Below are 57,671 nucleotides of genomic sequence, written 5' to 3' on the forward strand. Positions count from 1 at the left end.
ACAGGGTCGGAGTCGTAGGGAATTTAATGAAATGCCCACCTAAAAGTCGAGTAATGCGGCTAACGTTCGAGCGTTCCCGGAGACAACTGAATTCAGGCTGGCACTTTGGCAACCGGGCTCTTTCGGATACGGTTGTGGAACTCGGGCTAGACCGCTACATTCGTTCCGATATTTGTAACGCTGACATGTGGTTCGATGGAGTGAGACAGTTTGTAGAAAATGACTCACCTATTCCCAGTGAGCTGTACGTAATTCACTGGATAAATGAATTCTGGCGAACCTTAACTGTGAGTGGGGGCTACTATCGTGGGAAAAAAGTAGTTACCGACGTTCCAGATAAAGACAATCCGAAGCCAGGTAGCACATTGAGCAAGCTGTATGAACAATATAGCCTCTAACATTCCGGTTCATCTTTTATTAGCTAGCTTGGCCCGAGGCGGGGCCGAGCGGATTGTATGCGAGACGTTAACGTCACTTGACGGCGATGGCTTTTCCGCAAATTTATTTTTGTTGTATGCGGCACATCCGTGTTATCAGTTACCCCCTACCCGAGAATTGAAGCTAATTGCTCCACCCAGCGACGGCGACCGGGAGCATGCCCTGAAAAGGGTCGTTGAGCGAGTACTTGATTCGGGACAGAACCTTCTCATTACACATTTAATTCGGTCGCATGAACTAGAAATTCTATGGCATCAGGGATTGCGCACCGTCCCAGTCATTCATAATACCTTCCAAGGTTGGCAAGACGATCCCGTAGTGTTCGCTCACCCCCTTGTTCCTTTTGTGGCTGCCACTTCATTGGCCGTGGCGCATGAGCTTCGCGAGGCGCAGTGTCCCAAACCAATCGTCGTCGTACGACATGAGCTCCAGCAATGGTTTAACTCGGGCGACATGCAGCAAGATAGGCGACGTATTAGAACAGAATATGGTATAGGTGAGCGGGAGTTCGTGGTGGGAATGGTTGGGAATTTCAAGGCCCAGAAAGCGTACCCACGCGCCGTTAGAGTCCTCGAGCGTCTTCGGCGACTTGGACCGGCCCGCCTCTTGATTGTGGGATCGTGGGACCATTCGTATGGGTATGGAGGGAGAACATACGAGGCGACCTGCAGGCTTGCGCAGGATCTTGGAGTATCGCAGGATCTGATCGTTGTGGGATCTGTCGACGATGTTAAACCTTTCTATGCTGCGTTTGATGCGTTTCTCAATACGAGTATTTTTGAAGGGTTGAGTATAGCCATGCTCGAGGCTCAGCAGTCTGGCTGCCCGATTGTCACAGCGGATGTTGGGGGAAATAAGGAGAGTCTCGGCTCTAATTCTGCAGTCGTTGACGATGTCGGCGATATTCAGGACTATGTGGAAGCACTTAGATCTGTCCGGCATCGCCGCACGCCACCACTTCGTAAACCTGCGTACTCATCGCTGATTCCAAGATTGTGGCGACAACTCGCGCTCTACAGCACTCCCGCCGATGGCGAGCGCGTATTGTTTGTAACAGACAGCCTCAATAACGGAGGGGCAACACACTCACTTGTGAGATTGTTAACTCGGCTTCCGGATAAGAGTCGAGTGGTCTTGTGTGTCTTGGGGCGAACGCTCAACGACTTCCTGTTTGAAGAGCTGAAGAAAGCTTCGATTCAGATGATTCAGTTTAAGGCTCCCGTAGGCGTAGTGGATTGTGTAGAACGAGTACTAGAGAGTATGCATGGATGTGATGCTGGGACGCTTTGTTTTTGGAATGTGGACAGTTGCGTCAAGCTTCTTGTGACTAAGGTTCTGAGCGCCGCTAAAACTAAAATAGTTGACGTCAGCCCGGGTCCTTGCATCTTCGAGCAAATGAAAGCTGCTGAAACCTTCCAGCATCGTATCGCTTTTAGTACGAGAGAGTATTTTATGCGGCTCGATCGCTTCGTCGCGAAGTATGACGGTGGCGTGCCTACGCCAGAATACGACGTGCCCACCAACAAAATCTTGGTAATACGTAACGGTGTACCGTGCGCTCCAGAGAACGAGCAAACTCCGCTGTTCGCCGGCTTCGCCGAAGCGTTCCGACTTATCACCTGCGGTAGGCTGGTTCCGGAAAAAAGGGTAGAACTTATTATCGACTCCGCGGCAGAGGTTGCGAAGCAACTACCTGAAATCTCTTTGACAGTTGTAGGCGCCGCGGAAAGAGCCCATGACAACTATGCGGAGTCGTTGGCGCGTCACGCAGGGAGACAGTCTTTTCACAATACCTGGTTTGCAGGACTGCAGCCGCGGGTGTCGCCCTATCTGAATGCTGCCAGGATATTTGTTACTGCTTCGACCGTGGAGGGTTGCTCAAATGCGGTTCTAGAGGCAATGTCCGCACGCCTTCCGGTGGTGGCAACGTCTAATACTGCCATCGTTGAACAGGTAGCGGATGGAGTAACAGGTTTTATTGTCAATGCCAATGGCTCGACGGGTCTCGCGGAAAAGATTTCGCTTCTTCTTAGGAACCCGGACATGGCTCATTCTTTCGGGGTGGCCGGGCGCCGACGCGTGATTGAGAACTTCGGGATTGATCGCATGGTCAAAGAGTATGCGAACGCTCTGGGGATGTGATTAAAAAATACGAGAGGAGCTACACTCCGTGCCTAAGCTCAGAATTCAACTGCCGAAGGATCGAAACTATACTGGGGTGCTCCGGGTAGAGGATGACCTTGGGAGGTCGCTAGCCGGACCTTTTGTCGTTTGCGGTCGAGCTAATGATTTAGCCTCAAGCGAACATGGAAATCCGCGTCGGTTGCAGGCGCTCCCGTATGGAGACTCGCCGCTTGGGGGGTATCGCGTAGCGCGGATCGTTAGCACGGGGCGGGGTTCGCAGTTTGATGCTAGCCAGTTTGGGAAGGCCGGAATTATTGTGCTGGAACCGATGTCTGGCGAGGCTGCGATTGCCGAAGCTAATGGACGTTGGTACATAGGAATTCACGGAGGTACACCCGGCACGCGCGATCGGCTTAGGAGCACCAACGGATGTATACGCATGCGGGACGAGGATGTCGCAGCAGTGATTGCTGCGATTGCTGGATTCACTGATGTCAGCTGCGAGTGCTCCGAAATTAGTAGTAACGCGACGTCTCTATTGGTCACAATCGATCCCGATTATGACGAAGGCGACCCGATCTCACTGCCAGTGCAAGAGCAAATGCGAATTGGCTTCCGCGCCGAAGCAGCACCGAGGCGTCCTGCGTTACAACCGATGCGGGAAAGGCTGATCGGGGCCCTCGATCAGGGTTACACATCGCCCAGTCCGTCAAGTGGACCGAGTCCGAGTTCATCGCCTGCACCCTCGACTAGTCCATCCCCGTCGAGAAGCCCATCTCCATCCGCTAGTCCCTCCCCCTCGCCGAGTCCATCCCCCGCGCCGAGTCCATCTCCTTCGCCGAGTCCATCTCCTTCGCCGAGCCCATCTCCCTCGCCGAGTCCATCTCCCTCGCCGAGTCCATCTCCTTCGCCGAGCCCATCTCCCTCGCCGAGTCCATCTCCCTCGCCGAGCCCATCTCCCTCGCCGAGCCCATCTCCCTCGCCGAGCCCATCTCCCTCGCCGAGCCCATCTCCCTCGCCGAGCCCATCTCCCTCGCCGAGCCCATCTCCCTCGCCGAGTCCATCTCCCTCGCCGAGTCCATCTCCCTCGCCGAGTCCATCTCCCTCGCCGAGTCCATCTCCCTCGCCGAGTCCATCTCCCTCGAGTTCCAGCTCGTCCAAATCAAGCTCGTCTAAATCAAGCTCGTCTAAATCAAGCTCATCTAAATCAAGCTCATCTAAATCAAGCTCTTCTAAGTCCAGCTCGTCCAAGTCAAGCTCTTCTAGCTCCAGCTCGACGCCTTGTAGCATAACTTCGCAGACTATTGCGACTTCACTGCCGAATCGAGCGAGAACACGAATTGGCGTGGGTGAAGCAGTTGTACTAACCTGCTCTACGAGCGCTACTTGGACCAAGACAGGTAATGGCACGCTGTCGGGAACGAGCGGTGTTTCCGTCACGTTCACAGCGGCCGATCGAGCCGGGACTGTGGTGATCCACGCGAAGACAGCGGCCGGGTCTACATGTAGTCTGACATTTACAGTGGTGGAACCTTCGGGGATCATCATGCGGCGCAAAGGCGGCCTGCGTCATGCCAAGGACCGCCCTGATTCAGGGATGCAGACCGAAATTTACCTCGTGCCAGCGGACGTTTCGTTCCAAAACGTTCAATATCGCGAAGTTGATGTTCCTTCGGTCGCAAACGGTGTTTACGCACCGTTCAATGGTGTCGGTCATGACCCGCATCCAGCGACGCTCACCGTTGATGGTGTAGTGGCAGGGCTCGGCTCGAAAGCGAACGCGATCGATAATATCTACTCCGGAGATCCGGGTACGTCTTCTCCTTTTGCGCCGGGTTCCATAACATTCAATATCCCGTACGAGTTCAAGGTAGGCAGCGGAGCTTTTAAACGGTTTGCGACGGTCCCTCAGCTCAGTTCTCTTGCCGCAGATCAAATCACGCTGGCGTCCTCGAAGGCGGGTGCGTCCGTTACTTGTCATGTGGCAGATCCAACATCGACGCCGTGACTAAATGAGAGAAAGAAAAGCTGTGCGGGTCCAGTGCGCTTCGATGTTCGTGGTAACGTATTTTGTTTTTGTCCTCGCCGCGTTGGCGATGGATTCAGAGGAGAGATCAATGGCTGAACATATTCGGGTAGCGCAACAGAGATTGGAGGAATTTGAGCGCACGCATTCGCTCGAAACCCTTAGCCACGCCGTCCAAGCACTCGAAGGAATCGAACAGACAGAACCATTACAGACGCCTCCGCCTGAGGTGCGTTCGCGAGGTACGCTCGCCTGGGTGACGCTTTTTCGCCATATCGATCAATATCTGGATCCGAATTTTGATCCCAGTGATGTACCTAGTGTTAATGTCATTCCTCCGGCAACTTCTAAAGGTGTTAAATATCCGTCGGGCGTTGATCCGAACGCGATCCCAGACTCGAAGGCTCGGACGAAATACATCGAGATGCTAAATCAGAACCGCGCTAAATTAGAACACTATAATTTTCAGCATCGTTTGGGATTAGTGAATCAACGTGCACTGGAGGGATTTCATCAATACACTAAGCATTCCTTCGCCCCAGGTGGGGCGGGCTCGGCAGAGCTTCGTCGGATTCTGGACGGGTCGCCATTAGGAACTGCACGAAAACGAGAATTGGCTAAGCGGCTGTCCCCGTAGCCACTGATCGAGTCTTAACCCTAAGGTGAGTTCAAACGAAAGGGGAGACCTTTCGCCAACCGGCATGACCAAACTCAACATACAACTGCCGAAGGATCGAAACTATAGTGGCGTGCTCCGGGTAGATGATGACCTCGGCAGGTCACTGGCAGGACCTTTTCTGGTTTGCGGGCGAGCTAATGATTTAGCGTCAAGCGAACATGGAAATCCGTGCCGGCTGCAGGCGCTCCCGTATGGGGACACCCCGCTCGGGGGGTATCGGGTAGCGCGCATCGTTACCACGGGGCGAGGCTCGCAATTTGATGCTGGCCAATACGGAAACGCGGGGATTATCGTACTGGAGCCGATATCTGGTGAGGCTGCGATCGCTGAAGCTAACGGTCGTCGGTATATAGGAATTCACGGCGGTATGCCCGGCACACGCGGCCGGCTAAGGAGCACTAACGGATCTGTGCGCATAGCCGACGATGATTTGGCAGCGGTAATTTTGGCAATTGCCGGATCCGCAAGTGTCACCTGCGACTGTTCCGAAACTAGTAGTGATGCGACATCTGTATTAGTCACAATCGATCCCGATTACGACGAAGGCGATCCGATCTCGTTAGGTCCGATTCAGAACCACGGACACGATAATATGGCCGGACCGTTCGGTTCGCCCTGGAACGGCATCAGGATGCCGGGCTTCATAACGTCTGCAGCGAGAGCAACACGCAGCGGTCTTTTGCAACCGTCAGATCTATATCAGCGTTCGAGACCAATTACGAGTGGCCTAAGGCACAAGCTCGCACAGGCGCACGACGGCCATCAATTGGCAGCTGAGAACTTTGGGCTGGAGCCGAAAAATATTTTGAGCGAGTTCGCAGGTGAATCGCCATGACCGCAAAGCGAAAACTACTTCTCAAGAACTACCAAAGCCCCGGCGATATCGTAATGCTTACTGCAGCAGTGCGCGATCTTCACGCGTGTTACCCCGGGCAGTTTCTCACTGGAGTGTCAACAACGGCACCGTGCCTTTGGGACTACAATCCATTCGTTTCACCACTAAACGAAGCAGAGTCAAACGTCACTGTCATAGATTGTCACTATCCCCTGATCCATCAAAGCGACGATACACCGTACCATTTCGTCTGGGGCTTCATTCACTACCTCAATGACATTCTGAATCTCAAAATTAAGCCCACGCGTCATGGCGGCGACATACATATCTCAAAAGAGGAGACATTGAGCCCATCACAGATACACGAGCTCACCGGCGATGACACGCCGTTTTGGATTATTGCCGCCGGTGGTAAATATGATTTCACTATCAAGTGGTGGGACATCAAACGCTATCAAGAGGTGATTGACTATTTCCGAGGGAGAATTCAGTTTGTACAAGTTGGCGAAATAGGTCACTATCATCCTCAACTTCGGGGCGTCATCGATCTGCGCGGAAAGACCGACACACGCCACCTAGTTCGACTTTTGTATCACTCATGTGGGGTTGTCTGCGGAGTGACATTCCTGATGCATCTTGCAGCGGCAGTTCCGGTAAGGCGCGACCGCCCGCCCAATCGTGCAGCAGTCGTAGTTGCCGGAGGTCGTGAACCGACACGGTGGGAGGCATATCCGCATCACCAATTCCTTCATACAGTAGGCAGTTTACCGTGCTGCGAGACAAGCGCTTGTTGGAAGTCGAGAACTGTTCCAATTGGTGACTACAGCGAACATGACGATCCGAGAAATCTTTGCGTGGATGTCGTCAATGATCTGCCACGGTGTATGGCTATGATTTCGGCACAGGACGTTATTCGACGAATCGAAATGTACTTTGAGGGAGGAAATTGTTCTTACCTTTCTTCACAGCAATATCAAGCCGCCAGTCGAGCATGCGAATCATGAGGTGCAACAAGTGTGAAGCCGCACAAACTAATTTTGAGGTGTATGTTCCCGGCCGGTGCCATCCTCATGCTTACGGCGGCGGTGCGTGACCTGCACATGGCTTTCCCCCTACGATATCTGACAGATGTGCGCACGAGTACGCCTGGGATTTGGCTAAACAATCCATGGATTACGCCACTCCGAGACGATGACCCTGAGGTGCAATTTATCGATTGCGACTACCCACTAATTTACAGGTCGAATTTTGTGCCATACCACTTCATGCATGCATTGATCGATCGCCTGGGTGACCGACTAGGGGCGGCGTTTGGACCTACACACTACGGCGGTGACGTGCACATCTCACCGCAGGAAGCGGAGTATATGTCTCAGGTTGAGGAGAAAATAGGTGAGGACATCCCCTTTTGGATAATTGCGCCGGGATGGAATTCGACATTTACTGTAAAACACTGGAGCGCTGCGCGCTATCAGGACGTTATCAACGCCTTCAAAGATCGCGTGTTGTTCGTCCAGGTTGGCCGCGACGGGACCCGTCATCCACGTCTATCGAGCGTACTCGACCTCACGGGGCAGACTAACCTGCGTCAACTCATTCGGCTGGTATATCGTTCACAGGGTGTACTCTGCCCAGTGAACCTCGTCATGCATCTTTCAGCGGCTGTGAAAACAACCTCGGGCCACTATGGTCGCCCGAGTGTTGTCGTTGCCGGCGGTCGGGAGCCACCGCAATGGGAAATGTATCCAAATCATCAGTACCTGCATACTGTCGGCGCTCTAAGCTGCTGTGCGGAGGGTGGTTGTTGGAGGGCTCGGACATTTGCAACTGGAGACGGCACCGCGTACGATCGGCCAAATCGGCTATGTGTAAACAGAGTTGAACAATTGCCGCGTTGTCTTCATATTATTCGTTCAACGGATGTCATCAGGGCAATCGAGCGATACTTCGACGGAGGCGTTGTAAAGTATCTCAAACCTGGTGAGATTGCCGTCTGCGATTCGGCTGTCCGCTCTCATCTGTCTATGTGAGAAGTATGATTTTTGGAGAGGACTGGTATGGAGCCAGAAATTCTAAACGCTTACAACGCCACTCGTGATTTTGAGCTGAAGGCGTTTCAATCTATGTGCTACGCGCCACATACATCGCTTTACTTCAGTATGGACGGTAGCGTCAGAGTGTGTTGCCACAACTGGTCGCACCCTGTAGGAAATATATCGGTAGAAACCCTTGGAGCGATATGGAAGGGGCAAGCGGTAAAAGATATCAGAAGGGCACTAGAGCAGAGCAGCTTCGCCGTTGGTTGCCAGTACTGCGAGTGGCAGATGGCGACTGGCGAGTTCATCAACTTGTCGATGCAGAAATGGGATGCGTTGCCTGTGCATGCTAAGGATCCCGCTTGGCCTCTTCAGATGGAATTCTCCATAGGCAACACTTGCAATCTCGAGTGCGTTATGTGCGACGGAAAAGCATCGTCAGCAATCCGGGCGCACCGCGAAAAGCTGCCTCCAATTGTTAGTCCCTATTCTGACTCATTCTTCGAAGAACTGCGTTCGTACCTGCCACACTTGAAAAAAGCACGTTTTCTCGGAGGCGAGCCCTTTCTCCAAAAAGAATGTTTTCGGATATGGAACATGCTGATCGAAGATGATGTCACGTTGCCGTGTCACATTACCACTAATGGCACACAGTTCAATAAACGGGTTGAAGGTACTCTTGAGCAGATACCGTGTAGCATTTCTATTTCGCTTGACGGGTATAGGAAGAAAACGATCGAGGCCATTCGGGTGAACGCAAAATACGACGTTCTGATGAAAAACGTGAGCGCATTCCGAGAATACACACGCCAGAAGAGAACAGGTTTCGGTCTAACGTACTGTCTCATGCGGCCCAACTGGGAGGAATTCGGCGACTTTTGCTTATTCGCAGATAGCCTGGGATGCCACGTGTTCGTTAACGCGGTGCGACGACCTTCGCACCTTAGCCTCTACACGCTCAAGCAGGATGAACTCGCACGAATAGCTGACTCGCTTGATCGGCAAGCTCTACAACTGCTACCACAGTTGAATCAGAATCGGGCAACCTGGGCGGGAGAGGTCGAACGTATCCGTCGACGGGCTACCGGCCGCTCGCCAATGATTGACTGGGTTGAGATCAAGCTGGGTAAAACATGAGAGGCACAGCGAAGGTTTTCGCATATGTGATTGCCGGTGAATCCCAGGTGCCGCGTCTAAATCAATCGCTGCAGTTTCTGAAACACTTTGTCCGGTGCGATATTGTCGTCATTGCAAGTCGTTGCACGTCGGATATCGACCATGACCAAGTGCTACGGCCCTACGTCGAGCCGCATTTCGACGACCATCAAGCTAGTATCCTCCTGAAAACGGGCATTCATCGCGTACTTGGTAAAGTATCGGGGCAGTACTGCTACATCGATAGCGACGTAATTGCAGTAAGCTCCGAGTGTGAAGAAATATTCAGTAGGAAAGCCGGGCCTGTCACTTTTGCTGCGGATCACGCTCGACTCGATCGTTTCAGTAGATACGCAGTCCGCTGTGCCTGCCAGCGGGGCGAATGTGAACATTTAACGCAAGCCATAGCTGAGAAGTTCAACATCCAGGTTCTCGATTCAAAATGGCAACATTGGAACGGAGGAGTATTTCTTTTCGACTCTGAATCAACAGATTTTCTTGATACATGGACCGACCTTACTCGATCGGTGTTTCAAGATTCCTTCTGGCGGACTCGTGACCAAGGGACACTTGTTGCATCTGTTTGGCGTCACGGATTGCAGCATCAGGCGTTGCTCGATCGCAGATTCAACTACATTGTCGACCCGTGGCAGAATGTGAGCGATCAGGCCAGAATGGGAAAGTCTCCTGCTTCTTACACGGTTGATCGCACCTATTCTCTCAAGGGCGGGTCGGGCCTTGCACATCCCGTTTTATTGCACATGATTAACGGAGCGCCTGGAACCGTCGGTTGGAAAAACTGGGATGACGCCGTCGAACTCCTATCAGAGGCGAAGGGCGCTTGCACGAATTCGTAACGACAAGATCGTCCACTGATCGGACCCGAACTATTTTGACATGCTAATCTCGCCTAAAATCTGCCGTTGGAAAAGCGGGAAAGGATCAACGACATTGCCAGTCAAACCGCGGTAAATATCCCGTGGATTGGAATCGAAGGGTAAACCAGCCAGAATGATTTGGTGCCAGCCAAAACCCATTTGGCGCAGGAAAGAAAAAAACAACATGACGCACCCGTTCGCGGCGAGGTTTTGAGCGTCTGGAGGAACCTCATTGATGTAGTCATATAACGGCGAAGCATAGTACCATGCCTGCTCCAAAGGCTCGAATAGGTCTATGGCGGCGGGATAAAAATCGCGAGCAATTGAAAGACAAAGACTCTGCCCCAAACAGGACTTATTCGTCCAGCTTAGAAGCGAGGAACCGAACAATTGTACTGCCAGTGCAGCTACAGACGCGCAGAACGTCTGCAGAGATAGAGGTAGGTCCGAATCATTTCGCGGCGCAACGCATTGAAAAATGGTTTCGGAGCAGTCTTGATACGTGGCGACTCCCACAGTCTCAGGCCCCGCTCGCATAGGACAATCGAGGCTTACGTGGAGCGTTATTTTGCGTGCTTGGTTTGCCACAAACGGCGGAAAGACTCCTTCGATCGTGTTGAAGTCACGCTCGCATGACGACCGGACTGCTTGTTCAATAATGGTGCGGATCGAACCCACGCTGTCATCGAATTGGAGGTCAAAGTGGAGCATGACCCAATTCTAAATCGATGCTCCGAATGTACGGGTACCCAGACGTTCATAAGAGTGGAATGACCTTTGATTGATCCAGCGCACAAACATCGTAGGATCTTTTCGCGCTTTTTCTGTCGGGTATTGGCGTAAGAGTAGCTGCAACAAGAACCAATCACCGTAGTCTAGAGACCAGGAATCCGTTATGTACTTGCCGAGAAGCTCAGGTTTAGGAAGATGCCCAGACACAACAACTGGAATAACAAGATCAGGATGGCCGCTATACCAGCTCCGCCCATAAGCCCACGTGGGTTTTCGGAACATTAATCTCGCCTCTAAGAGAACAGTGGAATTGCAGCCAATAACGCCATGAGAGTTTTCGATGAGAGGGCGGAGCGGCGTTGACCGGTCGAGGATTATTGTGTTCGGGAGGCAATCGTATAAATGTGTGCGCGAGATACCGTCAGGTACGGGATGATCTTTGATGACTAATTGATATGCTTTCGGCAGCAATTGGCGAGTCCAGAGTAAGACTTCAAACCAATCTGGCAAATTCAGATCGTGTTTGTTAACCCGGTCGCTAATAAGTTGAAGAGGCCAAAAGACGAACGGTTTGAAAACGCCCTTGGGAAGGGTGCCACTGGGGGCTGACAAGTACTCATTGCGAAAAGCCGACATACTAAACCGTTGCTTGTCGGTAATACCGCGGAACTTGGTCTGGCACAGAGACGATTCCCACGCGTAACCTACGGGATCTGCATGAACAGTTGTGTAGTGGGGAAACCAACCGAATTCTCCGTAAACGCGATCGACGCCATGCTCGGAACAGAATTCAGCCAACTCTGTCGAACTTTCGAGGAGGTTGCCAATAATGAGAAGATCCGGAAGACCTTTTTTTTGCGCTAAACTTGCAAAGTCACGAGCGTTGCGAACGGCGCGTCCGTAAAGATTACAACCACCCGCAAGCTCATATAGCTCCTGAATATGTTTTGGATGCGTGTATGCAAACTTTTTTGGCGTGTTGAGTGAAGCGGTTTCTTTGTCCGCATTCAAAGACGCCATCATAAAATTGTAACTAAATCTGGTCCGTGCGCCGGGTAGCTACGCAATATCATTTCAACAACGTGCGTCGGAGTGATGATCTCCATGCACAGAGGAATCTTAAGTGATTCGCTGACCTGAATGGGTAGCTCACACCGGCTATCTATTCTCTGGCGGACGTGAGTTTCTTGACAGACATATCGCCAGCAACCTTTTTTTCTGCAACATCCAAGTTGGCCAATAACCGTTAACAGATTATGGTTTGGATACTGTATCAGGGATGGCGTTTCACGGCCGCCGACGAGAACAACGCATGATCTGTGTTTCTCATTCACTACCGGAACTGCCGCGGCCAGATGCATAGCAAACGTTATGGGACAAAGTACACCATCAGCGTGAAAAATGACTCCAATCAGCTTCCGGATGTCTGTTTGTCCAACCAAATTGCTAACTCCTTTTAATGCCAGATGCCAATCTGAGGCCGCTCCGCATTGCACGAAGTTAATTGTTGTTTTCAATTCGTCCACAACCTGCTGAAAATAAGCTGGATTCCACCATTTTGTGGTTGTGTCGTACTTGCCACCAGCGATGATTACCCAATATGGGCGGATGAGGTTCAATGAAGTTATAAAGCCGGGATCCCTTTCCTCTGCACTGAGGTAAACTTCCCCCCGCTTTTCCGTAACCGGGATGCGGACGCCGAGTTCTTCTCCGAGACTGTCGTGGTAGCGCGTTGTAAGATGGCGCGGGTGCATCTCTTCATGAGAATAAGGTGGATATCCGAGATCTATATATCGATGAGTCCTCGCTCTATCCACCCGGCCGATATATGGATTATGTTGCCAGATCTGCCTACACGTGGTGTCAACATCGGTAACGAAATGGTCAGGATATGCTAGATGTAGATCACGAATGGCAGAAGTAAGCATCAACAAGTCTCCGGGATACACCCTCGCACGCAACACAAGCTTCTGAGGGATACGCAACGGCCGGGGCAGCGGTTGGTCTTTGGTGTATCGGTTCGAGGTCTGGCGCATAGAACTCACAAACGAGATGTCGAGATAAGAGCGTTCCGACGGTTGATGTCTGCAGCTTCGCAAAGGCGTGTGTTGTAATCCTGTACCGCTTCAAGAAATGGAGTACCACCTAGAGACGACATTGCGGTAACTAACGCGCTGAGGTCCTTAGGCAGGCATCGCCCACGAAAACCTCGCTCTAGTGTTACTTGGGTATGCGATTCGCCAACGCGAGAATCTGCTAGCCACAGTTGCCGGAGATCATCGAAGTCAACCTCCATTGCTACAGCGATGTCAAAAAACTGATTTACAAATGCCACTTTGGTGGCCAGGAAACAATTTTCCATGTATTTACATAGCTCTGCCGTTTTTGATGAAGTGTGATAGTAGCGAATCGGTCGACTTAGACAGGTGTCAAAGAGTGCACACGTAAGGTCAAACACTGATCTTGGACCACCCACAATCAAGAATTCGGAATCGCCTTCTTCGTGCCACGGATGAAAACTACTTTCACCTAAGTATTCCGGGCTGAACGCCATTTCGCTATTCCCGGTCATCACTGAGAGTCGTTGAACCGTTCCGGGAATCACTGTCGAGCGGATAACAAGGGGACGACTAATCCAAGAAGTGCATTCTTCCACGATTGACAAGTCGCAGCCACGATCATTTGAAGGCGTCGGCACGCACAAAAAAACCAAATCGCAAGTATTTATTTTCATCCGCAATGAGAAATCGGAAAAACTTGGAATGAAGGGGTCAAAGATTACAGATTCGTGATCAGCACACAGTGACACCATTCGCCCGGTAGCTCTGCCAACAACTCCGTAACCGACGATACCTACCCTCATTTAAGAACACACTCTATCAAAGAAAGCTTCTACTCGCAATGAGGGCATGGTGATGAGATTCAAGTTCCCTAACTGTCCGGATCACCTATTAGGTGGTACTACCTATGTCTTAGGTGGATATTGAGAAACGTGCAAAATCACAGTTGACTTTGGCAAATCTGGCACAGTGAGCACGAATGCGTTTTTGCCCTTCAAAGGGAGAACAGGCGGCGAACAAAAGGTAGCATACGGCTGACGCTCGTAGACTCTGCCGGCTTAGTTAGCCCTTTGCATTCAATCCCGAAAACGGATCCCCTCCTCTTTCATTTGAACCTAGAATTATGAAGACTCCATCGCGGAGCGGTCATTTGAGCCACGTCGCCGCGAAGGCCGAGTAGACAAAAGCTCACTATAAAAGCATTCGAAAGGTGGCGCGAATACTCAGCTCTTTTCGCTTTATACAGGTAAAGCAATCGTCGACGAGATCCCGACCGGACAGTCACAACAGTACCTCACGAAGACTGCTTCCATGATCCACATGTGTTGGTTCTCAAAACTAGTTGACGGTAATTCAGTGATGAATCGCCGAGTCATTCATCGAGACTTCGAAAGTGTCCACTTGTCAGTTCGGCTCGACATGAGCCGAGGGGTGAATCGTTTGCTGCATTCCTCTTCTGAGCAAAATTTTCAATCAAATGGTTTAGGAAACGCTAACCGTGCTCTCGTCGCCGGGATACTGTGTCTTCAGCCATCCGGAAATTGCTCCGGTGACCAGTCCAACACCAGCTTACTCATAACCATCTTCCGCAACTTGCGGTTGCTGGCAAGAAGACACCTCTTGGGTCGTAGCCCCGACCCCCAGGCCTGGTTATCCGCATAGTGGGCGCTATAGGCCGCACGGCCGTCATGACGCGTGACGTTGCGGTGATCATCCGGGAAACGAAATGGTTCAGTTCGCAGCTCAAACTCACTGACTTCGTTATGGTCTGCTGGGCGGACGCTTAGTGGCGATTATTCCGGGAGCAACCGTTACCATGACCAATATCGATACCGGTACTTCGCAGTCCCGAACGACTGCCGGCGATGGCAGCTTCACCTTTCCGGCACTCGTGCGTGGTCACTACCGCATTGAGTCCGCTGCCAGCGGTTTTGCCGCCCAGAAGTAGGAGGCCGAGCTAAAGGTCCAGCAGCTGGACGGCATTGAGTTCAAACTGCCGGCGGGAGCCACCTCCACGACAATCGATGTCACGGACTCAGCCCCGATCGTCGATGTCTCGACCTCTTCAACCGGAGAGGTCATCGAAGGCCGCCAGGTTGTGGACCTCCCCCTCGGCCAGCGCAACTTCCTCCAGCTGGCCACGCTGACCCCCGGCGTGACCCGTGGCGCCTATGGATCTGACGCGTCAGGCATCAACGGTAACGTCGAGACACTGCGCTACGCAGATAGCGGCGGCGGTGCTGTGGTAGCCAACGGCCTGCGTCCACAGGCGAACAACTTTCTGCTCGACGGCGTGGACAACAACGAATCGCTGGTCAACGGCATCATCGTCTTTCCCTCGCCCGACTCCGTCCAGGAGTTTCGGGTTACCACGGCAGTCGCCCCGGCTGAATTCGGCCGTGCAGGCGGTGCTATCGTCAACACGTCGATCAAATCGGGTACCAACCAGATTCACGGAACAGTCTTCGGCTACTTCCGCGACCAGATCTTCGACGCCAGCCAGAACTACTTTGCTCCGACCATGCCGGTTCCTGCCTTCCAGAGGAAGCAGTTCGGCTTCGCTGCGGGCGGTCCTATCCTGAAAGACAAGCTTTTCATCTTCGGCGACTACCAGGCTCTGCGTCAGAAACAGCCACAGGACCAGGGATTCCAGACGGTTCCGACAGCATTGATGCGCCAAGTCAACTTTACAGAGCTGCTCGGGCGCGGCACAACCACCCTACCCGATGCCGGTCTGACCGGATGCAACACGGTAACGGCCGCGAGCGGGAACACGTACAGCACGCTGGGCACAGCTGCGCAGGCCACCTTCAACGGCAGCTCCGACAATAGCGGAATCTTCGATCCCGCGACCTGTAGGCAGTTTGCCGCTGGCGGAGTTACTAATGTCATTCCTACGGCTAGGTTGAATCCCGCCGCCGTTAACTACCTCAATGCCTACAACCTGCCCAACTCGACGGGTGTGATCAACAACTTCTTTGTGATCCGTCATAGCAATACGAACTACAACGACTTCAACGTTCGTCTCGACTATCACCTTTCGTCCAAAGACTCCTTGTTCGTCCGCTAGGCTACGTTCAGGACAACAACACCATCACCAGCCTCTTCACCAATCTCCCTGCGGGCTTCGTTTCGGGCAACAACGTTAATCATACTCGCGCCGTCGCGGGCGGATACACCCGCATCTTCACGCCAAACCTTCTCAACGAGTTCCACTTCGGTTACAACCGGCCCGAGTATGGCTACATCAATCCTCAGGACGGCGAGCCTGTATCGGCCAACCTCGGTATCGTGAATGCGAACCGCAGCCCCCTGCTGGGCGGCGGCGCGCTGATCGGCGGCGGCAGCACCGAGATCGCCTACACCGGTGATGGTGGTGCCTAACCAGGTTCCGCAGAAGAGCTATCAGTTTATCGATGCTGTGACGTATGTCCACGGTCCCCACACCTTCAAGGCGGGCGCCAACGTCATCCGTCGCGAAGTTGACTTCTTCAGGGCAACGACTCCAAAGGATCCTTTGTCACAGGCGGCGTCAACTTCCCCGGAACCGGTCGTTTCACCGGCTACGAGACCTCGGAGCTGCTTAGCGGCTTCACCGACTATGAGATCGGCGTAGCCAGCAGCTTTCTTCAAGACCTTCAACTACGAGACCGGCTACTTCGCACAGGATGATTAGAAGATGAACCGTCGTCTCACGTTGAATCTGGGCGTTCGTTATGACCTCTACACGAACCCGTACGAACAGAACAACAACCAGGCTAACTACGACATCGCGACTGGCCAACTGTTGTTCGCAGGTGTCAACGGCAACTCACGCTCCCTCGTCAACATGGACAAGAACAACGTACGAGCGGCGCTGTCAACGCGGGCATCGGCAACCGGGCTGATGTTATTAGCTTCCAGCATGCAGCTCGCGGCCTGGTCGGAGGGACAGCAATCGCAAATCGTCTCAACTACTTCACGGGCACCTTTGCTCTGCCACCAACTACCGTTGTGGGAGCCAATACGGTCTTCACACGCCCGGCAACGTGGCACGCAATCAGTTCTACGGTCCCGGATTCAACTCGACGGACTTTGGTCTCTTCAAGGACTTCGGCATCACGGAGCGGGTGAAGTTCCAGCTTCGCGCCCAGGCCTACAACATCTTCAACAATCCTGCGTTCACCAATCCGGACGGCCAGATCCACGATGGCGTGGCGAATCAGAGATGGGACCTACACCACCGGCTCAAACTCGAACAAGTTTGGCACCATCAACGGAACTCGCTCGCAGTCGCAGAGGCAACTTGAACTGGCTGCACGCATCAACTTCTAAATTGCAACAGAAAAAACGGGGTGGCACAGCAAAAAATACTTGCGGTGCCACCTCATTTCATTGCCACACTCAGTAATAGGTGAGCAATACGATGTTCGGGTACATTCGAGGCGCGGTAAGACAACTCATCATAAGTTCGTTGCTGCCTTTGGCTTGCTGTTTTGCGGCGCAGGCTCAGAACACCGTAAAGATATTGAAGATCGCCCCACCCAACTGGTGGGCTGCGATGCCGAAGCCGATGCTGCTTGTCGAAGGAGAGCACCTCGATCATCGCCTAGCACAGGGCGACTTCAAACCGTTGACGGATCCTCACGCACCGTGGCTCACCCAGCGCGATGTCACGCAAGGATGGCTCGCCGTGACCAACACTGCCCTCGAAAACTGCCAGGAAGTGACGTTCTTATTGGGAAGCGATCTCTCTCCTAAATTCGATGGCGATTCGCTCATCTTCACTCTTCAACCGAACGGCGCCGCTGTCTTAGAAGCGCAGTAAGCCGGATAAAGTCAAATGGATTGTCAAACAGTTTGCAGTACGTCTGCTCTACGATCTCGGCTTCCTTGCACGCCTGCGGCAACGTCTTGCCATTCGCTACTCCCACCTCAACCGCCGACCTGCCGCAGCAGGTTCACGATCTGCTCTGCTGTATGCTTTTTGCCTCGCGTCATACATAGCTCCTCTTGTTCCAGTTCTATCGCTTCTCAACTGGTACAAAGGGGCCGGGCAGACCATGATCTATGGATTACTACCAGCGCTACAAACTGCGCTTTAGGCGGCTCGCTTGGTTTTTGTCTCTTGAAGCGGGGTCAGTAGTGACAGGGGACTGCCACGTTCAGTGCTACACCGTACATCATCTACTAATCGCATAAGATCACCTCGATAAGACGGCACAAAAACAGGATCAAGCCATTCACTATAAATATGGTATCGATTTTTTTGACTGGCATGTACTCAATTGCTTCTGCTCAACGTGAGTGTGATGATGGTGGCTTTCTAATCGGAATCAAGCATTCGTAGCCGGGCTTCCTTCACAAAGCACCAAGCAACGGCCTGGACTCGTCCAGATCCGTCGAGCAGGTCAGCGCAACCGACATGACTTTTACGTTCACGAGCTCCCTCACAAAACGTTTGCGGCTTTTCTTGATACAGATTGACCTCTTTTCTCATCTATATTTCGATTTTGAGCTAGGGGCTTGCGTCAGACGTATGTTTGACCGGTGTCACGTCCACGCACTCGACTTCATCAATAGCTGCCGCCATCTGTTTTTCCTTAATGTGACTTCGCTTCAACGTCGCTGCGCAGGTTCGTAGAAGATGCTTTGGTACACGTCGCAGGAGATGAATTTGGAACTCTAACTCATGATTTCCGCAAGGACAGCTTCGCCATTTTCAATTGATGTCACCTCAATCAGATCAACGATGCGTCCCCACACGTTTCCTTAGTGAGGCACGTCTCTCAAAGTCGACTTGAGCTCAACCGCCCCAGGCCGACCAACTGAGCCTGCAAAGGCCACCTCTGTTCGTCGGACAAATCGGTTATGGCAAGCCCTGCGTGTTCTGAGCAGATCTATTCCGTTGCTTTCTTCCTCGCACCGTACCATGCTTTTTTTTCGAGCTCCTACATATCCTTGTCCTGTATGTTGGCGGCCATCCATCGCAACCAGTCGATCTCTTCCGCGCGCAGCTCGCCAAAAGTGCGAGGTCTTTCTCGGAGCCAAAGGATAGCGTCCTAGGTGAAATAATGGTCTTCGTAGACTGCAATTAGATCGTTGCCGATGACATCGTTCAGCAATCCGACATATGGTCTCCTTACAATTGAGTCAACCTCTTGTTACTGCTTCAGGTAAGCGATCAGGTCTCGTCGCTCTTTAGCCTTGGGAACGCTGAAGCTCATATTGTTTTCCGGAACCATCAAATCGGGATCGCTCAACCACCTCTCCAAAGTCGCATCGTTCCAAGTCACGCCAGAATTCTTCAAGTCCGCGGAATATGTAAATCCCGCGATGTTTCCGGCCTTTCTGCCATAGACTCCTGCCAACCTCGGTCCCTCGCGATCAACCGCCATCGCATGACAGCCTGTGCAACGCTTCTCGAACACAGCCTTACCTTGCACAGCATCGCCATCCCCAGCGAGAGTCGCCTCGCTCCCACTCGCGTTCTTGCCCAACATCGATAGTGCCTGCACATCGTTCTTGGAAAGCTTCGCGTCCCAGTGGAGCAACTGATACTGCAGCGGAGGCATGTCTCCGCTCTTCGCCTCTTCGAATATCTTCGCAGCCAAAACCTGCTGCCTATCCGCCGGCATCTGCTCCCAGTGTGAAAGGTCCATCTTTTTGCGTGCATCAATGATGTCGCGCTCAATCAGCCACGATCCTGGAGCGATTCGCGCATATACTGGCCAGCGAGTCTCGCTCGAGTGGCAGTCCGCACACTTGTTCACCAGTACCGACTTCGCGTCTGCGGGCATGGTCGCGCCCTCCAGCAGCGTGCCGAGTCCTTTCGCCGGCTCGACACGCGGATTCCCAAACGGATGAACATACCCTAAGGCCACTACTGCGGCTACGGTCAATGCCGCAGCAGTCCACGGGCGCATTAAACAGTCTCCGCCAGTGTCGAATCGACGACAGCCAAATGACTACGTCCTCGAACCATCTTGACCTTGGTCACTCCAAGGACACTTTCCAACTTACCCGCTGGAACCATCATCGGCCCTGGATTCGGCGCTGCTCCCGGTGCAGGCTGCGGAAACGCCGTCGCCATCGCCGTGTGGAAGGCCACATTGCCCTCGACCTTTTGCACCACCTGGTGGATGTGACCGTTCAGAACCGTCACCGAACCAAAGGGCTTCAGCATGGCCAGCGCCTGCTCTCCATCCTTCGTGCCCCATCCCCACTTCTCATAGACCATCCACAAAGGAATATGGGCGAAAACAACGATCGGAGTCGAGTGACTCAACCCGGCCAGGTCCGACTTCAGCCACTTCAATTGATCCTCGCCCATATTCCCCATCGCATCTACTTGCACGCAATTGTTAAGGCCTACAAAGTGGACGCCCTTGTGGTTATAGCTGTACCAGCCATTGCCCACGGTGCCCTTACCAAAACGCTGCTTGTACTGCGTACCATCGTCGATATAGTCGTGCTCCCCTGGCACATAGAACACCTCGTTCTTGAAGCCCTTAATAACCTGCGAGGCCGTATCGAATTCCGCTGCTTTCGAATTCTGCGTAATGTCGCCGGTGTGAAGCATGAAGTCAGGTGCCTTCACGCCCGCAGGCACAACATTGGCCCTATCGATGGCCTTCTTCAGCGTCCCGGTCACATCTGGGTTTGCGCCCTTGTTGAATCCGATGTGGCAATCGCTGATTTGCACGAACGAAAAATCCTCTACCTTCCCAACTCCGGTCCCACCACCCTTCATCGTCTGCGCCAAGAGCTTCGAGGTCGGCACACCGCCAACCATAGACCACAGCAGCCCTGTGCCGGCCCATGCCATGCACCCCAGAAAATTGCGCCGGTCGATGCCATCGCCCACGGGCTCCGTAACACCTTCGTTCTCCTGTACTACGTCGTCTTCCTTGAACTGATTCATATCAATCTCCATCTGATTTTGATTGCCTCTATCGTCTAAAACTGGCAACGCGAGCTTTTATTCCACCCGTTAGAAGAAATTGCGCTGAATAATCCAGCAGCAATTTGGTTACAGAAATGCGGCCCACAGACTTCGGTTCAGCGAGAGGTTTGACCCGTACGTGTCGCAGCCATCCTTGGCCTTTCCGCGTTGCCGGTTGCTCGACCGCCCCTATCAGACGCTAATCACGAGCCCTTACCTTCGCCGACGAACGCCGGTGGTCGTATTCCGGGACAACGGGCATGACGGTCAGGTTCACGGTAGTGGTTCGACGGCCTGGGACAGCCGCTGAAGTATACGTGGAGCTTCGGGACCGAACGACCGGGACCTACGTAAGTCCGACCATACCTATGTTGGCATCGGTACGTATCGCAGGGTTAACTTTGCAGCAAACTTTGATGTGCTCCGGTTCACGGCTGGAACGACGGCAGTTGCGCCCCCTACCACCGTCCACTGAGTTTCGCAGCTGAGCTCGGATGGCCCCATACAATGGCCTTTGCTTATCTTCGCTTCTTTAATTGAATAACCGCCGACTTTGACATTCAATCTTAGAAAAGCCCCAAAAAGCATGGAATGAATCTGTCTCATCTCCGTTTTAGGAGGTATGTGATGCCAGACTCTTCTTTAATCGGAGGTTCGACCGTGCGCTTCGGCGCCATTCTTGATCTTGCCCTAGTGCTCAGGCATTCGCGGCTGCCGCAGCTGTTGGAGGTCTAGGCGGGCTTGCCCAGATCGGCAACAACGGCAGTGTCCTCTCTCCATCGACAGAGATACGGAATGGTATCTCCGCGCTATCGGCGAATGAGGGCGAACAGATCCTGAATCACTTTCTGAATCGCTTGCCCATTATTACGCTCAAGGAAGGCTCACGTGCCCGCGTGTACATCGGCACGGACATTCTGATTCCGTCCTATGCGGAACATCGCGTTGATCCGACCCTGTAGCGGCTTTCTGGAGAACACCATGAAGGACGACGCCCTGAAGGTAAAAATTTCAACCGTCCTAACCCTGGCCACAATCCTTGTTGTCGGGCTTGCTCATTCGCGTGCCGCCGAAGCGCTGGCAGGCGTAGCGAACTGCGTTGAGCTGGCTGGCGATGTGATGGGGTTTTTTCACAGGGTGCCGACAGGCTTCACCGAGCTTTCGGAGCGGATGGACCCCACCTGCTCTGAGTGCAACCAACTCTAACCCATCAGGAGTCGTTATGAAGTTCAATCTGAAAAATCGAAAGAAGTACCTGATCGCAGGCGGACTCTTGCTTGCGACGGCTACGCCGAGCTTTGCGCTCTTCGGTACTGGCGATATCGTCTTCGATCCGACGAGCTACGCCAGTCTCGTTTCCCAACTCACTACTCTTGAGTCGCAATACAACATGCTCAAGAACAACGTCGTTCATTTCTCGTTCAAGCAGCAGTGGCAGACGACGCTCAATGCGCTCAAGAACGCGAACGTCGCGAACATGTTTGGCGAGACGGCAGGCGTCAACATTGCTCTCAACAGTAATTCTCAAAGTGCATCGTTGACGGCCTGGAAGACGGCGACCGTGCCGGTCAGCTCTGGGACGAGCAGTTATTTGCAGGGGCAGACGGTCGGCAACAGTGCGCAGCTTTCGCAGCTTGCCCTGATCGAGATGTCCGATTCGGTCTCACCGGACTGCCTTACAGCAGTTGGGCAATACCGGGCCGCTCGCAGCCAAAACGGAACCGCCAATACCTCTCTCACACAGCAGCAGTTCGATACCACGTCGGCGACGAACAGTGAGGTGCAGCAGTTGAACCTTCTGAATGCCGCTCAGGCCCAACAGCTGACCGAGATGCAGTCCCAGGCCGCCATGCATGTCTACCTCGCTTCTCAAATGACCGTGGCGAACATGCAGCAGCGGAATGCGGCAGCCGCCGACCTGAACACGGCGGCTGCTGTCCAACAGCAACGGTCGGTGAACGATACGAGCGCCGCCAATGAAGGCAGCACTTGGACGACCTACCTTCCCTGATTCGGAGAACAAATGCTGAACGCAATCAATACGAAGATTCTCCTTGCAATCCTTGCGGCACTGACCGTTATTGGCGGTGCCGTGCTTTATCAACGTGACCAAACGGCGAAGGCCGCCGCATCCGCAGCTAAGGCCGCTGCAATTCTCCAGCAACAGAAGAAAGAAGCTGATGAACAGAAGGAACGAGACGAAGCATTCCGGAAACAGGTCGAGGCGGACAAGAAACGTCACAAATCCGCAGCAGCTCACGAAGGCAAGACCTGGAAGACTTATATCCCCTAAACCCAGAGAGAGACACCGTCATGGCTTCCATTGTGTTGTTAGCACAGGCACTTCCGAGCGCAAGTTCAGGCGTCGATTGGCTGTACCAGTTCACCAACGACCTGACTAATCTCACAACGCAGAATGGTGGCGCACTCATACACCGACCTCAACTACAGTCCGCGCGAAGGCGAGGTGCGGACATACCTGACCGATTGGGCAAACTATAGCTACACCGTCAGCCGGGACACCATCGCCAAGAAGTACCCGCTCAACTACTACTTCTTGTCTCAAAATCTGGCCGCGCAGTTGATGGGCCAGGACAATCAGAATAACCTTGTCTCGCAGGTCGTCGGTGGACAGATCGAGCAGAGCGATGTGGAGGTCAAGAACGTCACGATCACGACCATGTCGGAGGAGACGGTTCAGAATGCAACCATCTCCCGCGGGACGGCGCTTGTCACCATCGACAAGCTCTATTCGCCCCGCAACTCTCACGACCCGAGGACGGAACATTGGCTGCTGAGTGTCACCTATTATCTGAACCCCAAGCAGGTGAGCGACCAGGCACGCGTCTTCCCACAGTTCGAGACGATCAATCCCCTGGGTTTGACCATCACCGAGTTCCACGAGAACCGGATGTCCGTCGATCCCATTGCACCCGGTTCCAGCGCGCCGGTTGCTTCGCTCACACGTATCGTTCGTGGGGATGAGACCGGAGCTCCGATGAAGGTGCAGCAGGAATTGATGCGACACGCTTCTATCCAAACGACGATGAACGTCTATGGACAAGCAATGTCGTCCTCGAAGCGGGAAGCGAACGGGAAGGTCGTGGAGATGGTGCTCAAGCCGTTGAAAGCGAGCGCCTGAGACCCAGATTTTCTTATTGGGAGATATTAGGAGCCGATCGGCTTTTTACGACTCCTAGAAGTTGTTGATTAGATTGGTTGCGGGGGTAGGATTTGAACCTACGACCTTTGGGTTATGAGTTCTGAAAGCTAGGCACCGGCAAGCGTCGAGAATCGCCGACATGCACCACCGGGCACCGAGAGCGATCCCCGGGAAACTTGCTGGAACCGGGAAACTGGGTTCGACCGACAACCGTTATTTTGTTCGCTCAAGACACGGCATCTCTAGTGGGATCTCCCTTTCAGGTAGGCGGATCAACCCTGGGCTTGGCTTTCACTTTTCCCTACCGATGTTGAGGCCATTAGGAAGGACAAGCGATACCGTTCCATTTGGATCCATGAGGTAGCTGACGTCACGTGTCAATTGTGTCAGCTGTCTGTATAGGAAGAGACGATCTCTGATTTGCGTCAGAGGAAAACGAGATTCCTGTGTAGTTATGCCGAACTCAAGGATAAATGTTCATGTAGTGCTGCTGCCCTCAGCGCTGATAGCGAAAAGGATGCCACGGCATTTAATAACAAGATCTACCCGCCTTACTTGGGCAAGTTGAATTGTAAGACCAGGCTGAAGTCATCGCCGATGAAGTCCTTCAGAGAAGGACCTGACGTCACCCGGCCCAATCGTTCGTTTTTACCGATAACACCGTTTTATCGTTATCTAACCGCCGTCACTAGGTCCCGTTTGAAGTACTTCCGTGCGAAGAGCTGGGATGAAGTCAGTTGAACGTGGAGGCTCAAAACCCTTCATGCGTAGAACAAGGGCAATCTGTCCCCTGTGGTGCGCCCCATGCAGAAATACCTCTTGAAGAACTTCACTGAAAGGGTTGAAGCGGTTTTCTCCGTCGCTGCTCTCGTATCGCACCTGCGCATCCATTGCAGTGCAATTGGAAAGCCTCAACCAGCGGTCCCGTAGCCGTCTTAGTTCCGCCTCCAGTTCGGGAGCTGTGAGCGTTGGCCACGGATCAAGTTTCTCAGCCATGGCCTCAACCCTAGCCGCCCAGAAGCGGCTGATTGAGACGATATGCGCAACGAGGGAAAGAGCTTCGGGTAGATCGTGAGACGCTGCGACGATTGCCTCCAAGCTCTGCGAATTTGCCCAATGCTCGAATCTGATTTGCTGTTGGGGTGAGGCCATGACACAGCATAGCTTTTGAATGTTGAGACTGGAAAGCCGCATTTCGGCAACTTCGTCACGAAGTTACCGAAATGTATGGTCCGCCGACTGACTGCAAGGGAAAAGTGTTGGGATGAAGAAAGTCTGCGTCAATGTATTCGTCAATAAGGGCGAAGGCTCTGTCAAGGGCAAAGGTTTCCTGCCCGCTGCTTGAAGCAACGCTCGGAGTCAGAGCTTAGAGACCAGAGTCCGAGCGGATCCCTTTATCGAATCATCTTGGGTGGAACGTTCTCCACCAACCATCAATTCGGTCACGACTGCGACCATGATTGCTTATTCGGACACCCAATCTTTATTGGGTGCGAGGGCGCCTACTCAGCCTGTCGGTCTGGCTTGCGCTGACCAGAATACATTTCAGGCTACCCTCGATGAAAGAACCTGTGGATAACGGTGTCTGTGTAAGAAGCATCCAATACATCCGTATCGCAAGCTTACGAGCCGTCGCCACCTTGGCGACGGTGAAGTGTTTGTGATGGCAGCGGTGCAGATATTTCTTTTCGCAATTCGGGATCAAAGCGCACCGCGATGTTGGCAGCTTCCACGAGAAGGAATCGCAAGAGCCGGTTGCCTTGTTTGCTGATCCCACCCATCCGTTGCTTTCCTCCGGAGGAGTGCTCGGAAGGGACCAATCCCAGATAGCTGGCGAGCATACTCTGAGCACGGGTGGCTTCTCCCGCGTCCTCGCGGTTCCAAAGCAGGAGAGTTCCAGCATCACGATAGAAGACAAGGATAGGCAGCTCAGATACCCATTGCGGCCAAAGCCTAAGACTGTTATTCCCCATTGACGCGATCTGTGCGTCTGCGTCGATGGCTTCCGTCGTCGGCGCGATCATTCCCGCCGCCACCCAAGCTGCTGAGTTTATCCCTCGACTACTGGCCGAATCATAGAGGACGACACGCGCACCAGAGAGAGCCGCACGCCAGGCCAGACAGCGGCCAACCAGCCCGCCGCCCACGATTGCGACGTCCGGTCGCTTCACCGGTAGACCTCACCACCGAGTTCCACAAACTCCCGCGACTTTTCCGCCATGCCCGCTTCTGCGTCTCCTTGATATTTCGCGCGAATCTCCTCGGTAATCTTCATCGAGCAGAACTTCGGCCCGCACATGGAGCAGAAATGTGCGGTTTTGGCGGCGTCGTGGGGCAAAGTTTCATCGTGAAATTCACGGGCACGATCAGGGTCAAGGCTCAGGTTGAACTGATCCTCCCAACGGAACTCGAAACGTGCCTTGGAGAGAGCATTATCCCGAATTTGTGCTCCGGGCAATCCCTTGGCTAGGTCTGCTGCATGCGCGGCGACTTTGTAGCTGATGATGCCTGTACGGACATCCTCTTTATTCGGGAGACCGAGGTGTTCCTTCGGAGTTACGTAGCAGAGCATCGCGGTTCCATCCCACCCGATCGTTGCAGCACCGATCGCGCTGGTGATGTGATCGTAGCCGGGGGCGATATCAGTCACCAGCGGACCCAACGTGTAGAAGGGCGCTTCAAAACAGTGCTCCAATTCCTTCTCCATATTTTCGCGAATGAGTTGCAAAGGTACGTGACCTGGACCTTCGATCATCACTTGGATGTCGTGCTTCCAGGCTAGCTGCGTCAGTTCACCAAGCGTTCTCAATTCTGCGAACTGTGCCTCGTCGTTGGCATCGTAAATAGACCCGGGACGAAGCCCATCTCCCAGACTGAAGGACACGTCGTAAGCCTTCATGATTTCGCAGATCTCTTCGAAATTCGTGTACAGAAAATTTTCCTGATGGTGTGCGAGGCACCACTTCGCCATGATGGAGCCGCCGCGCGACACGATTCCCGTCAAGCGCTTAGCCGTAAGCGGGATCCATGGCAACCGAACGCCAGCGTGCAGCGTGAAATAGTCCACACCCTGCTCGGCTTGCTCGATGAGAGTGTCACGCATCAATTCCCAGGTGAGTTCTTCGGCACGCCCGTCTACTTTTTCAAGCGCCTGATAAATTGGCACGGTCCCCACCGGCACGGGACAGTTGCGAATAATCCACTCGCGAAGCTCGTGAATGTCCTTGCCGGTAGAAAGATCCATAATTGTATCTGCGCCCCAATAGGTGGCCCAGATCATTTTGTCCACTTCTTCTGCGGGCGAAGAGGTGACCGCGGAGTTGCCGATGTTGCCGTTGATCTTCACTTTGAAGTTGCGCCCGATGATCATCGGCTCCACTTCAGGGTGGTTTATGTTTGCTGGGATAATCGCGCGCCCCGCAGCAACTTCGGCCCGAACGAACTCAGGCGTAACTCGTTCTGGAAGCAGTGCGCTGAAAGATTGGCCTCGGTGTTGCCGGAGTAGCGAGGCGTAGGCAGGGTCATCACACAAGCGCTCAAGCAGCATTGATTCCCGCAACGCAATAAATTCCATCTCCTTGGTGACGATGCCCTTACGGGCATAGTGCATCTGACTCACGTTTCGGCCGCTCTGTGAGCGGCGAGAGGGAGGGGGAGAGGGAAAGCGCGAGTGGTACGTCAGCAGATCTTGTTCACGCTGACGTGCATACTGGGACGTAGGGCACGAAAGAGTCTCGATATCATTGCGTTGCGTGATCCAATCGGTGCGAAGGTCAGGTAAACCGTGAGACAAATTTATCCGAACGTCGGCATCGGTGTACGGACCGGAGGTGTCATAAACCGGCAGAGGAGGATTCTCTTCCGTGCGATCTCTATGACGGGTTGCTGATAAAGCGATCTCTCGGTAAGGGACACGCAAATCCCCCCGATCGCCTTGTAGGTAACGCTTCCGCGATGCCGGATAGGAGGAAGGTGTACGAAACGTAGAAAACGTTGGTGATTGCTTCAGCATTTGATCCTCTCTGCGCAATAGATACCGCTCCCGATCGAACGATCCCCCTCACCGCGTGAAACTCGTGGGAAATAAATGCGTTCGCGCCGTGTTCATTGTTTGCCACTCAATGTCCAAAACGGTAGTCGGCCGCAATGGCGATCGCATTATTGACTTTGATGTTGAGCCCCGGCGCCAAAGTGGCTCCTAAGTGGCCCGTGCCGACGTCGAAAGTCCACTTGGAGTCTGGATACCGAGACACTCTCACGGCATAGATAAGGTCTGTCGGAAAGTGAGCACCTGGGACGTATTTGATGTAACGAGGCTCCTGGTTAATTTCGAAGGCCGGTGCAACCACGATCTTTCCCTTGATCGGTATCGGAAAAGCGAGACCTGCAAAATAGCGTGCTTCCCAACCAAGGGTGTTGCCGCCATAGCCATATTTCTGGGCGTTTGTGCCGCGAACGCCACCAGTGCCCAGGAAGGCGAACTTCTTTCCAAAGGTAAACAATTCTGTTGCCACTCCATAGATGTCCCCGTTTGTTGCGTTCTTATGCTGAACGAACTGGACTACAAACGGATCGTTCGTTCGCAGCACGCCTCCGATTGAAACCGCCGGGACATATTTTAATTTGTGTGCGCCAGCGGGAACGATCTTCGCTTTTACATTGAAGATGTTCATGCCTTCAAAGTTGAACAGAGGGCTGATCGTGGGATCGCCTCCATCGGTGTGATTACTTCGGGTGTAGCCAAATTCCAGCCAATTACCGTACCCTTCTTCCACTCCCACGTTGATGTAGTCCCCGGCGACCGGACCAGCATCAACGGCATGAAAGCTCACGGTCGGAGCGTTGAATTTGCGTGGAGCGGCTGGTACAACATCGGCCCATGGCTGGAGGAAGATGCCAGATTGGCCGTCCATGGTCAGAGCTTGACCAAACGCGGTGTTTTGGATGCACGGCGCCAGAATCGCCAATGCGAAAAATACAGTCCTTCTGGCGCCATTTGTGAATGTCTTTTTGAACATGGTATGTGCCCCAATTCAGTGAAGCTAGTCCACGTCGGGTACCAGCGGCCGGAGTTGATGCGCGACGCGAATGGCGATTACGGTTGGCCCGTCGGCAGCGAGGGCTGTTTTGAAAGCCTCTTTGATCTCTTCCGTAGAGTTGGCGGCTACTCCGACGCAACCAAACGCCTTGGCCGTTGCGACGACATCGAGTCCGGGCAGATCAAGTGCGGGCACATTTGGGGTTTTCTCAAGAACCGCAAACTCTTTGAGAATGGCGTACTCGTCATTACACGGGACGATGTAGATGAGCTTTAATTTCTGTCGAGCCGCTGTATAGAGGCTCTGTACGGAATACTGGAGAGCTCCATCCCCGATGGCAGCGATGACCGGGCGCCCGGTTCCCAGCTTCTTTTGGGCAATCGCAACGCCGACTGCCGCCGGTTCTCCCCATCCGAGTCCACCACTCGCAAAGGTGTAGTACGTACCGGGCTCGCTGATTGGCCAGTACTGAGCGAGATCTCCGAAATTAGAAGCTGTCTCGTTCACCAGAATGGCGTTTTCGGGCCGCAACTCGCTCAATGCGGCGAATGCCTCAAGGGCCGTTAAAGGACTATTCGGTGGCGCTGGAAGTTTTCGTTCGATGTGTGGTGCCGCAGGAGCGGGCCGCGACTTCACTTCCGGGATTGCATCATTCAATGCCTCCAGGGCCAGCTTTGCGTCTCCCAAGAGGCTGTCTCCGACGATAGCTGCGGCCGCATCGTAGGGGTCATTGGTGATCTGCAAGAGTTCTGCACCTTCGGGAAGGTAGTCTCCTGCAACGTAGGGGTAATATCGGAAGACCTGGGCTCCAACAACGATGATGAGGTCATGGCCGCGAAGCTTTTTGCTCAGTGGCCCAATCGCAATCGGCGCCATGCCTCGAAATTGAGGATGAGTTTGGGGAAACGACGCTTTCTCAGATAGCGGCGTCATATACACCGGAGCTCTCAAGCGCTCAGCAAATTTAATGCCTGCATCCCAACCGCCTGCGCGCTCGATCTCAGGTCCGTAAAGCAACACTGGATTCTTACTCTTCCGAATTTTTTCGGCGAAATGAGCAAGCCGCTCTGGGTCTGGCGAGCACCGTGAGCTCACCGTTCGAACGACCGCCTCTCCCAGCGCCGGCTTGTCCCAGTCGTCGAGCGGAATCGATACGTACACTGGGCCTGCCGGCGGTTGCAGAGCAACCGTATAGGCCCTCATGATTGCTCCGGGGACGTCTTGTGCCCTCACAGGTTGATATGCCCACTTGACCCAAGGCTTCGGTAGGGTCGTTTCTTCGCGGTTCGTAAGAAGTGGATCGCAAAGGATCATCTCACGTGTCTGTTGACCCGCCGTAATGATGAGAGGCGTTTTATTCAGGAAAGCTGTCATGATGTTGCCCATGCCGTGCCCGGTTCCCGCTGACGTATGCAGATTCAAAAGCGCTGGCTTTCCGGTAGCTTGAGCAAAGCCGTCTGCCATAGCCACGGCGGTCGCCTCCTGCAGACCCAGTACATATTCGAAGTCCTTCGGAAGGTTCTTAAGAAACGGCTGCTCTGTCGACCCCGGGTTTCCGAAAATCGTTGTCAATCCTAGCTTCCGTAAGAGGTTGTACGTAACATCCCAGACGGTCGGGTTAGTTTCGCGTCGCTCATCTTTGAGCGCCTCCAGGACTTCGGTTTGGCTATTTCTGCTCATTTCTAATTCTCCTTATCGGTGTACGGCTCTTCGGCGTTGGATCGTCACGAAGTGCTTCTGTAATCTTGAGCAAATGGTGACAAGTTCCAGAGATTTTGGGAACGTGAGCAACGGTTAGCTCACTGTGATGAGCTAACATGTTGCTCCGCTCTTCTGCCACGCACGCCGCTCGATGCCTGCTTCGAGCCGTGCAGCATTCAACTCCTGATCGGCCATCGAGCTCTCGAGACTACGTCCCAGTGCCTGCATGATTCCGAAGCCAGGCTCCATGCCACGCCCTGTCCCGCTCGAGGAGCTTCCCATCCAGATACGCTGTTGAGGAAAGGAACGGAACGACATGAAGGCTCCCCGCTTGGTCGGATTGCATTATGTAAAGCCTTCCTGAGCTCGTGTGGTCCTTTGCGATTCGATTGGGCACACCCTGCCTATAGCCAGCTTGGTTGCCACGAGCCCAACGGAGTCAATGGATACTTGTATCCGCCCGGAGTCTTCGACATCTCGATCATTTCCTTGACGCCGGTATAGCGACCCATTGGCGTATCAACAACGAATCCATCGGGATCCGGATACACGTGCTCATCACTTGAACCGGCCGTTTTATTCGCGTAGCCGCGATCGAAGACGCCCAACTCAGGAAGCCAGAGAGCGGTGCGTGACAACGAAACCACGACGCGGTAGCTTCCGCCCTCCTTGGCCCGCCGTAGGAGTGCCGCCAGGACTCCGCAGGTCGCGAGCCAGCCCGCTATGTAGTCACAGGCCACCCAGATGGCCGGATGCGCTGGCTTCTCGTCGGTTCCCTCAATATTGTCGAGGCCCCACGCGAATGCGGCGCTGATGTCGAAGCCGACGCGATTCGACCATGGTCCATTTTCCCCGGCCCAGGTCATCTGTACATCGATCAGACCCGGACGCCGTTTAATCAAATCCTCCGGCGTGATATCGAATCGCTCCCGCCATCCCTTACGGCGATTCGTGGCGAATACGTCGGCCTTGGAAATAAGTTCAAGGAACTTCGAACGGCCATCCTTGTTATTCAACTCAAGCATCGTGGACCGCATTCCGACATGCGAGGTGTAGTGCCAGAGCGTGTGCTCGACATCGGATGGCCGCCACACGTTGAGCGCATCGGCACCATGCAGGGCCATTGCGCGACCGATCGATGGGCCTGCAATGACGTGAGTTGTAGCGAGCTGACGGATACCCTCGAGCGGCGTCTTCGGATTGGGCGTAAATGGTATTGGATCGCTCTCGCCTACCTTCTCGATAGTGATGAGGGGCATCAGCCCCACGGATTTGGTGAAGGCATCCATCTTTAGCACGTCTTTGATGTTGCGGGCGAGCGGCATGGGGACGCCCGCCTTGTCGCCGGCTTCCTCAAGCTCCTCACCGTTCCACTCTTTCACCGCGTCGCGCAGCGCTTCATACGAGCCACCCCTCGGTTTAAGGACGTCGAGTGCGCGCTGGCGTATAGCGGGAAATACATCGGCCAACATAATCCACTTGCCATCTTTGGTGGGAACAATATCCGGACCGGCGATAAATGGGCTATATGGATCCGTGCGTCCAGGGAAGCCATTGACCAGTTCCCACTTTCCCTCGAGAAACGGTGAAAAGCGCCGCAAAGCCTTACGCACGTCGACGTGAATATCCTGCCCCTCGCCTGTACGCTCCTTCCATATCTTTGCGATCAGGATCGCCTTGACCGCAAGCGCGATTGCGCACGCAGACCCGTATGGCAATCGATCAGGCTTGATGGGGTCGGAGCCGTAATAGGTGACCTTACCTCCGGAGTCGGAAGTTGTTGCCCCCAAGCTCTGCAACAAGGACTCAACCTGTGCAGGTAGGTCTATCGTGTTGTTCTTTGACGGATTGTCGTAATTGGCGATTATGCCTTTCGCTAGCTTTTCTGCTGCATTCACAGTGCATCTCCTTCTGGAAGTCGGTTGTTCACACTCGCATGTCTTAAAAACTGGTTGGACAGAGTTGAGATCCACTGGCATAGCCTTGAGAAGGGATCGTCACAATGTGCAGCTCCAATCACACCCAAATATTCGCAGCGTTCAACGAATCAGAAAACGTGAGCAACGGTTAGCTCACGGTGATTACTTGTCGGGCTGTCCATGCCTTATCTGTCCAAAGGAAGCATCAATTCGCCGCGCAGACCGCCGTCCGACCGTCTTCGCGGCTCTGGTGATTCCACCAGGTGCCAATCGAGAGCAGGAGCTTGCCCGTCGACCGTCGACGCTCCAGGTCATGTGAGCTTCAGCAACATCCTGAAGCGCGTACGGAGGATTTATGAGCACTCTTTGGGTTCATATGCGATCACGAAGAACGAGCACAAAAGCAAAGGGCCGCCAACAGCTGGCCTCTGCACATCTGTGATGGCTAAACCTTTGCCAATGATGGCGCTGGCCTGCCATTCAGCACAGCATCAATGTTGTCGAGTGCAACCATGCCCATGTTCGTTCTGCTCTCGACGGTGGCAGTGCCGATATGCGGCAGCAAAAAGACATTCTTGAGTTCGACATAGCCGGGATTGAGCTTTGGTTCTCCCTCAAACACATCGAGACCCGCTGCAGCAAGGGGGCCGCTCTTGAGAGCAGCAATCAAGTCTTCATCAACGACCAGGCCACCCCGGGCAGTGTTCACCACAATCGCACCTTGCGGGAGAAGGGCGATTGTTCTTGCATTGAGAAAGTGATGGGTCTTCTCCGTCTCGGGGGCATTCAGGCTGAGGAACTGACTCACACCGAGAAGCTCCAATGGATCGGCATGAAAGATAGCATCTCCCGTCTCTTCCGCTGGAAGCGGATGCGGATTTGAGTAATGAATCTTCATGCCGAATGCCCGGGCGCGCTTAGCAACAGCCTTAGCCAATTCGTCCCATACCCAGAATTCCGAGGGTCTTTCCTGTCACCTGCCAGCCCAGAAGTGCTGCCGCGCGAGGAACTGTCCACTCACCGGTTCTGACCAGATCCTGTGCCTCGAATGCTCTGCGACTAGCGCCAAGCAGCAACAACATCGCTATGTCCGCAGTTGCGTCGGTTACTTCGGCGGGGGTGTATCCAATTGCGATATTTCGTTCCGCCGCGGCATGCATATCAATGTGGTCTACGCCAACGGAAGTTGTTGAGATCACCTTGACGGAGGGCGAGACCCGTCTGAAGAAATCTGCATCGAGCCTGTCGAATGGCGTAATCAGGATCGCGTCTGCGCCATTTGCGGCGGTGAGAAGTTCTTCACGTGTAAAGGATGTTCCATCCCCTTTGCACCGGACTTCGTATTCGTTATCGATCCGTCTCTCAACTGGCTTGATGAAATGCGACGTCACTACCAAAACCGGCTTCTTCATAAACTGTGTTCTCCCAACAAAGGCCGTTCATTTGGCAGAAGAGCTACTCATCGCAGACATGAGCAATTCAGAACCGTGATGAGGTCTGAACAAGCATCTTAGCCATAAAGCGAAGCGCGTCAGCGTCTGCAGCGGATTCATAAAATTTACGCCGGAGTGTGAACCCGACGACCTTCTCCGGCCTTTGGCACACGGTCAGGAAGTACGCGTAAATTCGAGGATCTCAGGCCACCCCGTCGATCGAACTTGGATTGATTTCGCCCCTTACCTCTTTCGCAGAAGATCGGTCATCCTTTCTTTGGGAAAAGGAACTGCATTTGGAATCTTGCGGACCAGTGTGTCGTGCCATCCGGGTACTCCGCGTTTCGAAAAAATTGGGTATAGATGTTCACAGGCAGCTTTTCAAAATGGACGATCTTTCCGACTCCGCCGCCTACGGGCACTACCCATCGTTCAGCTCGTTGTTTCTCCCAATCTGCGGTGATGATCGGTGAGGATGTGAGGTACCACCCGTGACGAAGGTTGTAGTTCACGAATGGCTGCATCAGCATCTGATTGACATCCTGTCGCGCCGATGGTCCCGCCACGGAGAATAAGTTGTACACCAGCGCTCCATATAACCAATGTCCCTGGCTCCTCAGCGCAACAACTGTGGGGCCGACGCTGAGTTTCTTCGTTCCGAGAATGTCTTCTGTGGCCGTCGGAAATGAAACAATTGGCCCCACGCCCCAAATGATCCGGCCGGCCTTTGCGGGTGACAGAAACAACGACAAGCTGATGTCTCCTAGTCCGGTTTTTCCGTTGACTCCTGGCGCCAGGTCGGGCACTTGGATTACCGGAACGATAGTCCGCGTAATCAGATTCCAATCCTTCGACAGGGTTAACGGGACAACAGGCTTCATCTCCAGAACGTAGCTGTCTTCTTTATCAATCCCTGTTTGAGGATTGAAGTCATTCTCGAATGGCACTGAAATTAAGCGCGCGATCGGATTCTGCGCTTGCTTGGCTATGTTCGAACTCTCCTGTGCCCGAGTTGGTTGGACACCAATGACGCTCAAGCTCATCAGGATGATTTCGCATATTACCCGTATAGAGATGGGACGCACCGACGCGTTTGCATCGATTGCGGTCATCTGCTTTGAGTCGCTGGGTACCCGTACCCTAAAGGCGTTCGGGGCTCGGTTCGAGAATATTCTTTGAAATTGTCCCATCGTTCCTTCTCTCTCGATCGCAAGATTCGCACTTGCGCGAAACAAAGGGAACGTGAGCAACAGTTAGCTCACGGTGATCGGCGATAAGCCAAAATGCATCGTCAAGGCTTCCGAAGGCGGTCATCGCCACTAGTTGTGGTTCTGACGATCGTGCGCGATTCTGTTGTGGGCTCGGGGTGTTCTCTCGGTTGCGGCGATCTGGAGCAATGAGCTCAATTCCTTAGAACCTCAGTTCTGCGTCGAGGCGGTCGGAGTAGCGTAGGCTCTTTCTCCGGTGTCAGCTCGTGTTCACTTTAATTATGAGTTTATGAGTAGAATGTGGGTCTTGTGAGCAAACCAAACGAACAAGCGCGGTCCTTTGTTCCCGTCGGAGATTGCGACCGCTCAGCACAGTCAAGCCGAGGCACAGCCTCGCGGCTGCGCCGACTTGTTGTCCTAATGATGGGTTACCAGTTCTTGGTGTCCGTCGTTGCTCGGGCAAAGGCCGACAGCGGGGAACATGCAGGTGGGTCACGACTCCTGGGCCTTCAAAGACGGAACCCCAGCAGACGTCGAGTGTTTAGCACAGACGAGTGACGGGTTGCCTTCGTTTCTTCCCCGACCTTGTGCTACTAGGAACATGTAATAGCGACTTGTCTTTTACCTCCATACGATAGACGATGGCAGACTAGGACGAGTCGCTCTATATCGAAAAAAAGAGGCTTTCTAATGCCGTGCTATTAGCGGCAAAAGGCAACGCCCACCGCCTGTCGGATTACTGGGCAAGCGAGTTTAATCGCCTGGGAGTTGGCGCGTCATGACGGTCCTACGAACAATATGGGGCAAGGCGGTGGTCGTCCGAATACGGGCACGACGCGTCTACGTGTTGGGCACCGTGTTGGCGAACTTGTCGCTGGTAGCGCTTCCCCGTGCGCTCGCGGTTGATCCGGACCGGCGGATCTCCCAGTATGGTCACACTGTGTGGCGCATCCAGGATGGCGCCATCGGTCCCCCTACCAATATTGCTCAAACCACCGACGGGTTTCTCTGGATAACAACTGCGCAAGGGTTGCTGCGTTTCGATGGAGTCCGGTTCGTGCCGTGGCAGCCTCCCCAGGGACAGAATCTGCCCGGCACACATTTCTCGGCTTTACTCGGCTCTCGCGACGGCAGCCTCTGGATCGGTACCACACGCGGTTTGGCTCGTTGGAAGGACGGCCAACTGCGAACGTACACGGACTTGGAGCATCCCACCGGCATAAGCGCAATTATCGAGGACGACTCAGGGACAATATGGGCGACCCGCTATGGGCAGTATGCACACGAAGCGCCGCTGTGCAGCATCTCCGAAGAGACGCTGCGCTGCTTCGGGAAAAAGGAGGGTATCCCCGTCACCTACGGCCTCGGGCTGGCTCACGATAGCGAAGGCAATATTTGGTTCGGGTCCAGAGTGCTCGTTCGCTGGCGGCCCGGCACTCCTCCTACAACATATTTTGGTGAAATTGCTGAACTTGCAAAAGGGGATGGAGTAGGCGAAATCGCGCTTGGTCCGTCGGGCACGGCATGGGCGAGCCTAGATGGAACGGGACCGCAACTTGGCGTCCGGCATTACTCGGGAGGTAAGTGGACGAGCTACGCTGTCTCGGGATTCGACGGGGCGAGAGCCCTTTCTCATGCCCTGCTGGTCGATCGCCGAGGGTCACTCTGGGTTGGCACGCAGAATGATGGAGTCTACCGCATTTGCGGCGGTGTCGCCGACCACTACGGCGTGTCTGATGGGCTGTCAGGCAATAGCGTGGTGGGCCTTTTTGAGGATCGAGAAGGAAACCTCTGGGTGGCCACCGATGGGGGACTCGATATGTTTCGCGACACGGCCCTGATTAGCTACACGACACGGCAGGGAGTTTCGGAACGCGGTTTCCATTCGGTTATCGCGCTACGCAACGGAGCGGTGTGGATGGGTACCGGTGACGCCCTTAACATTTTGCGACAACAAGACGGCAAAACCGCCATTCTCGATCGAAAACTGTCGGGCCAAGGGGTAGGGCCAATGCTTGAAGACCACAGTGGCGTGGTTTGGCTTGGAGTGGAACTGGCCCTCATGCGATTTCAGGATGGCCGTTTTCGAGAAATCGGCGGGCAGCGTTTCGCGGGCATCGGCGGGGTGGAGGGTATCGCTGAAGACTCGGGCGGAACGACTTGGGTTCTTAGTAAGAAGAACCAGTTATTCAGCATTGTTGGGGACAAAATTGAGAAGCAAGCCTCGCTCGATGACGAACTCGGCCGGCAGTCACTTCTGGTGGCAGACCGGAACGGCGGTGTTTGGCTCGGCACTCAACAAGGTAAAAGTACCATTTCTCACTTCCGCGATGGACGTTTGCAGACTACGTCGCTGAGTTCTCCCCACGGCCCGGCCGGCATTCAGGCACTGTTCGTGGACTCTGACAGCTCTCTCCTCGTCACAAGTTCGCAAGGTCTCTACAGGCTCAACCATGGGCAGGTGACCCTCTTTAGCAGCGACAATGGTTTGCCCTGTCCTGAGGCCTTCAACGCGATCAGGGATAACCACGGTGCCCTTTGGATCTATACGCGATGCGGATTGGTCAGGGTCGCAGAACCCGAATGGGCGAAGTGGATCGAGAATCCCCACCTTGCGGTATCCGTAATGACTCTGGATGCTCTGGACGGAGCACAAGCTGGGACCGGCAGTTTTTCGCAGCCGATGTCCTCTAAAGCGCCGGATGGTCGATTGTGGTTCGTAACCGGCGTCTCAGCACAAGTGCTGGATCCGGACCGCCTCTACGAGAACTCGCTTCCGCCGCCGGTCTATGTAGAAGGCGTTGTGGCGGACAACAAACGGTTCGACGCAACATCATTTGTCAAAGTCCCCGCCCTGAGTCGCGACCTCGAAATTGATTACACCGCTCCCAGTTTTTCGGTCCCTCAGAAGGTTCGCTTCCGCTACATGCTGGAGGGCCGGGACCGGGAATGGCAGGATGCCGGGACGCGGCGCCAAGCCTTCTATACCGACCTTAAACCCCGACACTACCGTTTTCGAGTGACCGCATGCAACAGCAGCGGCGTATGGAATCAAACCGGCGCATCGCTGGATTTTGTTGTACTGCCAGCCTGGTACCAGAGGACCTGGTTCCGCTTGTTGTGTGCGGCTGCGTTTTTGACATTCCTTTGGGGGCTGTATCGGCTTCGGCTGCAGCAGTTGGCACGACAATACGGCATGCGTCTGGAAGAGCGGGTAAGCGAAAGGACACGCATCGCGCGGGAGTTGCACGACACTCTGCTACAGAGCTTTCAAGGACTCCTGTTGCATCTTCAGGTGGTCTCCGACCTTCTTCCGATGCGACCCTGGAAAGCAAGGAAAAACTAGACAGTGCCGTCGATCAAGCTGCTGAGGCGATCAGGGAAGGTCGTGACGCCGTGCAGGATTTGCGGTCGTCTGCGACGGTGACAAATGACGTTGCCCTTGCCTTGAACGCGCTCGGGCAAGAACTTGCAGTTGATGAAACAAACCACAATGCAAGTGCTCCGGTGTTTCATGTTGAGGTGGAAGGCGCGCCGCGCGATCTTCACCCAGTCGTGCGGGACGAAGTCTACAGGATTGCTGGCGAGGCCTTACGAAACGCTTTTCGGCACGGCGACGCGCAACACATCGAAATAGAAGTCCGGTATGCTGAGCGGCAGCTCCGATTGCGCTTGCGCGACGACGGAAAAGGCATTGACCCCAAACTTCTCAGTGACGGGCACGAAGGACACTACGGCTTGCGAGGTATGCGAGAGCGGGCAAAGCTTTTAGGTGGAAAGCTCACCATATGGAGCGAACGGGGTTCAGGGACCGAGGTGGAGCTGATTATTCCCGCAGCCCATGCGTACATGCCATCTCCCGGGCTGCCCCGGTCATGGCTCCCGGAAAGGTTTTTCAGGAAAGACAAGGAGCGAAAGCGATGAGTGGTATTGCCAGCCAAATGCGGATTCTAGTGGTTGAAGACATCTCCTCCTTTGAAAGCGTTCCGAGACTTTGCGATTGAAGCGCCAACTCCCACTATCTTGCTAACCTCGCGTAGGCTTTTTCTCCCGTGTAAGTTCGTGTCACTATAGTGGTTACAAGTAGAATGTGGACCTGTGATGAAGCTACACCAACAAGCGCGGTCCTTTGTTCCGGTAGGAGATTGCGACGACTCAGCACACTTGATTCGTGTCACAGCCTCGCAGCTATTCTGGCTTGTTGTCTTAATGATCGTTGCCTGTTTTTGGTGTCCGTCGTCGCTCGGGCAGACGCCGGCATCGGTGAACATGCGGGTGGAGCACGACTCCTGGACCTTCAAAGAGGGAGCGCCTGCGGACATCTCGTGTTTAGCACAGACCAATGACGGGTTCCTATGGCTGGGCGGCCAAAACGGATTGTTTCGCTTTGATGGAACGCGATTCGAACCATTTAGCTCGCCGTTTGGCGATCGGCTTCTCTCGACCAACCTGTACTCCTTGTTCGCACCGCCGTCTGGCGGCCTCTGGATCGGCTACACGTTCGGAGGCTTCAGTTTCCTGGATAAGGGGCGAGTGACCAATTATGCGAGCGAAATTGGAAGTGTTTACGGTTTTGCCCAGGATCGGAATGGAGTTGTATGGGCAGGCACAACCAGTGGTCTTTGGAGATTCGATCATTCGGGGTGGCAGCATCTCGGGGTTGAGTGGAACGGTCCGGCTGAACGGGTTACGCAGATTGGATTTGATTCAGAGGGGGTACTTTGGGCTTTGGTGGGCGGTTTTGAGACCACGAAAGATCTCATCTACCTGATGCCGGGGGCCAGACACTTTAAAGGAGCTGGCAGCAATTTATCAGTAGGCGGGTTCACCCGGGAGCCGGATCGAACCATCCTGACCGCGCCCTTAGCCCCACCGGTGTCCAGCTCCGGCGACGGTTCTGAGGAAAAGCCCGCTGCTTACCCGGTGCTTACGAAAGACTCCGACCAATTTCTTGACCGAAACAAAAGCCTTTGGATCTCCTACGACTACAAGCCCATTGTGATGCGTCTTCCGAAAGAGATGCTTCATTTTGACCTGAACACGGCCTCCCCAGCTGGGTCTGAAACCTATGGCATCTACCCCTATGACGCGGCACAGCTGGTGGATCGTGAAGGAAATATCTGGTTTGGAGACGCCAAGGGTATACAGCGATTCTTCTACACCCCTTTGATCAGACAGAAATTCCCGAACGAAGCACCCGAGAATGATAAGTTCGCGGTGGCTGCTGATGACCATGGGGCGGTATGGATCAGTTTCGGCCCTAAAAGTAATGGCGAAAAAGGGGGCTTTTATCATGTCCTTGGTGGCAAGACCAAGCGTCGTCTCCTGCCGGTGACATCGGGATTTGCTTACCGCGCCCCTGACAAGACCTTCTGGTTCTCCGGGAAACGTTGCCTCTGGCATCTTGTCGGAAACGAATTCGTTCGGGTGGACCTTCCGCCGGAAATGGTGAACCAATCTGGATTCCTGCAGGCGATCACCGCGGATCAACAAGGAGGAATATGGGTCTCCTTCGGCCACCACGGTTTATACCGGATAGTCAATGGCATTTGGACGCCTTACGGTGGCCGCAATGACCTCCCAAAGGCAGGGGCCATGATCGTTGCGTTCACCGATAGCCTCGGCCGCGTGTGGTTCGGCTATACGAACAGCCAGATGGCAGTTTTGGATGGCAATCGGGTCCGCGTATTCGGTCCGAGCGATGGTCTTCAAGTGGGCAACATCACAGCGATCTATGGACGAGGAGCAGAGATTTGGATCGGGGGTGAATTTGGGCTGGCGCAGGTCGACCAGGGACGCTTCCACAAGATAACCGCCGTGGATGATCAATGGCTGCGTGGAATCTCTGGAATCGTGGAAACGGCCAACGGAGATCTCTGGCTCAACGGGGTTTCTGGGATCTTCCATATCCGTAAGGCGGAGATCTTCGAAGCTTTGAAAGACTCCACGTATCGGGTCAAGGGCGAACACTTCGGCAGACGCGAGGGACTTTCAGGGATTGCCAACCAGTTGAGGCCGATACCAACCGCCGTCGAGGGCACCGATGGGCGACTCTGGTTCGCGTTGCGCAACGGAGTGGTGTGGCTCGATCCAGCGGCTTACTCTGAAAAACGGACAGTGCCGCCTCCGATCACCATCCAGTCGGTCTCTGCCGACGACAAAGGCTACGCGCCCGATCCTCATCTCTCTTTGCCAGCCCACACGTCGAGCGTGCAGATCAGCTACGCCGCAGTGAGCCTCTCAGATCCCGAGGCCGTTCGATTCCGTTACAAGCTGCAAGAAACAGACAAGGACTGGCACGAAGCGGGGACGGCCACTCCCGTTACCTATCGCAACCTTCCTCCCGGTTCTTATCATTTCAGCGTTGAGGCGTCAGATACGAACGGCGTCTGGTCCGGCACACCCGCAAACGTGGCTTTCACCATACTGCCGGCTTTCTACCAGACCCTATGGTTCCGTTCGCTATGCGTGATCCTCTTTTTGGTAGCGGTTGCACGGCTGTATCAGCTTCGGCTGCGGCAGTTGGCACGACAATACGCCATGCGTCTGGAAGAGCGGGTCAGCGAGAGGACACGCATCGCGCGGGAGTTGCACGACACTCTGCTACAGAGCTTTCAAGGACTCCTGTTGCATCTCCAAGTGGTCTCCGACCTTCTTCCGATGCGTCCCCAGGAAAGCAAGCAAAAACTAGAGAGTGCCGTCGATCAAGCTGCTGAGGCGATCAGGGAAGGTCGTGACGCCGTGCAGGATTTGCGGTCGTCTGCGACGGTGACAAATGACGTTGCGCCTGCCTTGAACGTGCTCGGACAAGAACTTGCAGTTGATGAAACAAACCACAGTGCAAGTGCTCCGGTATTTCATGTCGAGGTGGAAGGCACGCCCCGCGATCTTCACCCAGTCGTGCGGGACGAAGTCTACAGGATTGCTGGCGAGGCCTTACGAAACGCCTTTCGGCACGCCGACGCACAACACGTCGAAATAGAAATTCGGTATGATGAGCGCCGGCTCCGATTGCGCTTGCGCGACGACGGAAAAGGCATTGACCCGAAACTTCTCACTGACGATGGGGATGAAGGACACTACGGCTTGCGAGGTATGCGAGAGCGGGCAAAAATTTTAGGTGGAAAGCTCACCGTATGGAGCGAACGGGGTTCAGGGACCGAGGTGGAGCTGATCATTCCCGCAGCCCATGCGTACATGCCATCTCCCGGGCTGCCCCGGTCATGGCTCCCGGAAAGGTTTTTCAGGAAAGACAAGGAGCGAAAGCGATGAGTGGTGTTGCCAGCCAAATGCGGATTCTAGTGGTTGACGACCATCCCCTCCTCCGCGGAGGCGTTACGGCGTTGGTTAGCAGCCAGTCGGATATGAGCGTCGTCGCCCAAGCATCGAACGGGCGCGAAGCGATTCAACAGTTTCGCGCACACCATCCGGATGTAACACTGATGGACCTCCAGTTGCCGGAAATGAACGGCCTCGATGCGTTGATCGCGATTCGCGGTGAGTCTCCCGACGCTCGAATCATCGTTCTGACGACATATGCTGGAGATGCGCAGATTCTTCGCGCGGTCAAAGCCGGCGCACGTGCTTACCTGCTCAAAAACACTCTGAATAAAGAGCTGTTGGACACGATCCGGGCCGTCCACGCGGGAAAAAAATATATTTCTCCCGAGGCCTCCTTCGAGCTTGCTGAACACGCCGGCGAGGATGCCCTCACGCCGGCGGAAGCTCGCGTGTTGCGGTCGATCGCCGACGGAAATTCCAATAAGGAGATTGCAGCTCAGCTATCGATTAGCGAAGACACGGTGAAAAGTCAGGTGCGAAATATTCTTTCCAAACTGGGTGCCAAAGACCGTACCCAAGCCGCCATGATCGGACTGAGACGTGGAATCATAGATGTCTAAAGCCCCCAAAGGGTGACTCTTCCCATCCTTTTGGGGGTTGTTGCTCAGTTGCCTACATCGTAGAGTCACGAGGTGCGTCGACTTTTCTCCACGTTCGCTCATGGAGCACCCGGCGTGGGTCTTCTTTTATTGCGGATAGTATCCGGCATTGCTTTAATCTTTAGTGGCTTGAATTCGTTGCGCGGCCGCCCGCCTGTGTGGCCAGTTATGTTGGACGTGCTCATGACCTGCATAGGACTTCTCCTGCTGGCGGGTTTGTGGACCCCGGTCGCCGGCGCACTGCTGGCGATCCTTGCCTTCTGGCATGCATTCACTGAACCCGCTAATTCCTGCAATTACTTCGTGATGGGAACTCTCGGCGCCGCGCTAGCGCTTCTCGGACCAGGGGGCTGGTCGGTCGATGCTCGCCTTTTTGGATGGAAGCGCATCGGCACGCGAGACAGAGTGAAGTAACTCCCACCCGAGAGGCTGTTTTCCTGCTCCAAGAAGTTACCTCGCCTAACCCAAAATGATGGGCACAGGCTCTCCAAGTGGGCTTGTTAAGAACGGAGACCGATGCGAGACTCGCCGTTAGGAAATCGTGATAGGGAAATCTCGGATCCGGCAACGATGTTGAGGCTGCATCGCGTCAACGGAGTCGAACTTAGAAACTGCCCAGCCTATATCCGTGAATGGGTCACAAGAGAGAGGGCGGATGGGAATACGTCCGAGAAACGAACAAAGCTAAGCAAGGGGACCGAAGATGCTTGATGCAAATGGGCGGCAAAGCCGTGATTCGGATGGAGTGACAGCGGTATTCAGATCTACGGTTCGCCACTCGGGAGTCCGTAACGGCCTCGTGATAGAAAAAGGTTTCCTTGCGAGCGAATCCGAGAGCAATGAGACGATCTGCGAAGAAGCGATTCGTGATGAACTCTCTCGAATTCTGGAGAGTCCGCTATTTGTTCAATCTGACCGACTAGGCCGATTTCTCCAGTTCACCATTAACGAAACCATCGCAGGCAAAGGGGAGATGCTCAAGGAGTATCTGATCGGCACGGAGGTGTACGACCGCCCGACTTCCTATCGGCCCAATGAAGACTCGATTGTGCGCGGCGAAGCTCGCAGGCTGCGAAGTAAATTGAAGGAATACTACGAGTCCGTTGGCACGAACAACACAGTGTCTATCTACTATCGGCCTGGCAGCTATGTGCCTATATTCCGAAAACGACATAGACGTGTGCACTTTACTGCCACAGAATCCACTCCCCGTGAACGTTTCACTGGTGGACATAGCATCCGCATAGCGGTTCTGCCTTTTTTAGACGCTTCCGGCAGCGCCTCGTCTGGCATTTGTGCTCAATTGATCACCGATGACTTGATTCACGAACTGGTGCGCACAGATGGGATTCGCGTGACCGCCGCAAGTTCAGTAGCGCCACTGGTCGCGAAAGCTATGGACATTCGCTCTCTGGCGCAAAAGCTGGACGTTCAGATCGTATTCGAAGGTACGGTGCGCCACGATAACAACCTGTTGCGCATCACCTCCAGGGTCGTTGATCCTGCAGATGGATTTCAGATCTGGTCTGAACGGGTCGAAACGAAGCCAGATCTGCAAGATCTTTCCACAGTCTCTGAGCGAATGGCATCGTCGCTCGTAAGCCGCATCCGACCGGCCAATGGTAGATTGCGGAAAATGGCGTAGGGGCGCTGCATTCCTCGAACAGGGATTAACTCTAGGAGGTGATATGCAAACACTTTATGGAAGGGTCGCAGTCGTAGTTGCAGGTTCAGATGGGGTGGGTGCCGCAATAGCACGCTGCTTCGGCGAACTGGGCGCATCGGTTGTAGTCAACTATGCATCGGATAAAGCCGGAGCCGAGCGGGTTGTCGCTAAGATTGTACGGTCTGGTGGTAGAGCGATAGCGTTTCAGAGCGACATGGCCAACGAAGTGGATTTCGGCAATGCCGTCAATTACGCCCGCCTGAACTTTGGAAACCCCGACGTTGTCTTCAACAACACACGCGACTGTCTGCAAGATGTCTCCGCGCCAAGGGCAGAAGAAGACTATTTTTCAGAACTCCGTGGATACTTCGCCCAAGCGGCCGGCGCAAATCCCGCATTCGAGGCCGCTCTGGCACACATCGATCGGGTGAGCACGTTGGGAGAACTGGTTGCCTCGATCTCGCACGACCTCGCACAGCCCATCACGGTCACAACCGCTCATGCCAAGGCATCTTTGCGATGGCTTCAACGTGACCCGCCCAATCTGACGGAAGTTCGCAAAGGGACGGAAAGAATCATCGAGGCGGGCACCTTTGCGTCGGAGATCATCAACCGGTTGCGATCGTTGTACAAGATGGCCCCTCCCAAACGGGAGTTAGTCGCGATCAATAAGGTTATCGGCGAAATGGTCCTGCTGCTGCGGCACGAAGCCAGCGAGTATGCCGTTTCGATTCGTATGGACCTTGCCACCGGTCTTCCCAAAATCACGGCGGACCGGGTGCAACTGCAGCAGGTACTGATGAACCTGATGCTCAATGGCATCGAGGCGATGAAGGAGTTCGGCGGAGTCCTCACGGCCAAGACGGAACGAGACGAGTGCGGACAAGTGCTGATCTCAGTCAGCGACACCGGAGTAGGGTTGCCGCCCGGAACAGCGGACGAGATCTTCAATGCCTTCTTCACTACGAAACCACAAGGCAGCGGTATGGGCTTGGCAATCAGCAAGTCGATCGTCGAATCGCATGGCGGAAAGATCTGGACCAACGGCGACGGCGGGCGTGGCGCGACGTTCCACTTCACCTTGCCAGCGGTTCCCGCGGAAACAAACCGTCCCGGAGATACCGCGTGATTCAGCATTCAGCAGAGAGGTTCGCGGGGCATTGTCAACTTAAGGCGTTAAGGGACATTCTGAGCTGAGAACGCTGCGGGTTTTGCGCTCTCTTAGGCCGCGGTCACTTCCCGCCAGACCGCGAATGACCGCGATCGCAGGAGCCGGTGATTCCTAGACCTCAATAAGTGTCGGCCTACACGGAACAGATTTCGGACGGCATCATGGAGGGAGAGAAAACGTTGTGCGTGCCTGGCAGATTTGAATCGGCGCATTTGCCGTTCCCGTTGGCGCGTCGGCTGATGCGAGGCTTCGACGCGATTTTTGGCGTACCGATCCACCCTGTGAGCCACGTTGCGGAAGATGCTTCGCATGGCAGCGGAGTAGCTTCTCAATTTGTCGGTAATGATCTGCAGTGGTTCCGAACCCTGGTCACGCAAGAGTTTTCGAAGAAATCGCTCTGCGGCGCGCTGATCACGATGCGGCTGGACCAGAATGTCGATCACGTCGCCGTCCTAATCCACGGCGCGCCACAAATACCGCTGTTGGCCGTTGATTCGAATGAACACTTCATCCAAATGCCAGTGGTCGCCCAGCCGTCCCTCTCGTCGCTTCAATCGCCGAGCATAGTCGAGACCGAACTTCTCACACGACTGCCGGATCGTTTCATAGGATACGATGATGCCGCGCTCGGCGAGAAGATCTTCGACATCCCGGAAACTCAGGCAGAAGCGATGATAAGCCCACACCGCATAGCTGATGATCTGGGAGCGAACCGATAGCCGGAGTAACGAGAGCGATCACTCTTCATGCACCAGTGTTTCAGGTTTCGTGCGCAAGTTGACAAAGCCTAGTGAAGGATTCCAGTGGCCGTGCTCAATGGCATGGGGATCCTTCACTTTTACATGCACCGACAAAGTGCATTGAAGTCAGCCACTGAGCGATATGGCCCTTGTGGCCGCGAGTTTGTCCAACGACTTGAAGCCGATTTTCAAAGAGCATGAAACATGAAGATGGAATGCAACTAGCGAATCCGGTGCGATCTTTTCTATAGCCCGTCCGTGTTTCTCTCGGGTTGCGCCATTAGTATCATTGGCGTGCCGCACGATCTGTCGTTGGTCGCGCAATCGCGGGAGGTTTCCATGACGGCTCTGCACGATACCATCACATCGCTTGCTTGCAATGTGTCCCAGCAGACCGCTCGTGCCATGAGGAATAGGCTGCACTGAGCCGTCTATTCAACACAGCGGTTAATCGTATCCCCTCTTGTTGCTGAGCACTCAATGATATCGAGGCAATTCATCCGGGGGAAGTTGCCTCACCTCCTCAGTTGACGGAACGAACCTGTTGTCGCCGCGTCCGCCAGTCTTTCGCCAGTGGTCGAACAGAGTATGCATGGCAGCTCGCTCGAGGGAAATTGCAGGTTCGGTCACCTCAGACAAAAAGATATCTGACATAAACTCTGTGGTATCGAGGTCCCTCGAAGAGAAACCACCTGAGTGAGGCTGCCCATCCATATCCCTCTTCCTTCGAATGGCTTGAGGGTCAAATATTAAACCCGCCACAGTAGTGTGGGGAAGCGAGTGCTTGGTATAGCCTTAGGTCGATGCGTTGTAAAACTGCATAGGAACGCAGAGAGTGGCCAGTCAACGTCCATCGTCGCTCTCCCCATATTTCGTGCCGGTTTGAATCCAATACGTGGGCGATGGCTGCCATCTGTTCTTTTTTCGTGATGTCGCAGCGTACTTTGATATAGAAGTGCCTTTCATCTTTGGCACACCCAAAGAAATCCACCGCCGCTGGCGCACGACCTTCAAACTCCTGTAAGGCCCGTTGATAGAAATCAGCTAGACCTAGATGTTCCAACCGGAACGCGCTGGAGGAAATTGACTCCAACGTCACAATGGGATGCCTCATAATGAGGTTCAATCCCTGTTTTACATAGTCGAAGTCTTCTTCGCGCGAATAGATAGGACTATCATGTCCAAGCACGCGGCAGAACGCTGTGAGCTCAACCATCCTAGCCCCTGCTGACAAGCAGGCGAAGAATGGCCCGCGAAACATCTCTTGAAACTTCCAGCCAAGCAGATTGTCGCCGAGCAAACTAAGTTCTTTGAAGTACCGACTCATCCATCGCCGGACTTCGCCCGGGACCGCGAGCCCCTTAACTTGTGGACGTCCAGGCTGCGCCCGCTTTACAAACCATCCGATCTCTAATGAATGACGCATAGAACACCTCGCAACGAAACTTTTTCCGGAACTCCTCCGACCGAGGAGGTGAAGGCTCTAAATATAGGATGCCAGCACGAGGCCACGCTCGGTAGCAGCCGTGGATCCGGGAATCCAGATGGTGAAGAGTGTTGATTGTTCTTGAGTTGGGTTGCTTACGTTGTATAACAGCGACGGTAGAAAGTAGTTCAAATATGGCAACGGCTGATTAGCGCCTGCGAGATTGGCGAACGCGGTGCGGTCAATTAGGGCACCAGTCCGCACCGCCGCTTGAATTACAGACGATAAAAAGCTGGTCGTCTGTAATTTCTTCCTGATTTCGCACCTCTAATTAAATAACTGATAACGCCGGCTTCCTATGTGGGCGCCAATCACAAAGTCGTCATCTATGAGCCACAGATTGCACGAATTACTACGCCAACAGCTCCTGATCGATCTCGGCGAAAGCAGCGTCATCGAAGCGCTACCGAAATCGATTAATCTGAAGAGAAAACCAAACAGACTACCTAAGTCGACGCACCTCCTCAGCGGCGAAGACATGGACGCGCGCCTGCGTAGTATCCGCCGCTATATTACGCCGAGGGAACTCGCTGCTCTGCTCCACTGGCACCCCGAAACCGTGTACCGCAGGATCAAGTCCGGCATGCCCGCCCATCGTGATGTAGATGCGCATGGGTGTGGCAGACGGCTCAAGATTTACCCACCTGAGATCGCGGACTGGCTGCGTAGTTGCCAGGAAGCGCTAGAGCGTCTGAACCAGCTACCGTAGAGTTTGCCAGCGGGCAATCGAGGAAGTTCGGAGGTTGGAAAAGTTGTGAGGTTGCCAAAGTGATGCAGAACTCGTCTGACGCGGTCAGCAACATTAATCCTCAAGGCCGAAAGAACAGGGGCTTCAAGGACCTCCTTGCGTGGCAACGGGCGATGCAGATGGTACTGGCCGTTTACGAGCTAACGGCGCAATTTCCGATTGCGGAGCGATTCGGTTTATCGGGGCAAATGAGACGAGCCGCCATCTCGGTTCCGAGCAACATCGCTGAGGGATATGGGCGTGTTACCACCGGTGAGTTCAAACAGTTCCTTGGACATGCGCGTGGATCAAACGCTGAGGTGGAGACGCAGTTGCTGATCGCGAAAAAGCTTCACTTCGGTTCAGACCAAACCATCGATGACGCAGAACGGTTGTGTTTCGAAGTGAGCCGGTTGCTGACCGGACTGATGCGCTCGCTGAAGACGTAAGACCGTAGTCACTGCTGCACTTATTTCTGGTACGACCTGAAGCGGTTCGTAAGCCTCCAGCTAAACAGAGTAGGGACCGAATATAAGCGTCCAGTTTCACCCGGTCAGCCGGCTTAAGGGAGTCCGAATTTTGAACGGCAACTTAACGATGGGACGCGCTGCCCGTCAGGCGCAGCGTTGAAGCAAGAACCCTGTTCCCTGGTTCCCTTGGTCCCTATGTCCCTAAAAGGAGGTGGTCGCGGTTTCGGACGGATTCCGCGGATTTGGGCAAGAAGCTCCTTGTGGCGCTGATGATGGAGGGAAAATTCAGCGGAGAAGGTTTGGACGGCTTCGAGGAAGACGACGACATGATGTCCTCCATGGTCCGCGAACTGCTCGAAGAAGGCGGCGTAGGCGAATCCGCCGATGCCATCTGGGCCAGTCTTCCGGCACAGCGAGCGAGGATGTTCAGTTTCGATGACAGCACCGCGCATCGCATCGAAGCAAACGACACCGATCTCGGCATCGGGCAGGCCTTCGAGGTCCGCCGTTCAGCGATGCCGTGGGAAAGCGTGCACAAGGTAGCGGAGCCGGAGCCTGGACTTTGGTCGCACAAGACGGCCCCGGTGCCAGTCTTCACCTGGAGCGCAGAATCCGAGAGCTGCCGCAAATCTTACCCACTTAGAACCCGGCGCCGTCATCTCGAATGCAAGCATTCGGGACAGCTTTCATTCTTCGAGATGCCAACCGCGCTGTAGCGGCCTGCTCCGCAACGTTGCGTAGGCGGATAGGCCAGTCCGCAGGCAGGCGGTTTCGTCCCGAATCCAGCGTCCGACAGTTTGAGAGATTTCCAAACTAACAAGTCCCAGCGTCGCCAGCCACGTCGAGGAGCACTGCGAGTGCCCTCCGGCGAGCCTCAACCAGAAACAGAACTCGTTCTTCATGAACAACCTTAGGAGAATCACATGAGTGCTTGCACCCTTTTCCCCCTCCTCTTCGAAGCAGCCGTCCCTGACACGCTTGTCGAATTGATGGCTCGAGTCGAGGACCAACTGACGCCGAAGATCGGTGCCGGCTCGACCGCCGCCTACTGGGAGCGCAACAGCCTGCGAACGATCTGCAGGCATCTGGCGACCATGTTTGGGACCTCGGTCGACAGAGTCCACATCGAGCAGATTGCAGAACTGACCAGAGAGGACTATATCCGTGGCCTCGGCTGCACCTCAAGTCGAGCGACCCACCTTGTCTGCGCCCAGAAAAAGCTGTTGCAGTATGCGGCCTCGTACGGCTGGACGTGCGAGGCCTATCGCCGAACGCGGGCCTGGGAACCCATCCGTGATGCTCTTCGCGCGGGCAACGGCAGCTTCGGGTGTCTGGGCATAGTGGAATTCGCGCACCAACATAAACATTGGCCTGAGACCTTCTCAGACACAGTTGTCGAAGAGTGGAAGCTCTGGAAAAAAGAGAAGGGCCAATCTCTTTACACCGTCGATCAGGAGGAGACTATGTTCCGAAGCAAGTTGCGCAACGCGCGTCTTGAGGCGCTCTTGCCGCGTTTCGACCTCAAGGCCAGAAAGCCCACCTCGTACCAACTTCGTCTGGATCGGATGACGGATGAGTTACGGAATCAAATCGTCGGCATCGTTCATTGGAGGGAAAAGGAATGTAACGTCGATCTTCGAATACGAGCGTCTTCGGCGCGCAACTTGATGGCAACGTTGCTAGCGTTCTGCGGTTACTGCACCTACGTTTTAGGCATATGCGGAATTACAAGTCTACGACAGGTACTTACGCGGGAAATCATCAGAAGCTTTGCTACGTGGCTTCACGACGTGCGTGGGTGCCGCTGGTATACGGTCTACTTGACGCTCGACCGCTTATACCACCTGACTCAGCTTGGGCATCCGCTATTCGCGGGAAGCGACGAGGAATACGCGTGGTTTCGGACGCTCCTGAAGCGGCTTCCCCGCGAGTCCAAAGACAAACTTCGCATGCGCAAGATCGCCCGAAGCGTTACATATAAAGTGTTTTCGCAGATAGCGTGTGAGATCGGCAAGGTGCTGCAGGCGAATAAGCACCTCAATCCGATCCAGCGCGCGAGGTTATATCGCGATTACTTTTTCTGCAGGGCGATCGCGGTTCATCCGTGGCGAAGACGCAACTGGAACGAATGCCGCATCGATCCAAAATCCCGCCCAAACCTCGAGTACAGAACCATACCGTTGCGTGTCCAGCGAAACGGCAAGCTGCCCCTTTGGGTCAAGCGAGCTCTGCAGGAAGATCCGGCACGGGAGTTCTGGATGTGTCATTACGTAGAACTCGAAACCAAAGCAAAAAAAGAGATTTGGGAACCACTCGACCCGAAGATTGTCAAAATTTTCCTCGAATACCGGGACGTGCACCGTGGCGTCATCCTGGGCGGCCGTTCCGATCCTGGCACTCTGCTGATCAACAATGCCGGCAAACCGATGACGAATAGTCAACTGACGGCACGCCTCGGGGTACTTAGCCGCCAGTACATTGGAAAGCGGTTAAGCCTCCACATCATTCGGGACATCGTCGCCGAGCATGCTTTGGTGTGTGGCTGCAAGCTGGAAACCGTGCAGCATACGCTGTGGCACAAAAACCCATCTTCCACGCCAAAGTATTTGTCCGGGCTCAATGCCTCTCACGCAAGCATCGTGCTGGAGAGACATTTTGCGCGGCGAATGCGGTCGTAGCGCACCGACAATTCTCCGTACCGCACCTCGTCAAGGGGTGTTGGTACGGAGAAGAAAGAGAACCTATGGAACGAAGTAGCATTACCTTGAAAGAGCTGCTTGATTTGATCCGCCGGGATCTGTCGAGCGATCCAAAACTCAGCGCGAAGAATCTCGGACGGAGAATGTTGAGGCTGTCCCAGACCGCCCATCAGCTGGCGGAATCTGCCGGGAAGATACCTGAGACAGCAGGGATCAGACTTCTTGTCGACGGCGAGACGGAATTCCTTAAGCATTTACACGAGAAAAAGTTAGGCACAACCGCGTCATCTCTACATGTAGGACGAGGGAATATGCTCCTTCGCTATGCCCAGAGATTTGGGCTCTTGCAGGCAGAAACGATAAACAGCGATTGGGACTCTGTAGTGGATGCAGCCGGCTACGAGCGATGCGTTGTGCGTTCGATCGTTACGTACGCAAAAATGCAGAGCCTGAGTCCCGCGGAGTTTACCCAGACCCACTTAGACCGATGGAGGACGCAAAGAGTTCAGCAAGAAGGCATCGGAATAACCGCTTTAGACCAGGCAGAAAAAGCGTTCCGGCGAGCCCTGAGGAAAGGCAATCTTCAGAAACTCTTTCCCAAATTCAACGCAGCCAAACGTACTCAGCCTGCCTTCAGCCTATTCATGGGAAATATGAAGCAGCCGCTGAAGGCGGATGTCCGCAGCATCGTCGAGTGGGCGAGAGCCGAAGCAGCGAAAGGAAGCTTACGAATCGGCGAAAGTATCCGAATTCAGCTAGAAGCGCTTTGCGGATACGCCGTGAATATCCTCCACATAGAGGATCTCGGCAACGTCGATCCGTTGCTTACTGAAGCGTTCCTGACCGCATATGTTCATTGGCTTTACGCGGTCAGGCGACGTTCACGGGCGTCGATCCGTCCGCTGGTTTCAGGACTCCACACAATTCTCTTGCACCATCCTAGGTTTGCAGAACAGAACGTCACATGGTGGCCGAACCTGCTTGGGCATATCGACAGAGAACCAAACAGTGTGACTGAGGACCGCAGAGAGGAGCGGGCGCTTCCTTACGAAAAACTCTTGGCTGCTCTCAAGCGGATGCGTCGTACGCGCCTGTCTGCGAAAACCCTTTCACCCAAGCCCCTCGCCTGGATGGTGCACGACGAACTTTTAATGATGTTCGCTGTGCTGCACGTTTGGCATCCGGGACTCATTCGCTCCTGCCGAGTCAATGACCCAGCGACCAATGTGTTCAAAAGGGAGGTACGAATCGATCGTCCTGGTCTTAAATTGACACCCGCAGCCGAACGGGCGCTCAAGCACGAGCCTGGTGCGGATCTGTGGCAGTTCGACTTCGAGCCCGAATGGGGTGTGGGTGCATTCGGAATAGTCATCGACCCCGTGGCGCCCTTGTTGGATGAGTATATGGGAGAGCATCGAAAGGTACTCGTCGGGGATGCAGAAGATCCCGGGACGCTCTTTTTCTGCCGTCGCGGAGGACCACTCTGTAAACACACACTCAACTATTTGATCGGACGACTCACTCATATGTTCGCGGGCAGGCGAGTAACGGCTGACACCATGCGCATCAGCTTTACCGATTACTGGCTCATCGAACACCAAGGGGATTACGTCACACTCGCAAACATCTTGATGATCTCTCTGGATTCAGTGCAGCAGCGGTTCAATCCGGATTACCAGCCGTCTTTCAATCAAGGGCGGTCGAAGCGCTTGAGGGACTAGCTTCGCCCTTGCTGCTCACAGTCGGGGCGAAATGGGCCTTGCTACCTCCATCAGTCTTCCCTTGATCAACCAGTAAATGATCCAAACCTGAGCGGCCACATGTTCCATGTGTGTGCCGCTCTCAACTATTCAGGGGAGGCAGAAAATGGCCCGCAAGACTGGCCACTTGAGAGAAACGAACTTTCGGACTCACGAGAACTTAAAACAAGTTAAACAGCTTCAGGCCGCCCAGAAAGGAAGATGCTTTTATTGTCGGCGGTGGATTTCCTTTCGCGTGCACTCGCTGGATCCGCACGCTGCCACGATCGATCACTTTTTCCCATTGACCCTTGGCGGACGGGACAACATCAGCAATGTGGTCCTAGCCTGTGCCGCATGCAACCAGAAGAAGGGAGAGGCTCCTCCGAACCTGCAGGACATCCTCAGCTGGAATGAATTGGCCAAGGTATGGCCGCACATCCATCTGCTTTCGCTCGATCGGCATGTCCGTGCCAAGAAGCGGTGCATCGTATGTAATGCCTTTATCCAATGGGAACGTCTTCTGGAATCGATGCGAGCTAAGGTCGAGACGCACACATGCTCGAAACAATGCGCGAAAAGGAATCGAAGATCCAAGCATCGGCAGCGGCGGCTCGCACAACTGATGCAAGCGGCTGAAGCAAATCCTGAAATGTCAGACCGCGAACCGTCACTCCCGCTCTCTCGGGACGGATTCATATCCGAGACTGAGTGAGAATTCTTCGGCACACGGTTTGGTATCGCCAATGATGTACACCTTTTGGCTACGTCCTTAAACCACATACTCCCCTCCCAGCCCGCCGCCCGCGTGGGCTCTCTAGATCTCTCAACAGACAGACATCGCACAGATCAGTGAACTTGCTGCCTTTGTCGGGTAGCGGTTGAGGCTGACCATTTAACCCAAGGAGAAGAATGAAAACCCCACCAGATTTTTTCCTAGAATACGGAAAGCGCGTGCCTGCGCCGCCCGCATCCTCCTCATTCAACCAAACGCGGTGTTCCGCGGACCTACCCATCGAGGTACTCCAGGCGAGCCGCCTGTGGCGCCTGTTCCCGGTTTGGACACAGAGCAGGCTTGCGTCTGGGATGATGCGAATCGAAGACGCGACCGCCGACCGGGCTCAGTTGGAGCAATGGGCGTGCGAGCACCCAGGCTGCAATTGGGGCCTGGCAACCGGGGCAGCATCCGGAGTCTTCGTTCTGGAGGTAGATACTAGACGTGCCGGCAGCGCGTTGCGTATTCTTTGCGACGACGTTTGGGATTGGCAACAGACGCTCCAGATGAGTGCTGGAGACGCAGGGTACGCATTCTTTCGCTGGCCGGCGGGCCGAGCGATGCGCCGCTCCGGTAAGAACCCAGCACCGGGGATAAGAATTCACGGGGAAGGCGATTATGTGCTGATCCCACCCTCGGCCTGCTCCTCCGGAGTTTCTAACGTTTACCTGGATCCGGATGCGGCGATTGCGGCCGCGCCGCAGTGGCTTCTCGATTCTGTGTTTGCAGGCTCGGCGGAACAACCATCAGGCAGGATCTTGGCTTTTCCGAAATTCCCGTTGCAGAAGGTCTCAACGACGACTCGGCCGCCAGGATTGTCCCTTGGCAAACTTCTCCCATTCGTCGCCCATGCTTCTTTTCTGCCAGACCCGCATGCTCGACACCGTGTTTATATGTCCTTTCAGTTTTGCAGCAATCGCTGGTGGTGCCAGTTTCTGGACGATGACTTTCAGACTCTACTGCCTCGGATGGTGAACCTGGCAACAACTGAGGAGCTGGTAGCGCTTGTGGACCGGGGGAGCGGCTTGTCGAACCTTCAGAGCCGACAGGCGCTTGATCTGGCGATCGCAACCGGACGGGGCGGCATCTTTCTCTCCCTGACCGCAGACCAATACAAGCAATTACAGAAGCATCGCAGATCGGCAAGTGCAAGCTCCAATGCCGAACTCAGTGCGTTTTCCCTCCCTACCGGTTTGCAGAACGCTGCGCGGACGTTTGAATGAGGGTGTGGGCGGTCCGGCAAGCCCATCGAGTTGTGTGGCGAGTCTGCGAGTCGGATCGCGCCCTAGACCACGCGTTGGTGCTAGGCATCTTGTCCGACCTGTCCACCGATGCGCCAGCGCCCGCGATCCTTGTCTACAAGCACGGCGCGGGTTATTTTGCTCCGATCGAGTGGCTGCCAAACACAGAGCGGACACCCAGCGTGGACACCGTCAGCAGTTCGCCTTGTGAGTAGCTGTCGCACCACTATCGCCCTCCCATGCGGGAGGGCGCTCCGTTTGAGTCGTCGGTGAAACTGGCTATGAACGTGGCGGTCAGAGTTACATGCAATGGCTTTCCGACGAGTGGAGTCCGTTGGCCAAGGTAAAAGGCAAGCTACGCGTCTTAGACTTGAAAGGCGAAGACGCGGCTGTAGATGTCGTGCGCGAGTTCGACCGATTCCTCCACTGCATCACTGATGGGAATGACGCGCACGTTGACCTGTTTCTCACGTGCTAGGCGCAGCCCCGCGATGATGCAGGCTCCGAAGTAGATCAGGTTTCGGTTCGGGCGGGGCAGGTGGGAGTCAGGGTCAAACATGAAAACAGGGTAGGCAAATATAAGGCGAAAGTCGCTGTGGAAAGTGAAATCAGTTTCGATGACGCCATCAGTAGTGAGCTAAGACGATCAACACCACGCATATAGCGGCGACGACACGACGACGGAAGGGGTGGAGGTCTAAGCTGTCTTCGCTTCCTGAATTGTCCTCTGGCTTCCCAGGGTAGAAACAGATCGTGAAGCTGTGGCCGAGAGCGACGTCTTCGTGATTGATGTACTGCCCGGAGTATTCGTGGCCGTTTGCGTAATAAGTGAACGTGACGGCGTAACGGGCCATGACTGGCACTTCCAGATTCGCCGTTCGCCCGGTGTAGAGGCGCGGGCCGCGGCTAATAAGCTCGCACGACGAAACCCTTGCTGTTGTCTCGATCCAAGGCTGGTCTGCCACTGTTGCTCCACTGACAGCCGAATTCTACAATGGACGTTTACTGGCCACGTAGCCCGAGGTCAAGAAGGGAATCGGGCTGGTGAAGGCTCCGACCAAGGTGGCATCGAAGCGGAAGACGGCTTAATTGGCTGAATTTAAAAAAAGGCACGCATCACGAAGACATCGGAGGATGAACATCCACCGTTGGTGGAGAAGTTTTGAGATATGGAAGACCTAAAACCGGATCGCGGGTATTTTGTTGGAATTGTAGGAGTCGTAGGCGCTTTTTTGGTGCCTGTATTACAAGCAAATGGAGTTGATGTTAACTGGCAGACCTCAATTGGTTTGTATACACTCTTCATCGCGCTGACCGTGTGGGCACTTCTTCGGTATGCAATTCCCAACTTCAAAAAAATTCCCAAACTCGTAATAACTGTGACAATCGCACTGGTAATGTTTTGGTTGGCGACCTACGCCACTAAGAAGCAATTCTCACGTGAACACCCTCCTACTGTCGTTATCTCTTGGAACGAGCCTCCTGCGATCGACTTCGGTACACCGCTTTCGGCCAAACAGCTGGATGCTGTCGCAATGGCGGAGGGGAAAGAAGTAGAAGGCAATTTCATTTACAACCCAACCTTTGGCTCAACGTTGCCTGTGGGAGCCGATACTCTCGCAGTTACCTTTACACCAAAAGATGTGTCTCTTGGTGCTCAAACGAAA

The 57,671-nt window shown here is 54.3% G+C and carries 50 protein-coding genes and 6 pseudogenes (2 of these 56 cut by a window edge); 33 read left to right on the forward strand and 23 right to left on the reverse strand.

Translation table 11 applies throughout. The features are described from left to right. Both RBB82_RS20755 and RBB82_RS20760 read left to right on the forward strand, forming a co-directional pair. On the forward strand, positions 1-398 hold the 3' portion of the coding sequence (locus RBB82_RS20755; protein WP_433972642.1) for a glycosyltransferase. 367 nt of this gene lie to the left of the window's left edge; 398 of the gene's 765 nt are visible here — the last part of the coding sequence; its start codon lies beyond the left edge, outside the window; its stop codon occupies positions 396-398. Then, entirely contained in the window at positions 379-2,580 is a 2,202-nt protein-coding gene (locus RBB82_RS20760; protein ID WP_433972643.1) for a glycosyltransferase family 4 protein, read from the forward strand. Before RBB82_RS20755 ends, RBB82_RS20760 begins: the two co-directional genes overlap by 20 nt. 672 nt (positions 2,581-3,252) lie before the next feature. Here the strand turns inward: RBB82_RS20760 and RBB82_RS20765 are convergent. Next, positions 3,253-3,813, reverse strand: coding sequence for a hypothetical protein (locus RBB82_RS20765; RefSeq protein WP_433972644.1), 561 nt, complete (start codon positions 3,811-3,813; stop codon positions 3,253-3,255). Between the two features lie 295 nt (positions 3,814-4,108). Between RBB82_RS20765 and RBB82_RS20770 the strand changes: the two genes are divergently transcribed. From RBB82_RS20770 to RBB82_RS20800, 7 genes are all read left to right on the forward strand, one after another. After that, the gene (locus RBB82_RS20770; RefSeq protein WP_433972645.1) at positions 4,109-4,570 is read left to right on the forward strand and encodes a hypothetical protein; all 462 of its coding nucleotides are present in this window, start codon (positions 4,109-4,111) and stop codon (positions 4,568-4,570) included. A 109-nt stretch (positions 4,571-4,679) separates the two neighbouring features. After that, positions 4,680-5,225, forward strand: coding sequence for a hypothetical protein (locus RBB82_RS20775; RefSeq protein ID WP_433972646.1), 546 nt, complete (start codon positions 4,680-4,682; stop codon positions 5,223-5,225). A gap of 451 nt (positions 5,226-5,676) precedes the next feature. Next, positions 5,677-6,102: a hypothetical protein gene (locus RBB82_RS20780; RefSeq protein ID WP_433972647.1), complete on the forward strand. Its 426-nt coding sequence runs from the start codon at positions 5,677-5,679 to the stop codon at positions 6,100-6,102. Beyond that, entirely contained in the window at positions 6,099-7,106 is a 1,008-nt protein-coding gene (locus RBB82_RS20785; protein ID WP_433972648.1) for a glycosyltransferase family 9 protein, read from the forward strand. The genes RBB82_RS20780 and RBB82_RS20785 overlap by 4 nt, the downstream gene beginning before the upstream one ends. A gap of 42 nt (positions 7,107-7,148) precedes the next feature. Next, on the forward strand, positions 7,149-8,132 hold the full coding sequence (locus tag RBB82_RS20790) for a glycosyltransferase family 9 protein (protein WP_433972649.1): 984 nt from the start codon (positions 7,149-7,151) through the stop codon (positions 8,130-8,132). Between the two features lie 27 nt (positions 8,133-8,159). Continuing rightward, positions 8,160-9,275, forward strand: a complete 1,116-nt coding sequence (locus RBB82_RS20795) for a radical SAM protein (RefSeq protein WP_433972650.1) — start codon at positions 8,160-8,162, stop codon at positions 9,273-9,275. Continuing rightward, entirely contained in the window at positions 9,272-10,150 is an 879-nt protein-coding gene (locus RBB82_RS20800) for a hypothetical protein (protein WP_433972651.1), read from the forward strand. Before RBB82_RS20795 ends, RBB82_RS20800 begins: the two co-directional genes overlap by 4 nt. Before the next feature lie 30 nt (positions 10,151-10,180). Here RBB82_RS20800 and RBB82_RS20805 read toward each other — a convergent pair whose 3' ends face one another. From RBB82_RS20805 to RBB82_RS20825, 5 genes and pseudogenes are all read right to left on the reverse strand, one after another. Beyond that, positions 10,181-10,882 (reverse strand): hypothetical protein, encoded by a 702-nt coding sequence (locus RBB82_RS20805; protein WP_433972652.1) that lies wholly within the window; start codon positions 10,880-10,882, stop codon positions 10,181-10,183. A 9-nt stretch (positions 10,883-10,891) separates the two neighbouring features. Further along, positions 10,892-11,914 (reverse strand): hypothetical protein, encoded by a 1,023-nt coding sequence (locus RBB82_RS20810; RefSeq protein ID WP_433972653.1) that lies wholly within the window; start codon positions 11,912-11,914, stop codon positions 10,892-10,894. Positions 11,915-11,922: 8 nt separating this feature from the next. After that, a complete protein-coding gene (locus tag RBB82_RS20815; protein ID WP_433972654.1) occupies positions 11,923-12,831 on the reverse strand; it encodes a glycosyltransferase family 9 protein in 909 nt (302 codons plus the stop codon). Positions 12,832-12,944: 113 nt separating this feature from the next. Then, positions 12,945-13,766, reverse strand: a complete 822-nt coding sequence (locus RBB82_RS20820; RefSeq protein WP_433972655.1) for a hypothetical protein — start codon at positions 13,764-13,766, stop codon at positions 12,945-12,947. A 697-nt stretch (positions 13,767-14,463) separates the two neighbouring features. Then, positions 14,464-14,669 (reverse strand): annotated as a pseudogene (locus tag RBB82_RS20825) (IS30 family transposase); the annotation flags it as partial. 80 nt (positions 14,670-14,749) lie between these two features. Between RBB82_RS20825 and RBB82_RS20830 the strand changes: the two are divergent. The 4 genes from RBB82_RS20830 (at position 14,750) to RBB82_RS20845 (ending at position 17,770) form a co-directional block, all read left to right on the forward strand. Continuing rightward, complete coding sequence (locus tag RBB82_RS20830) at positions 14,750-14,911, forward strand: carboxypeptidase-like regulatory domain-containing protein (RefSeq protein WP_433972656.1); 162 nt, start codon at positions 14,750-14,752, stop codon at positions 14,909-14,911. A gap of 150 nt (positions 14,912-15,061) precedes the next feature. Then, positions 15,062-16,033 carry a hypothetical protein gene (locus RBB82_RS20835; protein ID WP_433972657.1) on the forward strand — a complete coding sequence of 324 codons (972 nt, stop codon included), beginning with the start codon at positions 15,062-15,064 and terminating at the stop codon, positions 16,031-16,033. Between the two features lie 958 nt (positions 16,034-16,991). Then, positions 16,992-17,252, forward strand: a complete 261-nt coding sequence (locus tag RBB82_RS20840; protein WP_433972658.1) for a hypothetical protein — start codon at positions 16,992-16,994, stop codon at positions 17,250-17,252. 116 nt (positions 17,253-17,368) lie between these two features. Continuing rightward, positions 17,369-17,770 carry a hypothetical protein gene (locus RBB82_RS20845; protein WP_433972659.1) on the forward strand — a complete coding sequence of 134 codons (402 nt, stop codon included), beginning with the start codon at positions 17,369-17,371 and terminating at the stop codon, positions 17,768-17,770. A gap of 1,336 nt (positions 17,771-19,106) precedes the next feature. Here the strand turns inward: RBB82_RS20845 and RBB82_RS20850 are convergent. Both RBB82_RS20850 and RBB82_RS20855 read right to left on the reverse strand, forming a co-directional pair. After that, positions 19,107-19,868 (reverse strand): heme-binding domain-containing protein, encoded by a 762-nt coding sequence (locus tag RBB82_RS20850; RefSeq protein WP_433972660.1) that lies wholly within the window; start codon positions 19,866-19,868, stop codon positions 19,107-19,109. Beyond that, on the reverse strand, positions 19,868-20,866 hold the full coding sequence (locus tag RBB82_RS20855; RefSeq protein WP_433972661.1) for a metallophosphoesterase family protein: 999 nt from the start codon (positions 20,864-20,866) through the stop codon (positions 19,868-19,870). Before RBB82_RS20855 ends, RBB82_RS20850 begins: the two co-directional genes overlap by 1 nt. Positions 20,867-21,588: 722 nt before the next feature. Between RBB82_RS20855 and RBB82_RS20860 the strand changes: the two are divergent. From RBB82_RS20860 to RBB82_RS20880, 5 genes and pseudogenes are all read left to right on the forward strand, one after another. After that, positions 21,589-21,849, forward strand: a pseudogene (locus RBB82_RS20860) (TrbI/VirB10 family protein); the annotation flags it as partial. Between the two features lie 19 nt (positions 21,850-21,868). Beyond that, the gene (locus RBB82_RS20865; RefSeq protein ID WP_433972662.1) at positions 21,869-22,093 is read left to right on the forward strand and encodes a hypothetical protein; all 225 of its coding nucleotides are present in this window, start codon (positions 21,869-21,871) and stop codon (positions 22,091-22,093) included. Positions 22,094-22,109: 16 nt separating this feature from the next. Next, a complete protein-coding gene (locus RBB82_RS20870; protein WP_433972663.1) occupies positions 22,110-22,898 on the forward strand; it encodes a hypothetical protein in 789 nt (262 codons plus the stop codon). Positions 22,899-22,910: 12 nt separating this feature from the next. Next, on the forward strand, positions 22,911-23,180 hold the full coding sequence (locus RBB82_RS20875) for a hypothetical protein (protein WP_433972664.1): 270 nt from the start codon (positions 22,911-22,913) through the stop codon (positions 23,178-23,180). A 120-nt stretch (positions 23,181-23,300) separates the two neighbouring features. Next, a pseudogene (locus tag RBB82_RS20880) lies at positions 23,301-23,846 on the forward strand (VirB8/TrbF family protein); the annotation flags it as partial. 879 nt (positions 23,847-24,725) lie between these two features. Here RBB82_RS20880 and RBB82_RS20885 read toward each other — a convergent pair. From RBB82_RS20885 to RBB82_RS20935, 11 genes and pseudogenes are all read right to left on the reverse strand, one after another. Beyond that, positions 24,726-25,244, reverse strand: a complete 519-nt coding sequence (locus RBB82_RS20885) for a DinB family protein (protein ID WP_433972665.1) — start codon at positions 25,242-25,244, stop codon at positions 24,726-24,728. Positions 25,245-25,732: 488 nt separating this feature from the next. Continuing rightward, positions 25,733-25,891: pseudogene (locus RBB82_RS20890) on the reverse strand (transposase); the annotation flags it as partial. Between the two features lie 15 nt (positions 25,892-25,906). Further along, positions 25,907-26,221 (reverse strand): annotated as a pseudogene (locus RBB82_RS20895) (FAD-dependent oxidoreductase); the annotation flags it as partial. Next, complete coding sequence (gene thiC, locus RBB82_RS20900; RefSeq protein ID WP_433972666.1) at positions 26,218-28,062, reverse strand: phosphomethylpyrimidine synthase ThiC; 1,845 nt, start codon at positions 28,060-28,062, stop codon at positions 26,218-26,220. The gene thiC and the pseudogene RBB82_RS20895, both read right to left, overlap by 4 nt. Before the next feature lie 106 nt (positions 28,063-28,168). Continuing rightward, on the reverse strand, positions 28,169-29,068 hold the full coding sequence (locus RBB82_RS20905) for a hypothetical protein (protein ID WP_433972667.1): 900 nt from the start codon (positions 29,066-29,068) through the stop codon (positions 28,169-28,171). A gap of 24 nt (positions 29,069-29,092) precedes the next feature. Next, entirely contained in the window at positions 29,093-30,769 is a 1,677-nt protein-coding gene (gene mdlC / locus RBB82_RS20910; protein ID WP_433972668.1) for a benzoylformate decarboxylase, read from the reverse strand. 132 nt (positions 30,770-30,901) lie between these two features. Next, positions 30,902-31,108, reverse strand: coding sequence for a hypothetical protein (locus RBB82_RS20915; protein ID WP_433972669.1), 207 nt, complete (start codon positions 31,106-31,108; stop codon positions 30,902-30,904). 86 nt (positions 31,109-31,194) lie between these two features. Next, positions 31,195-32,688: a CoA transferase gene (locus RBB82_RS20920; protein ID WP_433972670.1), complete on the reverse strand. Its 1,494-nt coding sequence runs from the start codon at positions 32,686-32,688 to the stop codon at positions 31,195-31,197. A gap of 466 nt (positions 32,689-33,154) precedes the next feature. Beyond that, complete coding sequence (locus tag RBB82_RS20925) at positions 33,155-33,646, reverse strand: NAD(P)-dependent oxidoreductase (RefSeq protein WP_433972672.1); 492 nt, start codon at positions 33,644-33,646, stop codon at positions 33,155-33,157. Further along, positions 33,639-34,121: an NAD(P)-dependent oxidoreductase gene (locus tag RBB82_RS20930; RefSeq protein ID WP_433972673.1), complete on the reverse strand. Its 483-nt coding sequence runs from the start codon at positions 34,119-34,121 to the stop codon at positions 33,639-33,641. Before RBB82_RS20930 ends, RBB82_RS20925 begins: the two co-directional genes overlap by 8 nt. A 287-nt stretch (positions 34,122-34,408) precedes the next feature. Then, positions 34,409-35,185: a neuromedin U gene (locus tag RBB82_RS20935; protein ID WP_433972674.1), complete on the reverse strand. Its 777-nt coding sequence runs from the start codon at positions 35,183-35,185 to the stop codon at positions 34,409-34,411. 943 nt (positions 35,186-36,128) lie between these two features. Here RBB82_RS20935 and RBB82_RS20940 point away from each other — a divergent pair. From RBB82_RS20940 to RBB82_RS20970, 7 genes are all read left to right on the forward strand, one after another. Continuing rightward, on the forward strand, positions 36,129-38,696 hold the full coding sequence (locus tag RBB82_RS20940) for a two-component regulator propeller domain-containing protein (RefSeq protein ID WP_433972675.1): 2,568 nt from the start codon (positions 36,129-36,131) through the stop codon (positions 38,694-38,696). A 50-nt stretch (positions 38,697-38,746) separates the two neighbouring features. Continuing rightward, the gene (locus tag RBB82_RS20945; protein ID WP_433972676.1) at positions 38,747-39,274 is read left to right on the forward strand and encodes a sensor histidine kinase; all 528 of its coding nucleotides are present in this window, start codon (positions 38,747-38,749) and stop codon (positions 39,272-39,274) included. 807 nt (positions 39,275-40,081) lie between these two features. Further along, a complete protein-coding gene (locus tag RBB82_RS20950) occupies positions 40,082-42,622 on the forward strand; it encodes a histidine kinase (protein ID WP_433972677.1) in 2,541 nt (846 codons plus the stop codon). Beyond that, positions 42,619-43,251 (forward strand): response regulator, encoded by a 633-nt coding sequence (locus RBB82_RS20955; protein ID WP_433972678.1) that lies wholly within the window; start codon positions 42,619-42,621, stop codon positions 43,249-43,251. Before RBB82_RS20950 ends, RBB82_RS20955 begins: the two co-directional genes overlap by 4 nt. Before the next feature lie 222 nt (positions 43,252-43,473). Then, positions 43,474-43,704 carry a hypothetical protein gene (locus tag RBB82_RS20960; RefSeq protein ID WP_433972679.1) on the forward strand — a complete coding sequence of 77 codons (231 nt, stop codon included), beginning with the start codon at positions 43,474-43,476 and terminating at the stop codon, positions 43,702-43,704. Between the two features lie 289 nt (positions 43,705-43,993). Beyond that, entirely contained in the window at positions 43,994-44,935 is a 942-nt protein-coding gene (locus RBB82_RS20965; protein WP_433972680.1) for a hypothetical protein, read from the forward strand. Between the two features lie 43 nt (positions 44,936-44,978). Next, the gene (locus tag RBB82_RS20970) at positions 44,979-46,085 is read left to right on the forward strand and encodes an SDR family NAD(P)-dependent oxidoreductase (RefSeq protein ID WP_433972681.1); all 1,107 of its coding nucleotides are present in this window, start codon (positions 44,979-44,981) and stop codon (positions 46,083-46,085) included. A 92-nt stretch (positions 46,086-46,177) separates the two neighbouring features. Here the strand turns inward: RBB82_RS20970 and RBB82_RS20975 are convergent. Beyond that, positions 46,178-46,875, reverse strand: a pseudogene (locus tag RBB82_RS20975) (IS6 family transposase). A gap of 734 nt (positions 46,876-47,609) precedes the next feature. After that, complete coding sequence (locus RBB82_RS20980) at positions 47,610-48,194, reverse strand: hypothetical protein (RefSeq protein ID WP_433972682.1); 585 nt, start codon at positions 48,192-48,194, stop codon at positions 47,610-47,612. Positions 48,195-48,693: 499 nt separating this feature from the next. On the opposite strand from RBB82_RS20980, the gene RBB82_RS20985 reads away from it, so the two are divergent. The 7 genes from RBB82_RS20985 (at position 48,694) to RBB82_RS21015 (ending at position 55,986) form a co-directional block, all read left to right on the forward strand. Next, complete coding sequence (locus tag RBB82_RS20985; RefSeq protein ID WP_433972683.1) at positions 48,694-49,062, forward strand: helix-turn-helix domain-containing protein; 369 nt, start codon at positions 48,694-48,696, stop codon at positions 49,060-49,062. Between the two features lie 62 nt (positions 49,063-49,124). Beyond that, on the forward strand, positions 49,125-49,529 hold the full coding sequence (locus tag RBB82_RS20990) for a four helix bundle protein (RefSeq protein WP_433972684.1): 405 nt from the start codon (positions 49,125-49,127) through the stop codon (positions 49,527-49,529). A 263-nt stretch (positions 49,530-49,792) separates the two neighbouring features. Continuing rightward, positions 49,793-50,266, forward strand: coding sequence for a hypothetical protein (locus RBB82_RS20995; protein ID WP_433972685.1), 474 nt, complete (start codon positions 49,793-49,795; stop codon positions 50,264-50,266). Positions 50,267-50,473: 207 nt separating this feature from the next. Further along, positions 50,474-52,228, forward strand: coding sequence for a tyrosine-type recombinase/integrase (locus RBB82_RS21000; protein WP_433972686.1), 1,755 nt, complete (start codon positions 50,474-50,476; stop codon positions 52,226-52,228). A gap of 86 nt (positions 52,229-52,314) precedes the next feature. Next, positions 52,315-53,970 carry a hypothetical protein gene (locus tag RBB82_RS21005; RefSeq protein WP_433972687.1) on the forward strand — a complete coding sequence of 552 codons (1,656 nt, stop codon included), beginning with the start codon at positions 52,315-52,317 and terminating at the stop codon, positions 53,968-53,970. A 145-nt stretch (positions 53,971-54,115) separates the two neighbouring features. Next, positions 54,116-54,703, forward strand: a complete 588-nt coding sequence (locus RBB82_RS21010) for an HNH endonuclease (protein ID WP_433972688.1) — start codon at positions 54,116-54,118, stop codon at positions 54,701-54,703. 197 nt (positions 54,704-54,900) lie between these two features. Further along, the gene (locus RBB82_RS21015; protein WP_433972689.1) at positions 54,901-55,986 is read left to right on the forward strand and encodes a bifunctional DNA primase/polymerase; all 1,086 of its coding nucleotides are present in this window, start codon (positions 54,901-54,903) and stop codon (positions 55,984-55,986) included. Positions 55,987-56,368: 382 nt separating this feature from the next. Here RBB82_RS21015 and RBB82_RS21020 read toward each other — a convergent pair whose 3' ends face one another. Continuing rightward, positions 56,369-56,563 (reverse strand): hypothetical protein, encoded by a 195-nt coding sequence (locus RBB82_RS21020; protein ID WP_433972690.1) that lies wholly within the window; start codon positions 56,561-56,563, stop codon positions 56,369-56,371. Between the two features lie 67 nt (positions 56,564-56,630). Further along, complete coding sequence (locus RBB82_RS21025) at positions 56,631-56,969, reverse strand: hypothetical protein (protein ID WP_433972691.1); 339 nt, start codon at positions 56,967-56,969, stop codon at positions 56,631-56,633. 204 nt (positions 56,970-57,173) lie between these two features. Here RBB82_RS21025 and RBB82_RS21030 point away from each other — a divergent pair, with 204 nt between their 5' ends. Continuing rightward, on the forward strand, positions 57,174-57,671 hold the beginning of the coding sequence (locus RBB82_RS21030) for a hypothetical protein (protein ID WP_433972692.1). It continues 633 nt past the right edge of the window; only the first 498 of its 1,131 coding nucleotides appear in the window; the start codon lies at positions 57,174-57,176; the stop codon falls past the right edge of the window.

This window comes from Tunturiibacter lichenicola, from assembly GCF_051013355.1.
GTDB lineage: Bacteria > Acidobacteriota > Terriglobia > Terriglobales > Acidobacteriaceae > Edaphobacter > Edaphobacter lichenicola_F.

Excerpts from the sequence above, each read along its gene's own strand:
- RBB82_RS20885 (WP_433972665.1), bottom strand. The coding sequence starts at position 25,244 with ATGCGGCTTTCCAGTCTCAACATTCAAAAGCTATGCTGTGTCATGGCC.
- RBB82_RS20815 (WP_433972654.1), bottom strand. The coding sequence starts at position 12,831 with ATGCTTACTTCTGCCATTCGTGATCTACATCTAGCATATCCTGACCAT.
- RBB82_RS20820 (WP_433972655.1), bottom strand. The coding sequence starts at position 13,766 with ATGAGGGTAGGTATCGTCGGTTACGGAGTTGTTGGCAGAGCTACCGGG.
- RBB82_RS21020 (WP_433972690.1), bottom strand. The coding sequence starts at position 56,563 with ATGTTTGACCCTGACTCCCACCTGCCCCGCCCGAACCGAAACCTGATC.
- RBB82_RS20850 (WP_433972660.1), bottom strand. The coding sequence starts at position 19,868 with ATGCGCCCGTGGACTGCTGCGGCATTGACCGTAGCCGCAGTAGTGGCC.
- RBB82_RS20935 (WP_433972674.1), bottom strand. The coding sequence starts at position 35,185 with ATGAGCTTGAGCGTCATTGGTGTCCAACCAACTCGGGCACAGGAGAGT.
- RBB82_RS20785 (WP_433972648.1), top strand. The coding sequence starts at position 6,099 with ATGACCGCAAAGCGAAAACTACTTCTCAAGAACTACCAAAGCCCCGGC.
- RBB82_RS20865 (WP_433972662.1), top strand. The coding sequence starts at position 21,869 with ATGAAGGACGACGCCCTGAAGGTAAAAATTTCAACCGTCCTAACCCTG.
- RBB82_RS20970 (WP_433972681.1), top strand. The coding sequence starts at position 44,979 with ATGCAAACACTTTATGGAAGGGTCGCAGTCGTAGTTGCAGGTTCAGAT.
- RBB82_RS20955 (WP_433972678.1), top strand. The coding sequence starts at position 42,619 with ATGAGTGGTGTTGCCAGCCAAATGCGGATTCTAGTGGTTGACGACCAT.
- RBB82_RS20990 (WP_433972684.1), top strand. The coding sequence starts at position 49,125 with ATGCAGAACTCGTCTGACGCGGTCAGCAACATTAATCCTCAAGGCCGA.
- RBB82_RS20980 (WP_433972682.1), bottom strand. The coding sequence starts at position 48,194 with ATGAGTCGGTACTTCAAAGAACTTAGTTTGCTCGGCGACAATCTGCTT.
- RBB82_RS20760 (WP_433972643.1), top strand. The coding sequence starts at position 379 with ATGAACAATATAGCCTCTAACATTCCGGTTCATCTTTTATTAGCTAGC.
- RBB82_RS21015 (WP_433972689.1), top strand. The coding sequence starts at position 54,901 with ATGAAAACCCCACCAGATTTTTTCCTAGAATACGGAAAGCGCGTGCCT.
- RBB82_RS20855 (WP_433972661.1), bottom strand. The coding sequence starts at position 20,866 with ATGAATCAGTTCAAGGAAGACGACGTAGTACAGGAGAACGAAGGTGTT.
- RBB82_RS21000 (WP_433972686.1), top strand. The coding sequence starts at position 50,474 with ATGAGTGCTTGCACCCTTTTCCCCCTCCTCTTCGAAGCAGCCGTCCCT.
- RBB82_RS21010 (WP_433972688.1), top strand. The coding sequence starts at position 54,116 with ATGGCCCGCAAGACTGGCCACTTGAGAGAAACGAACTTTCGGACTCAC.
- RBB82_RS20905 (WP_433972667.1), bottom strand. The coding sequence starts at position 29,068 with ATGTTCAAAAAGACATTCACAAATGGCGCCAGAAGGACTGTATTTTTC.
- RBB82_RS20790 (WP_433972649.1), top strand. The coding sequence starts at position 7,149 with ATGTTCCCGGCCGGTGCCATCCTCATGCTTACGGCGGCGGTGCGTGAC.
- mdlC (WP_433972668.1), bottom strand. The coding sequence starts at position 30,769 with ATGAGCAGAAATAGCCAAACCGAAGTCCTGGAGGCGCTCAAAGATGAG.
- RBB82_RS20845 (WP_433972659.1), top strand. The coding sequence starts at position 17,369 with ATGTTCGGGTACATTCGAGGCGCGGTAAGACAACTCATCATAAGTTCG.
- RBB82_RS20775 (WP_433972646.1), top strand. The coding sequence starts at position 4,680 with ATGGCTGAACATATTCGGGTAGCGCAACAGAGATTGGAGGAATTTGAG.
- RBB82_RS20800 (WP_433972651.1), top strand. The coding sequence starts at position 9,272 with ATGAGAGGCACAGCGAAGGTTTTCGCATATGTGATTGCCGGTGAATCC.
- RBB82_RS20965 (WP_433972680.1), top strand. The coding sequence starts at position 43,994 with ATGCTTGATGCAAATGGGCGGCAAAGCCGTGATTCGGATGGAGTGACA.
- RBB82_RS20940 (WP_433972675.1), top strand. The coding sequence starts at position 36,129 with ATGACGGTCCTACGAACAATATGGGGCAAGGCGGTGGTCGTCCGAATA.
- RBB82_RS20915 (WP_433972669.1), bottom strand. The coding sequence starts at position 31,108 with ATGTCGTTCCGTTCCTTTCCTCAACAGCGTATCTGGATGGGAAGCTCC.
- RBB82_RS20770 (WP_433972645.1), top strand. The coding sequence starts at position 4,109 with ATGCGGCGCAAAGGCGGCCTGCGTCATGCCAAGGACCGCCCTGATTCA.
- RBB82_RS20875 (WP_433972664.1), top strand. The coding sequence starts at position 22,911 with ATGCTGAACGCAATCAATACGAAGATTCTCCTTGCAATCCTTGCGGCA.
- thiC (WP_433972666.1), bottom strand. The coding sequence starts at position 28,062 with ATGCTGAAGCAATCACCAACGTTTTCTACGTTTCGTACACCTTCCTCC.
- RBB82_RS20795 (WP_433972650.1), top strand. The coding sequence starts at position 8,160 with ATGGAGCCAGAAATTCTAAACGCTTACAACGCCACTCGTGATTTTGAG.
- RBB82_RS20870 (WP_433972663.1), top strand. The coding sequence starts at position 22,110 with ATGAAGTTCAATCTGAAAAATCGAAAGAAGTACCTGATCGCAGGCGGA.
- RBB82_RS20960 (WP_433972679.1), top strand. The coding sequence starts at position 43,474 with ATGACCTGCATAGGACTTCTCCTGCTGGCGGGTTTGTGGACCCCGGTC.
- RBB82_RS20805 (WP_433972652.1), bottom strand. The coding sequence starts at position 10,882 with ATGCTCCACTTTGACCTCCAATTCGATGACAGCGTGGGTTCGATCCGC.
- RBB82_RS20930 (WP_433972673.1), bottom strand. The coding sequence starts at position 34,121 with ATGAAGAAGCCGGTTTTGGTAGTGACGTCGCATTTCATCAAGCCAGTT.